This window comes from Bacteroides sp. K03 (assembly GCF_019734355.1).
In the GTDB taxonomy this organism is placed as follows: domain Bacteria; phylum Bacteroidota; class Bacteroidia; order Bacteroidales; family Bacteroidaceae; genus Bacteroides; species Bacteroides nordii.
Genome location: NZ_JAASHC010000042.1, coordinates 1 through 44302, shown reverse-complemented (window position 1 = coordinate 44302; position 44302 = coordinate 1). Strand labels below are relative to the sequence as shown.

Sequence of the window (44302 nt, the reverse complement as noted above, 5' to 3'; positions counted from 1 at the left end):
ATATTAAGAAATTTATTCTTATTAACGTTCATAAAGAACTATGTTTTCCATGGCAAAGATAATGGTAGAGGAACGGGTCGAAACTCTACGAGGAACGCCCCGATTCTCGTAGAGTTTCACTACGTTTCTCTACGACATATATATCGATCGGGTATAAGATGTGACAACACAGAGAATGAACAGCGTATTTTAGACAAACTCGATGTAATGATTTCTTGTAAATAAAATGAAGGAATGCAAAAGTGTACACTTTGGTATAGCAAGAATGTACATTTTAGTATGACAAGAGTGCACATTCTTGTATAACAAAAGTGTACACTCTTAAAAATACTGGTTTTTAGACGATTACGATTATGTTTTAGAAGCGGCAACGTACATCTACTCCCAATTGCATGGGACGTCCTTTTTGCATAAATCCATTGCCCATTGATTCAAAATAAAATGCCTGATATTCTTTGTCCAATGCATTACGTATCCAGAATGCAAGGACGCCGTTCCCTTTTTCCAGGCTGACACGTCCGTTCAGAGTTCCGTAAAATGCCTGGCTGACATTATTTTCTTCTGTCCAGTAGATACGTCCGGCAGCATTGTAATTTGCATTAACCTGTACGCGGTCCAGCCAGTGGCGTGGGGCGATACGGAAGATGTATTGTGCACCTACGCTGAGGGTATGTTTGGGAACAAAGGGGACATAATTACCATTATAAGAAACATCTACTTTTTCCTTCCCTTGCTTCTTTTCGGTCACATAATCTGTAAATGTAGCGTAGGTATATCCGTAACTCACATTCAATCCGAGCGCATTGGTAATAGCAGCGCGTATGGCAGCTTCGGCTCCATAGCTCCGGCTCTTGCCGGCATTAATCGTGATACGTCCGAATCCGTTTTCCGAGAATTTTGCTACTTGCTGATCACGGGTATCCATATAGAAAGCTGCAAGGTCGGCCCATAAACGACTTTCCAATAAAGTAAGGTGTGCACCGGCTTCATAGTTCCATGAGTATTCCGGTTTGTAACTGGTAGCTGCTTTTACATCGACTGCCTCAGGTATCATTCCATCAATCATTTTGTCTATCATTGCCCCATATTGTGGATCGTCTATTTTTTCACTCTCTTTGACTGCATACATCATGTTTCTTTGGAATTCGGTCTGAGCCAGGTCAGAGAACATCTGGATATTATATCCTCCTGAACGATATCCTCGTGAAACTGTAGCATATACACTGTTTCCTTTTTTCCATTCATATTGAAGAGCGAACTTAGGCAATAATTGCAAATAGTCATTGCTTAACTTTCCAATGAATGTGGAAGGGGCTTTCATGTGCTGGTCTGAAAGGTTTAGTAGAGGGCGTTGCATTGAAATACTGAAATCGAAATCGATTGGTTCGCTGATAGAACGGTATTTCATAGATGTTTTTTCATAGTCCAAACGTAACCCAACGGTAGCTGACAACCCTTTTACAAAAAGATCATTGAAAGTAGACTGATGATAGATAGCTCCACTCAAAGAGGGCGTATCAAAACTTCCTCCTATGTTTAGTGTCTCATTATTAATCGTCATTTTCATGCTTGGGGCCATAGGTGAATTAGGGAAGTTTTCGTTGGCTTTATCTTCGATCATTTCTTCCACGCCTTGCCGTTTAAACAGTACAGGACCACTGGTGTGTAACCATTGGTAAAAACCGAAAGCTCCGGTTGCCCATTGCCATCTTCTACCTGGTTTGGATTTGAATACAATCTCTTCGGAAATGGTATTTAATTTCTGTTTCTGTTCCAGATTAAAAATATCTTTTTCTGTAAAATCCTGGTCAAGAAACATCCGGTCCTTAAGATGTTGATAGCCTGTTACTGCACTTAAGATGAAGTTCTGTGCCTGATATTCGATGTTGACACTTGCATTCAGCAGGCTGCGATAGTAGCTACTTTCGTCATTATATGAAATCAGTCCGATTTTATCTTTACGGGTATCTTCTTTTCTTTCTTCTTCGTTAACTTTTCCTGTATAGAAATATGGATATCCGCCTTGATCGCTATATTCATAATTTACGTTAAAGTCGAGTTTCAGGTTTTCTGTCGGTAAATAGATACTACGGATACGTCCGCCTCCGGCGTTACTACGGTCTATTTTTTTATTGTTGAGAGCAGAGTTTTTGAAGAACCCATCTGCATGTTCGTAGAATCCTCCGACTGAGAAAGCAAATTGCTCAGACATACGGTGATAGTGAGTTACTGATGCGTTATAATTGCCATAAGTTCCGGCACTCAGTCTAAGGTCTGTACCCTGATAGCTGAATGGCGATTTAGTGTGTACACGGATAAGTCCTCCCATGGTGTTACGTCCGTATAGTGTTCCCTGAGGTCCACGAAGTACATCGATACGTTCAATATCCGCATAGTTGAAATCGAAGGCTGATTTGTCTATATAAGGAACGTTATCTACATAAAGTCCCACTGAAGGAGTGTTGATGCGTGAACCGATACCACGGATATAAATGGCTGATGTAAGCCTTGAACCATAGTCGGGAATAAACAGGTTGGGAACCAGTGCTGTCAGGCCTTTCAGATTAGTTACCTGGTTGGCTTGCATGTCGTGCTGTGACAGGAGAGTGCTTGCTGTGGGTAATTCGCGAAGTTTGCGGTTTTCTTTGGGTGATGCGATAACGAGCACCTCTTCTACGTCTACTACTTTAATCGTGTCTTTAGGTACTTCTTCGGCCCAAGCGGTACTTGCCGTCAAGAGAGTTAGAGCAATTAGAATACTGTTTCTTTTCATCATAATCTTATTTTGCTTGCAAAGGAACGGGAAACTTATCAGTTACACAATCCTCATTTATTAGGATTATGCAAATTATCTGCGTTTTAATAATTAACATTGCTTGCCGTATCTCCCCGTGCGGGAAGCGCTTTATTCCTTATATAAGTTATCTCAGCAGTATTGGGCGCATACCACACCGGACCTATTCCGTTGATAGATTTTTCTACTTTTTCATTCTCTAAAGCTAAGAGGGTATCTGGTATTTTACCTTCCATAAATCCGGGTAGCCCGATTGGCTCTTTATTTTCAAAATAATAAGTATTATCCAGGAAAGTAATACCCGGCATAACCTCTTCCGGTTGAAAGACTCTCACATTCGGAGTTGAGTTGTAGATGGTATTGTTGGCAAAACGTAGGTTACGGGGTGCTTTATCTCCTTTGCCCGAACCGAATTCCAATACCCGGCAGTTGATAAAATGGTTATAGGCGATATCTACATTTTCTACCCGGTGGTAGGAGGTCAGCGGTTCTTTTTTTATGTCTGTATCAGCAGTAGGTTTTTCAAAGACGCCAATACGTACCAACAGGCCGAAACCATTCAGTTTACTCATATAGTTATCATATACAGTATGTCCCTGGTTGATAATGCGGATTCCTACTGTACCTTTTATATTGTTACCGATAAAGGTGTTGGATTCGAGCACATTGTAATGACCATGCCGGCATACCAGACCTCCTCTTGACTCGTAAAACAGATTTCGGCGAAGTACATTATGACACGATTTTACCGAAATGATTTCACTTTCTCCGTCACAGTGCAGAAATACATTGTTTTCGACAACGGTGCGTGATTCCAGTTGAGAAGACCATGAATGCCCGATGCGAATGATCTCGGCGCCGTTTCCACCATAGGGTTTACGCGTGCCGAACAGATTGTGATCTATCTGGTGGTTATTCAGGTGATTGTCTTTGTCGAGCCATACTTGCAGTACCAATCCGCCAATTCGTTTGTTGGCAAAGTAACAATGGTCTACCCGGTTGTTTTCGCCTCGGAGTCCGAGCCAGTATTCGCTCACGGAGGCGGGTTGCTGTCCGTTCGTTGCAGGCTGTTCGCTCTTGTTGGGGTCGTTACAGTCATCAATCACGCAATTGGTGAAACGGCAGTGTGAAGCATACTTCCCTGTTTCTTTCTGAAAATCAATCATATTGAAAGACAATGCCCATGCTTTCAGAAAACACAAACCTTCTATTTGCAGATATTCGCCATAGACTTTAAAATCCAATGCACCCGATATGATTGTTTTTCCGGGGTGCTCGGCTTTCAGTTTTATTGAATCCTGTACAGTTCCTTTTGCCTGGAAGAGCACTTTCTGCAGATTTTTGAAAACTCCGTCTTTAAGAATGACTTCGTCACCAGGGAGTAGTTTCCCTTCACTTAATATTCTTTTTAAAGATTCACTCTCCCCGGGGGTGAAATAGTACTTTTTTGCCAGAAGAGGGTTACAACTCAGAATTACTAGCAGTAACAATAATTTTCTCATAATAATCAATCTATAATTTTAGGATGCTAAGGTACAAAACTCTCTGGCTGCAAGCTTGCAATATTATATCGCTTTCTGTAAGATATAACTCAATATTTGTTTGTTATACATATGAGGTAAGGAGTTATCGCGGAATTTAGAAAAAATATTCCGAATATACATTGAAATAACAGAATATGCATTGTGGGTATATGCAAATCTGAAATTAGGGGGACTTACTCCGGTATCCGATTTATAAGGATTATACAAATAAAGTTTGTCTATAAAGAAAGATATTCTTATTTTTGTCTTTCGATAAACATTGAATAAAGTAGAGTCTTTATTTAAAGATAAAAAAACAAGATACGGAGTGTTTGCATTGTCATTCTTTCTATAGTGAAACGACCAAATTTAACAGACCGAAAGAATATGCTTTGTGGATGCGCCCTGAAACAGGGTGTGTTCCATCGATATATTCAGTCGGTCATAGGTTACTTGGTCGTACCTAACTATAGTCTGGATAGTGTCGGGAACACACTTTTTTTATTAACCTCTCTTTAAAACACATAGCCTATGGTATAGATCAGATAGAGTGACATATAACAGTTAGAAATAACTCATTAGCATTTCTCTTATAGAAAAAACGACCAAGAATTTTTATATGACCGGGGGGAATGCAATGGGGCGGATCTTGTTTTGCTTTCCTCTTTTTGAAGTTGTAAAGGCCGAAGCGGATGTGACCTGTTGTGTTTCTGAGACAGAAATGCAAAGCGACAGTTAACATTCAGTATTCATTTTATTTACAACAATAAAAGATGAAAATCAAATTGTTTTTTCTTCTTATGATATTACTATACCCGTTTCAGTTGTGGGCACAAACGGCTTCGACAGACTCTCTGAAAATCACTGAACGGGGCTATTCTTTCCGTCCTTCACAATTAATACTACCTGCTTCACTCATCACTGTAGGAGCACTTGGGGTGGCCAATCCCTGGTTGAGATCTCTGAATAGGGAAGTGCGTGATGATATTGCCGGATGGCGCAATGGACGCTATTTTCATGCCGATGATTATATACAATATGTACCCGTTATTGCAAACTTCGGATTAAGTCTGCTGGGAGCAAAGGCTAAGCATAGTTATGTGGATCGTGTATTGATTACTGCCACTTCTTATGCAGCTATGGGGATTATGGTCAATGCGGTGAAATGGGCGGTAGATGAACAACGTCCGGACGGAACAGCTTTTAATTCCTTTCCTTCGGGGCATACAGCCACTGTTTTTATGGGAGCTGAGTTGGTACGGATGGAGTATAAAGATTCCTCTCCGCTTTATGGTATAGGTGCATATACTATTGCCTGTGGAGTAGCCTTCCTGCGACTTTATAATGAACGACATTGGTGCAATGATGTTCTGGCCGGTGCGGGAATTGGTATATTAAGTGCACGGATCGGATACTGGCTCCTGCCTTTTGAAAAGAAATTGTTTGGATTGGATAAGAAAAAGAGCAGAGTTAATCTGGCTGCTTCTCCTTATTACAATCATTTTTCAAAGGAATACGGTGGTATGATCGTTGTACGTTTTTAAATCCGGTCAGCCTCTACATAGCCGTTCATTACGGCATAAATTGTTAGCCCGGAGACGGATTTGATACCCAATTTCTCTGTAATGTTTTTCCGATGGGTGATAACAGTGGTCAGACTGATATTTAGTTTATCGGCTATCTCTTTATTGATGAACCCTTTGGTTATCAATACAAGTACCTCGATCTCCCGTGCAGACAATTCATGCTCAATAACCGGCATTGGTGGTATGGCTTCAGCCGGATGTCCGTCGTGGTGAGCATGTTGGTGAAGTTTCAGAATGTCTTTCACCAACTGCTCTTCCGATTGATAAATGTTCAGTACGCGTACGGCAGATAGTTGGAGAGAGTGGCTTTCTCCTGCCAGAACAATTGTTTTCTTTTTCCGGGGCAGAAAAAAGGCATTGTGCTCCACATATACTTGTGCGCCTATAAAATAGTGCGCATACATGTCGGGTGTGTCATCCGTTAGCTCACCAAAACTATGGAAAGTTCGTATAATTGCCATTGGAATAATCTCTTCCAATATCATTTTCAGACCGAGTGCTGTAAGTGTATTCGCTTCAACGATAGCGATTTCTGGTTTGTGGTTCATAGGTTTAATGAGATAAAATAAGGTTTGGAAAATCTATGGAATCAAAATCAAATTCACTATCTAAGTCTTGGCAGTCACAAACGATTAAATCGAAATGCTGTGCTGATTTCCTCGGTATTAGCAGTTCATAGGTTGACTCACCTTGATAACTTTTATATTCCCAAATAGAAATTTTTCTTTTCTTATCAATGATGTGGATTTGTAATTCATCCAAAGCCTGACTGTTATCCGGATGTTGAATGACATTCCATAATTTTATATCATATAGATTATCAGATTTCTTTTCCACTGATTTAATGATTACAGGAAAAGGACCGTCCAGGTATTTATAGTAAAGGCAAGAATCCGTCAACCAACGGTTTGTAGGAGTATCTATTTGGCATGGAGAATAAACATAGTATTTCCCTTTGTAAGAATGGAGAGCGATCCAATCTTCCGGTAGTTCATATAAATTATGTTTTGTAATAGTTTGTGGATGAGCCTGCTTTAATATCTTCTCGCTTTCTTTCAGTTCTTCCAGTCCGTATTGTCTTAGTTCCGGATAGGCTTTTTCTTGAATTGTAGGGTCGAGTAATTTTTGAAAAACTTCTGATTTTCTGTTGTTTTCGATATATACCTTTCTGTTTTCATTTTTAGATAGAAAGGTGGTATCGGATTGAGCATAACAATTAAATGACAATGATTTAAATAGGAGAATTGCTCCTATAGTAAGAGAATAAATAATGTTCTTCATAACTCTCAATTATTGAATTAATGATTTAAATAGTTTGCAACAGCTTCTGCGCACCGTTCTCCGTCAACTCCCGCAGATACAATTCCTCCCGCATATCCTGCTCCTTCACCACAAGGGAATAAGCCGCGGACTGTTACATGCTGCAGCGTATCTTTGTCACGTACAATACGCACAGGGGAAGAAGTACGTGTTTCTACTCCGATCATCACTGCCTCGTTGGTAAGAAAACCGTGACTCATCCGTCCGAATTGCTGAAAGCCTTGTGACAAACGTTTACTGATAAATTCCGGCATCCAGAAGTGTAAGGGTGAAGATATCAATCCCGGACTATAAGAGGAGTCCGGTAAATCATAGCTCAGTTTCTTCCGCGTAAAGTCCATCATGCGTTGTGCCGGAGCCGTTTGCTTCATTCCTCCCTGTAACCAGGCTTGCCGTTCCAGTTCTTCCTGAAAATGCAACACTTTTAGGAGTTGACAATTGACAGTTGACAATTGACAGTTGGATTGTGTAGCTGACTGTCCATTGTCCATTGTCCACTGTCCATTGTCTAAGTCTTCCGGTTGTACCTCTATCACCATTCCTGAATTGCTCCATCGTGAACCACGGTTGGAAGGAGACATTCCGTTGACTACCACCTGTTCGGGTCCGCTGGCAGCAGGAACGATAAAACCACCGGGACACATACAGAAACTGTATACACCTCGTCCTTCTACCTGTGTTACGAAGCTATATTCGGCAGCAGGCAAGTACTTTCCCCGACCGTTTTTATTGTGATACTGTATCTGGTCTATCAATTCTGCAGGATGCTCCAGACGGACACCAACGGCTATTCCTTTTGCCTCAAGCGTTACGTTGTTGGTTGCCAGCCAGCGATATACATCACGTGCCGAATGTCCTGTAGCCAGTATTACCGGACCGAGAAATGTTTTTCCTGTATTTGTTTCAATACCTTTTACCTCCTCGTTCTCGATGATCAGTGCATCCATTCGTGTCTCAAAATGCACTTCACCTCCACAATTGATAATGGTATTACGCATGTTTTCAATGACTCGTGGCAGTTTGTCTGTACCGATATGCGGATGTGCGTCGGCAAGAATTGCAGTAGAAGCTCCATGCTGGCAGAATACATTTAGTATTTTGTCTACATTTCCCCGTTTTTTACTTCGGGTATAAAGTTTTCCGTCAGAATAGGCTCCTGCACCTCCTTCTCCGAAACTATAATTTGATTCCGGATTTACAGCGTGTTCCCGGCTTATCAGTGCGAGATCTTTTTTACGTTCGCGTACATCTTTTCCACGCTCTACCACAATGGGGCGAAGCCCTGATTCAATAAGTCTCAGAGCTGCAAATAGTCCGCCAGGACCTGCACCCACTATAATAACCTGTGGCTTGCCTTCCACATTATTATATACGGTTCGTTCGTATTCATCATCCGCAGGCATTTCATTAATATAGGCCCGTACCTTCAGATTGATAAAAATAGTACGTTGCCGCGCATCAATACTTCGTTTCAGAATACGTGTAGCAGTAATATTCTTAAAACTTAATCCTTTTTCTTTTGATAAATATTCCTTTAATCGCTGCTCGTTGGCAGCTATTTCGGGGAGTAGACGTAACTGATATTCTTGTATCATAATAATTTAAACGCAAATTAACGCGGATTTTCGCAGATTATAAAACATATCTTTTAATTCCATTTTGAAGGTTTGCATTATAGAAGTTGAAAAGAAGTCCTAAATGCTTATTACTTAATTTTAAGTAGGTCATTATTTGTGCTGTGTGTATGGGCAAGAGCTTTTCGACCGTTTTTAATTCTATAACAATCTTATTCTCGACCAAGATATCGATTCGGTAACCACAGTCAAGTGCTACATCTTTATATATGATGGGCAATCCTTTTTGCTTTTCATAATTAATTTCTATTTTACTGAGTTCGTAACATAAACAAGTTTCATACGCACTTTCTAATAATCCTGGTCCTAATTCTTTATGTACATTGTATGCACATCCAATTATCTTATATGACAAGTCGTTTGTTTCTTTATCTATAAAAACCATCTTTTCTTTGCGTTAATCTGCGTTAATTTGCGTTTTATTATCATCCGAATAGTGTCCTGAATGCTTCTTCCACCTTCCTTACCGGTACCAACTCTATCTTTATTTTCTTTGTATCAATTCCTTGCAGATTATGCTTAGGTAACAGGATGCGTTTAAATCCTAACTTTTCTGCTTCACCGATGCGTTGTTCGATCCGGTTTACCGGGCGTATTTCACCGGATAGTCCGATCTCACCGGCCATGCAAACTTCCGGTTCGATAGATGCATCCATGTTGGAGGAGAGGATAGCGCTGATAACGGCAAGATCAATGGCGGGATCATTCACTTTCAGTCCTCCGGCAATGTTGAGAAATACGTCTTTTTGTGCCAGTTTAAAGCCTACCCGTTTTTCGAGTACAGCCAACAGCATATTCATACGGCGAAGATCGAAACCTGTGGCAGAGCGTTGCGGGTTACCATATACGGCAGAGCTGACCAATGCCTGTGTTTCAATCAAAAATGGGCGTACCCCTTCGATGGCAGAGGCAATAGCTACACCGCTCATACCTTCGTGGTCTTGCGAAAGGAGCAATTCCGACGGGTTACTGACTTGTCGGAGCCCGTCTTGCCGCATTTCATAAATACCCAGTTCTGCTGTACTTCCAAAGCGGTTTTTAATACTTCGCAGGATACGATACATATAATGCTGATCGCCTTCAAACTGAAGTACGGCATCTACGATATGTTCCAGTACCTTTGGTCCGGCAATACTGCCTTCCTTGTTGATATGTCCGATAAGCAGTACCGGCGTATGTGTTTCTTTGGCAAAACGGAGAATGGATGCCGAACATTCACGTACCTGTGCAATGCTACCGGGAGAAGATTCGATATTCTCTGTAGAAATGGTTTGTATAGAGTCTATGATGACTAAATCGGGATTGGTATTTTTGATATGTACATAGATCTGCTCCAGAGAGGTTTCACACACGATGAGGCAATCACTGGAAGCAGTTGTCAGGCGATCGGCACGTAATTTTAATTGCCGGGCGCTCTCTTCGCCGGAGATATAAAGGACACGTCTTTCGGGCATACGCAGTACTGTTTGAAGTACAAGAGTCGATTTCCCGATGCCCGGTTCACCACCTATCAGTACCAGTGAACCCGGGACAAGACCACCGCCTAACACACGGTTTAACTCTTCGTCGTGCATGTCGATACGTGGCTCGTCATCTGCTTCTATTTCATTTAAAGTAATAGGTTTGGCTTTGGCTGTATTTATGCCCGATACGGGGCGGCGGTTTGTAGGTTCTTTCCGGACTATCTCTTCTACATAGGTGTTCCATTCGCCACACGAAGGACATTTTCCTACCCATTTGGGAGAGTCCTGTCCACAATTGCTGCATACATATACGGTTTTCTCTTTGGCCATTCTTTTTGTCCTTTACTTTATAAGATGGACAAAAGTAATAAATTCACCACAGAAAAATGCAGAGTCTCACAGAGTTTTATTTAATATTAGTCATAAATTCACCATCGTTTTCACCACAGAGGGCGCAGAGGACACAGAGTTTTAAGTATTGGAATCATTAGTCCCTAACAACCGTTAAGATTTTAATAACTCTGTGTCCTCTGCGTCCTCTGTAGTGAAAACGGTAGTGGGCTATAATGTAATCTCTCCCGCTAGGGGGCGTGCCATTCGTTCTCTCACTTCCTCAGGGCTGTAGCCGTGTCCCAGCAGGAACATCAGTTTGGTGACAGCGGACTCGGTGGTGCTGTCGTATCCGCTGACAATGCCCGATTCCAACAAATGATAACCGGTTTCATATCGTTCCATTTCCACCGTTCCGGCACTACATTGAGTGACGTTGACTATCACAATTCCTCGTGTGCTTGCTTCACGTAGCAGGCGGAGGAACCATTGCTTACGGGGGGCATTGCCCGAGCCATAGGTTTCTAATACCACGGCTCTTAATCCGTCGATGGTAAGTGTGGCTGCTACTACATTCTCATGTATGCCGGGAAAGAGTTTTAATACGGCAATGTTGGTGTCGAGCAAATAATGTGGTTTCAGTTCCTGCTTTTCCTGAATGGTATGGATAACAGAATAATTGTATTTGATATGTATTCCCACCTCTGCCAGTATCGGATAGTTGAAAGAACGGAAAGCATTGAAGTTTTCAGCATTCATTTTGGTAGTACGATTGCCCCGCATCAGATGATTTTCAAAGAAGATACATACTTCAGGTACAAGTGGATTACCATGTTTGTCCTGAGCAGCAGCTATTTCTATGCTCGTCATCAGGTTTTCCTTACCGTCTGTACGCAATACTCCGATAGGCAGTTGTGAGCCTGTGAGAATGACCGGTTTACTTAATCCTTCGAGCATGAAGCTCAATGCTGAGGCTGTGAAAGCCATTGTGTCCGTACCATGCAGGATAACGAAACCATTATACCGCTCGTATGTATCGTAAATGATTCGTACCAGCTTCCGCCATGCTTCGGGTTCCATGTCCGATGAGTCCATTGGAGGATCAAACTGGTAAGAATCAATGCTACAGTTTGATTTCTGAAGTTCGGGGACGTGCTTCTGCAACTGTTCAAAGTTGAAGTTCTCCAGTGCTCCGGTTTCGGCATTTTCTATCATTCCAATCGTGCCACCGGTGTATATTAACAATACGGAAGTATTTGAAGGGTTCATAAGCGTATTTTATGCAATTGAATACTGCAAAGATAATTATATATCTTATATTTTATAACAAAATGTCAGAAAAGTACAACGCGCTAATTTGTCACTGCTCCACAGGGAAAATCTTTTTATTAGAAAATTATCGCAAAAAGTGATAGATTGAATGTTTTTATTGTTACTTTTGCGACATCTTATCAAATAGTAACGAGAAACAATGACTATGATGAAGTACTATCCGCATACAGTCACATCCATGTGCACCATGACCCTTAGGGGTTGAGGGATAGTATTTGTGTTTCTACGTGAATCACGCTTACAGGAAGTAAGCAAATTCAAATTTAGTATTTTAGTTGTAAATAAACCATTGTTTCCGGAAAAGGAAGCATTGAAAATATAAAGTATCTGCATGAAAGTAATGAAATTCGGCGGAACATCCGTAGGTTCCGTGAACAGCATTTTAAGCGTAAAGAGAATAGTAGAGTCGGCCGGAGAACCGGTTATTGTAGTTGTTTCCGCATTGGGCGGCATTACCGATAAGTTGATTAATACCTCTAAAATGGCCGCTGTAGGTGATTCGGCCTACGAAGGTGAGTTCCGCGAAATTGTTTATCGCCACGTGGAGATGATTAAAGAAGTGGTTCCCGCAGGTGAATATCAGGCTTCGTTGCAACGTCAGGTAGGTGAACTGCTCAATGAGCTGAAAGATATTTTTCAGGGTATTTATCTGATAAAAGACCTTTCTGCAAAAACATCGGATACCATTGTTAGTTATGGCGAACGCCTCTCTTCTATCATTGTAGCGCAGCTGATTGAAGGTGCCCAATGGTTTGACTCGCGCACTTTTATAAAGACAGAAAGAAAACATTCCAAACACACACTTGACACTGAACTGACGCATCAATTGGTGAAAGAGGCTTTCCGGGTGATTCCGCAAGTATCGCTGGTACCGGGATTCATTTCATCGGACAAGGTGACGGGGGATGTTACCAACCTTGGACGGGGTGGTTCGGATTATACAGCGGCCATCATTGCTGCTGCTCTGGATGCTGATAGCCTGGAGATATGGACCGATGTAGATGGATTCATGACAGCCGATCCACGTGTGATTTCTACTGCTTATACTATCAACGAACTGAGTTATGTGGAAGCTACCGAACTTTGTAACTTCGGTGCCAAAGTGGTATATCCGCCTACTATTTACCCGGTTTGTCATAAGAATATACCTATATTAATAAAGAATACATTCAATCCCGAAGGTACGGGCACGGTTATCAAACAAGAGGTTTCCGATCCGCAAACGAAAGCGATTAAAGGTATCTCTTCTATCAATGACACCAGCCTGATTACTGTGCAAGGTCTTGGTATGGTGGGTGTTATTGGTGTTAACTATCGTATCTTTAAGGCTCTGGCAAAGAATGGTATCAGCGTATTTCTTGTGTCTCAGGCTTCTTCTGAGAACAGTACTTCCATCGGTGTGCGTAATGCCGACGCCGATCTGGCTTGTGAAGTGTTGAATGAGGAGTTCGCCAAAGAGATAGAAATGGGTGAGATATCTCCTATTCAGGCAGAGAAAAATCTGGCTACCGTAGCAATTGTGGGTGAGAACATGAAGCACACACCGGGTATTGCCGGTAAATTGTTCGGTACATTGGGACGTAATGGTATTAATGTGATAGCTTGTGCACAGGGAGCTTCGGAAACAAATATTTCATTTGTAGTTGACTCTAAATCATTGCGCAAATCATTGAATGTGATTCATGATTCATTCTTCCTGTCCGAATATCAGGTGCTGAATCTCTTTATCTGTGGTATTGGTACGGTAGGAGGTAGCCTGATAGAACAGATCCGCTGTCAGCAGGAAAAGCTGAAAGTAGAAAACGGGTTGAAACTCCATGTGGTAGGTATTGCCGACGCTACGAAAGCCATGTTCAGCCGTCAGGGTTTTGACCTGGCTAATTACCGGGAAGAGTTGGAAGCGAAAGGTACCGAAAGTACGCTTGAGTCTCTTCGTGATGAGATTATCGGCATGAATATTTTCAATTCTGTATTTGTGGATTGTACTGCCAGTCCGGATGTAGCCTCGCTTTATAAAGATCTGTTGCTGCACAATGTGTCGGTAGTGGCTGCCAATAAGATTGCTGCTTCCTCCAAATACGAGAACTATCGCGAATTGAAGCAGATAGCCCGTCAGCGTGGTGTGAAATATCTGTTTGAGACGAACGTAGGGGCAGGGCTTCCTATCATTAATACAATCAATGACCTGATTCATAGTGGCGACAAGATATTAAAGATTGAAGCTGTGCTGAGCGGTACGTTGAACTATATATTCAATAAGATCAGTGCTGATATCCCATTTAGCCGTACGATAAAGATGGCACAGGAAGAGCGTTATTCCGAACCGGACCCACGTATCGACCTGAGTGGTAAAGATGTGATTCGTAAGCTGGTGATTCTGGCACGTGAAGCCGGATATAAACTGGAGCAGGAAGATGTAGAGAAGAATCTTTTTGTCCCGAATGATTTCTTTGAAGGATCGTTGGATGATTTCTGGAAGCGTGTTCCGAGTCTGGATGCAGACTTTGAAGCCCGTCGTCAGGTATTGGAGAAAGAAAATAAACACTGGCGTTTTGTTGCTACGCTCGAAAACGGGAAGGCTTCTGTGGGCTTACAGGAAGTAGGGGCCAATCATCCGTTCTACGGACTGGAAGGCAGTAACAATATTATCCTGCTCACAACAGAGCGTTATAAAGAGTATCCGATGATGATTCAGGGATATGGTGCCGGTGCAGGTGTGACGGCAGCGGGAGTCTTTGCGGATATTATGAGTATAGCGAACGTTTAATTTAGTGGACAGTTGACAATTGACAATTGACAGTTGCTGCGCTTTGTTGCAGTTGGTTTGTTAATTGTCAATTGTCCACTGCCAATTGTCAATTAAGAAAATGAAGCATATCATTATATTAGGTGACGGCATGGCCGACTGGCCTGTAAAGTCATTGGGAGACAAGACGCTCCTGCAATATGCGAAAACGCCTTATATGGATAAGCTCGCCCGCATGGGGCGTAATGGACGGCTGATGACCGTAGCGGATGGTTTTCATCCCGGTAGTGAAGTAGCCAATATGTCGGTATTGGGATATGATCTTCCGAAGGTATATGAAGGACGCGGTCCGCTCGAGGCAGCAAGTATCGGTGTGGAACTTCAACCGGGAGAGATGGCGATGCGTTGCAATATCATCTGTATTGAAGGAGATAATATAAAAAATCATTCTGCCGGACATATTTCTACTGAAGAAGCCGATGTGCTGATTCAATATCTGCAGGAACATTTAAGCAATGATCGCGTACGTTTCCATACCGGTGTTCAATATCGTCATCTGTTGGTCATCAAAGACGGAAATAAACAGCTGGATTGTACGCCGCCTCATGACGTACCTTTAAAGCCTTTTCGCCCTTTGATGGTGAAACCGTTAGTGCCGGAAGCCCGGGAGACAGCAGATCTTATTAATGAACTGATCTTAAAGTCGCAGGAACTGCTGAAGAATCATCCGCTGAATCTGAAACGTATGGCCGAAGGCAAAGATCCTGCCAATAGTATCTGGCCCTGGAGCCCGGGATACCGTCCGCAAATGGATGCCTTTTCCGATACTTTCCCTCAGGTGAAAAGAGGAGCTGTTATTTCGGCGGTCGATCTGATAAATGGGATCGGATACTATGCCGGACTTCGCCGTATTGCGGTGGAAGGAGCAACCGGACTTTATAATACGAATTATGAAAACAAAGTGGCAGCTGCACTGGAAGCATTGAAGACGGATGACTTCGTCTATCTCCATATCGAAGCCAGTGATGAGGCGGGGCATGAAGGAGATATTCCGTTGAAGCTTCTTACAATTGAAAACCTGGATAGCCGTGCTGTTGGCCCTATCTATGAAGCTGTGAAGGATTGGGACGAACCGGTAGCCATTGCTGTATTGCCCGATCATCCTACCCCTTGCGAACTTCGTACCCATACCAACGAACCTATTCCGTTTCTTATCTGGTATCCGGGTATTACACCGGACGAAGTGCAGACCTATGACGAAGTGGCCGCTTGTGACGGGGTGTATGGGCTGATGAAGGCAGATGAATTTATTAACGAATTTATGGCACTACCCGTGAAGAGTTGACAATTGACAGTTGACAATTGACAGTTGATAGTGGGCTTGCGCAATGGCACTGACGCTGCACAGCACTAATCACTTATCACTCATCACTAACTCAGTATAAACTAAATTTAAAATACCACTTATGAAATATTACAGCACTAACCGTCAGGCTCCTGTTGCTACTCTTGAAGAAGCTGTAGTGAAGGGCTTGGCTGCCGATAAAGGGCTCTTTATGCCCGAAATGATTAAACCACTGCCTCAGGAGTTTTATGACACCATTGATACGCTTACTTTTCAGGAGATAGCCTATCGCGTAGCCGATGCTTTCTTTGGAGAAGACGTTCCGGCAGATACGTTGAAACAGATTGTCTATGATACATTGAACTTTGATGTGCCGTTGGTACATGTGAAAGATAATATCTATTCACTCGAATTGTTCCACGGTCCTACGCTTGCCTTTAAAGATGTAGGTGGCCGCTTCATGGCACGTTTGCTGGGTTACTTTATCCGTAAAGAGGGCAAAAAGCAGGTGAATGTACTTGTAGCTACTTCCGGTGATACCGGTAGTGCGGTTGCCAATGGCTTCCTCGGAGTAGACGGTATTCATGTCTATGTGCTTTATCCCAAAGGGAAAGTCAGTGAAATACAGGAAAAGCAGTTCACTACCTTAGGACAGAATATTACCGCTCTCGAAGTGGATGGTACTTTTGATGATTGCCAGGCGCTTGTGAAGTCTGCCTTTATGGATAAGGAACTGAATGAACATATGCAACTGACTAGTGCCAACTCTATTAATGTGGCCCGCTTTCTGCCTCAGGCGTTCTATTATTTCTATGCCTATGCACAATTGAAGAAAGCTGGGAAAGCGGATAATGCCGTGATCTGTGTGCCCAGTGGTAACTTTGGTAATATCACAGCCGGACTCTTTGGCAAAAAGATGGGGTTACCCGTGAAACGCTTTATCGCTGCTAATAATAAGAATGATATTTTCTATCAGTATCTGCAAACGGGTAAGTATAATCCGCGTCCATCCGTTGCCACTATTGCAAATGCCATGGATGTGGGCGATCCGAGTAACTTTGCCCGTGTACTCGATCTTTATGGTGGTTCGCATGCTGCTATTTCGGCTGAGATAACCGGTACAACCTATACCGATGAACAAATCCGTGAAACGGTAAAGAAAACGTATGAAGATACTCATTACCTGCTTGATCCGCATGGAGCCTGTGGTTATCGTGCCCTTGAAGAGGGGTTGAAGCCCGGAGAAACCGGTGTGTTTCTTGAAACAGCACATCCGGCTAAGTTCCTGGATACAGTAGAAGGAATTGTTGGAGATAAAGTAGAGATTCCTGCTAAGCTGCAAGCCTTCATGAAAGGTGAGAAGAAGAGTTTGCCGATGACAAAGGAGTTTGTTGATTTCAAGAATTACCTGCTTGCTCTTTAAAAACAAAGATGCCGGATGCCTGAAAAGTACCTGAGTGAGACTCAAGGAAAGCCTTCAATAAAGTTATATTGTTTTACATTAGATACTCCCCCGGAGTCGCGTGCCTTGCTCGGCTCCGGGGAAGAGGGGGCTCGGCTCCGGGGAGGAATCCCTTCGGCACCGAGGAGAAAGCTGCTCGGCTCCGAGGAGAAAATTGCTCTATTTATATATTGATAGTCAGCATATTACAGGTTCTCTTTTTAGCACTTCGGATAGTACGCAGGAAGTAATATTACACAACAACCTGCAATCATCGCTCGTCTTACTTCCCCGTGCGGGAAGCACTCAGAAGTTTATAAATACAAGGTATTTTCCTGTTGCATGAATACAAAATTCATATTCTGTGGTTTCATTCAAGGTGCCTTGCCACCAATTACTGAAATCGCTTAGCGGATAGGCTAATCCTTCTCCCTGTAATCCCGTTGCTCCGAAGTTGAAAATAGAAACCTGTTGTCCCGGTTGTGAAGTGAATACCTGTGTGTTACAAGCGGGGATAAAGATACCATGATCTGTTATCATTTGCACCTGAAGCCCTTCCTGCATGTAGTCTATTAACAGGCTGATGTTACCCAATGTGTGATCTTCACGTTTGCCTGTAGCTCCTACAATGATGATCTGCCGTTTTCCTTGTGCCTGCAAAAAACGGATGGCTTTGGTCTGATCATTTGTTTCCTGATCGTTCACACGGTGGAAGATTCCGGCAAACCGTTCCCGATTTTCGGGAGAGAGCGAATCTCCGTCTCCGATAATAGCATCCGGACGAAAGCCCCGGCGAATATACTCGTTGGCAGCGCCGTCGCAGCAAACTACGTATGGAGCTTGTGATAATACATTCAGTGGATATGGATGTGAAGGATAATCACCATTACCGAGAATAACTGCTTCTGTTGTCATATTCATTTGTAAATAAGAGAGATGTAAAACGCATTCCGTACTTTTTTCTGCCGGAGTTATGGTTTAGGCATCATTTTTTTCCATTTAAGGAAGCCAAAGATAGCGATTATTGAATAAAGTCCGTAGAGTCCGGAAGTGAAATACAAATCTTTGTAGATATAGAGGCCGCAGCATACCACGTCTACCAGTATCCATGCCCACCACTGTTCTACATATTTACGGGCAAGCATCCACATACCGATGATACTCAGTGCAGTAGTAAATGAGTCGAGCCAGGGAACATTACTGTCGGTAAAGTTAATCAGTATCAGGGCGATACCTATGAAGGTGATAATGAATACAGCCATCAGAGCAGGAAGATACTTTAACGGAATGTGCGTGATGGGTAACTCTGCTTTTTCGTGCGCCTTATTGCCGTACTTCCATACCAGCCAGCCATAAACCGCTGCGAGAAGATAATAGATATTGATACCAAAATCGGCGTATAGTCCGGCTCTGTAATACACAAAAATATAGATGGCAGGCATTATGATACCTGCTATCCACAGATAAATACTTGCCCGGTATTCTAACCAAAGATAGAGCAACCCAATGAGGGTACCAATGATTTCAAGGTAGTTCATGGTTGTACTTGGTTTATTTAAAATCTAATTGCTATGTGCGCCAGTACATTGGTTCCTGCCATCGGATAAAAACGTGGGTCGTAGGAGAGAACAGCTTTTTGATTCTTATCTCCTCCTTCATAAACAGCGGCATTCTGCGAGTATCCGTTGGTTTCGTACTTCGTGTTAAAGAGGTTATAGATAGTGGCACCGACAGTGATTTGTTTCACAGAAGGCAGTTTGAAACTGTAAGCTAAACTAAGATGACTCACAAAAGATGGATCGAGTGAGTTCTCCTCTAAACCGAAATTGTCGAGATACTGACGGCTGACGTATTGTGATTGCAAGGATGCATCGAAACCTTTATAATTAAAATCGATCAGGCTGTTTCCCATAAACGAAGGAGAAAAAGAAATGGGAGTATTCCCCGCATAAATAGCTGTTTGGGTGTAAAGTTCATCCCAGTTGTCATCATAGTCACTCACATAACCGGTGTAATTCTTAATGCGGTTTTTACTCCATGTCCCGTTGATATCCCAGCGTAGCCAGTCGGTGATACGGGCGCCTAAAGAGAGCTCTACTCCCATGCGGTAACTGTCTTTGACATTTTCTGCCATTGCCTCGCCGATATCATTTACTTTTCCATTTAGTACCAGTTGGTCGGTATAGTCCATATAATACAGGTTCACTCCGGCAGTGAACCAACTGTTGCGGAAAGTATATCCTAATTCATAATCTAACATTTTTTCCGGATGGGGAAGTTTTTCGAATAGTCCGTCGGTATAGTTATTACGTGTAGGCTCTTTCTGGGCTACGGCAAAAGAAGCATAAGCGCTGTGGTATGGGTTGAATTGCCAGAATAAGCCGGCTTTAGGATTGAAGAAACTGAAGTGCTCGTTTACGTTCAGGCGTTGGAGATGTCCGGGTTCTGCAGTCCAATCCCATTTATCATTGTCTCCCGTTATCTTGTAATTGATGTAGCGATATTGCAGGTCAGCATAAGCATGCAATCCTCCGGCTATTTGATAATTGGCTTTGACATAGATGTTTCCGTCTGTCTTACTACCATTGTTGCGATAGTATTCATGATCCGGATTCAGCGCTTCAGTATAATTCTTTACCCAGATCACTTTGCCATAATGATCGTTGCTATAACGATTCAAGCCTCCACCCAGAGAGGCATTTAACTTCTCGTTTTTATAATCAACAGAAAATACGCCGCCGCCAAAGCCGCTGTCTACGAGCTTTTGGCGTACCAGATTGGTCTTCGTTTGCGCTTCTGTGTTTCCGGGGAGGTAGAATGGTTTTAGTCCGTACTCTTCCAGTGTCCGTCCGTTCTTATACTCCTGGTAATATCCGAAACCATCTGTGTAATGCAGGGCAATGTTCAGATTCCATTCGGAAGAAAACAGGTGATTGAATATTAACTGATAGTTCGTCTGATTATAATTATCCGTCTGGTCGTCATAAAATCCTATGGTGTTTCCTTTGTTCAGGTTGTCGTCTTTGATGGCTCCGTTGGGGTTATAGGTACGGTCAGTCTCCAATTGTTTCCGGCTGATACCGTCCCAGGCATGATAGGTTTTCTCTTTGCCGCCAAAAGTGATAAACTTCAGGGTCGTATTTTCACCGTAATATCCTCCTTGCAGGAAGTACGACTTCAAATCTGATGTGGCACGGTCGCGATATCCGTCACTCTGTATATTCGATACGCGTGCATCAAAGGCCCAATGATTGCCTATCAACCCGGAACCTACGCTAACCGTCTCCTTATGCGTATTGAATGATCCGTAAGAACCGGAAACCTCAGCGTATGCTTTGGAAGGAATGCCGGCAGTACGCAAATTGATACTTGCGCCAAATGCTCCGGCACCATTAGTCGATGTGCCTGCTCCGCGTTGGATTTGCATATCTTCGAGTGAAGAAGCCAGGTCGGGGGTATTCACCCAAAAGATGGAATGGCTCTCTGCATCGTTCATTGGAATGCCGTTGGCTGTAATATTGATACGCGTGGCGTCTGTACCGCGCACACGAATACTGGTATAGCCTACTCCGCTTCCGGCATCCGAGGTGGTAAGTACCGATGGGGTGGTCGTTAACAGAAAAGGCAGGTCAAGTCCGAAGTTCTGTTTTCGGATCTCCTTTTTAGAAATATTGCTGTATGCCACCGGAGTTTTAGAAGTGGCACGGGTGGATACTATCTGCACCTCTTGCAGGTTGACTACTCTCAAACTATCTTTGGCGCTTGTTTGTGCAAAGATGTTGATGCTGGCTGCCATTAGAAAGGCAACAGCTGATAGATTCTTTTTCATTGTGTAATTTATTCGTTCTCTACGCCGGCATTACCCGGTTCAGGTTCTATGGGTATGTTCTCAGCCCGTCATGTTAAGGCACCCCTGTATTGTGAAATCGTTGGCAAAATTAGCGCTTTCGGATGAGGAAAGCAAAAAAAACTTTTATATTTACTTAAAACAAAGTAACTTTGTAACTTGTTATGATTGAATTAACAGACTCAAATTATTTACTCAAAACAAAAAACTAATTATGCTATTATTACAAATTACTCAGGCTGTAACTGATTCTCTGCAGGTTGCCGCCGACAATCTGGACCAGGCTATTGCTAATGCTGAAGGTCTTGACAAAATATCTCTTATAACCCAACAACTTATAGACGCAGGTGTACGTGCCGGTGGAAGTATCCTGAAAGCGGTGCTTGTTTTTATCGTAGGACGCTTCCTTGTATCGATGCTGAACAAATTGGCTGCCCGGATGATGGACAAGCGGCATGTAGATGTGAGCATCAAGACATTTGTCAAGAGTCTTGTAAATATTTTGTTGACGATACTTTTGATTATTTCAGTCGTTGGTGCATTGGGTGTGGAGACTACCTCATTTGCAGCGTTACTGGCCTCTGCCGGTGTGGCTATTGGTATGGCATTATCCGGTAATCTTCAGAACTTTGCAGGGGGACTGGTGATTTTATTGTTTAAACCCTATAAGGTAGGTGACTGGATTGAGAGTCAGAACTTCTCGGGTACAGTAAGAGAAATACAGATATTCCATACCATTCTGACTACGGGAGATAATAAATTGGTTTACGTACCGAATGGTGCGTTGAGTAGTGGCGTAGTGACGAATTATAATACGCAGGAAACCCGTCGTGTGGAGTGGGTCGTTGGTGTGGATTATGGTGAAGATTATGATAAAGTAGACCGTGTGGTACGTGAAGTACTGGCTGCCGATAATCGTATACTGGATACTCCGGAGCCTTTTATAGCTCTTCATGCACTGGATGCAAGCAGTGTCAATATTGTGATCCGTGTATGGGTGAAAACCTCTGATTATTGGGGCGTTTACTTTGATATCAATAAGGCTATTTACAATACCTTCAATGAAAAGGGTATCAATTTTCCATTCCCGCAACTTACTGTACATCAGGGGAACTAAATAGATAGTGAACGATAAATCATGGACGGTGAACAACTGTGGATAACACAGTTTGTTCACCGTTTATTGTTTTATAACATGTGTGGGCGCACACAAAATGTAATATCTTGATTATAGGTGAATTGGAATTAATTATTATATTTGCAGCCTATCCGTCTTGCAGGCGGTCAAACTCTTATATAATAAATATGAAAAAATTACTTCTTTTAGTATGCATTGCTTGGACTGGGCAGTGCGTTTCAGTTGTTTCTGCACAGTCGTCCTCCAAATCAATCTATAAAAAAGGATGGATTGATTTTAATAAAAATGGTGTGAAAGATATCTTTGAAGACCCTTCGCAACCTGTTGAGAAGCGAGTAAAGGATTTACTTTCACAGATGACGATAGAAGAGAAAAGTTGTCAGCTTGCTACACTCTATGGCTTTGGGCGTGTTCTGAAAGACTCTTTGCCTACTCCTGCCTGGAAAGAAGCTATCTGGAAAGATGGTATTGCGAATATCGATGAACAACTCAACGGGGTAGGTAGAGGTGCCAAACGGGTACCCCATCTTATTGTTCCTTTTTCCAATCATGTAAAGGCTATCAATGAAACTCAGCGTTGGTTTATTGAAGAGACCCGTTTGGGCATTCCTGTTGATTTCTCTAATGAGGGTATTCATGGACTTAATCATACAAAAGCAACACCGCTTCCGGCTCCGATAGCGATTGGAAGTACCTGGAATACAGAACTGGTACGTGAAGCGGGAGAAATTGTGGGTAAAGAAGCTCGCGTATTAGGATATACCAATGTATATGCGCCTATTCTTGATGTGGTGCGTGATCCGAGATGGGGGCGTACACTGGAATGTTATGGAGAAGATCCTTATCTTATTGGCGAACTGGGTGTGCAAATGGTAGATGGCATTCAGTCACAGGGAGTGGCAGCTACTCTGAAGCACTTTGCTGTATACAGTAGTCCTAAAGGTGGCCGGGATGGAAACTGCCGGACCGATCCTCATGTTACTCCCCGTGAGTTGCACGAAATTTATCTGTATCCTTTTAAACATGTGATACAACAATCGCATCCGATGGGGGTGATGAGTAGTTATAATGATTGGAATGGAGAGCCGGTGACTTCAAGTTACTATTTCCTGACAAAGTTATTGCGTGAAGAATATGGCTTTGACGGATACGTGGTGAGCGATAGCCAGGCAGTGGAATTTGTGCATACCAAGCATCAGGTAGCCGAAGATTATGACGAAGCTGTACGACAGGTGTTGGAAGCGGGATTGAATGTGCGTACTCATTTTACACCTCCGGCTGATTTCATCTTGCCTATTCGTCGTTTGCTGGCAGAAAACAAGATATCAATGGCAACGATTGACAAGCGTGTAAGTGAAGTGTTGGCAGTGAAGTTTCGTCTGGGGTTGTTTGATGCTCCTTACCGGGATAATCCGAAAGAGGCGGATGAAGTGGCAGGTGCAGACAAGCATTCGGAATTTGTAAAGGAGATGCAACGTCAGTCTTTGGTCTTACTTAAAAACGATGGACAACTGTTACCATTAAATAAGAAAGAGATAAAGAAAGTATTGGTTACCGGGCCATTAGCAGATGAAGATAACTTTATGATTAGCCGCTATGGTCCGAATGGTTTGCCAACGATTACTGTACTTCAGGGTATCAAAGACTATTTAAAAGGAGATGTGGAAGTTGTTTACTCAAAGGGGTGTAATATCATAGATAAAGAATGGCCTGCCAGTGAAGTATTGCCGGCAGTACTTACAGCAGAGGAAGTGGCGGATATGGATAAGGCTGTTTCAGAGGCACAGTCTGCCGACGTGATCATTGCCGTGATGGGTGAAGACGAATACCGGGTAGGAGAGAGCCGCTCTCGTACCTCTCTTGAGTTACCTGGGCGCCAACGTGAACTTTTGCAAGCACTGCATGCCACAGGGAAACCGGTAGTACTGGTACTTATCAATGGTCAGCCACTTACTATCAATTGGGAAGATCAGAATTTGCCGGCTATTCTTGAGGCCTGGTTCCCGAGTTTCCAGGGTGGGAAGATTATTGCAGAAACGCTGTTTGGTGATTATAATCCGGGAGGTAAACTGACCGTTACTTTTCCAAAATCAGTAGGGCAGATTGAATTAAACTTCCCGTTTAAGAAAGGATCACATGGTACTCAACCTTCATCCGGCCCCAATGGTAGCGGAAGTACACGGGTACTGGGGGCTTTGTATCCTTTCGGTTATGGACTTAGCTATACAACTTTTGCTTATAGTAATCTTGAAGTGACAGCTCCTGCCAAAGGGACACAAGGTGAAGTACAGATCTCTTTTGACATTACCAACACAGGAAAATATGCAGGAGAGGAAGTGGCGCAGCTTTATGTACGTGATTTGGTTAGTAGTGTAGTGACTTATGATTCGCGTTTGCGTGGTTTCCAACGCGTTTTATTGCAACCCAATGAAACGAAACGTATGCATTTCACCCTGAAACCCGCAGATTTGGAACTACTTGATCGGAATATGGAATGGACAGTTGAATCGGGTACATTTGAAGTACGCGTGGGAGCCAGTTCGGAGGATATTCGTCTTAAAAAGAAGTTTACGCTCATCGAGTAATAAAAACGGATGGTATAGGATATGAAAAAACAGCGTCATGAAGATTATGGCAATCTTCATGACGCTGTTTTTTTATTGAGTGTATAAAGTTTTTTAAAGACTCTTTTTCTTTATATGTACTGATATTTTTTATTAAGTTAGCATACTCCAAATTCTTCTTCTATCTCTTCGGCTGTATCTGTGATACCCAGGAGATGGTTCATCTTTTTCCGTTTATCCAGGTCTGTAAAATAGGTTTCCACTACTTTGTACAAGTCGAAACAAGAAGTTGACCCTGCTGCCATGTCGAGAGATTCTACCATCTTTTCTACAGCCTGATGGATTTTTGCCTTATCAATCAGGTGCAGCTCGTTACTGTGAATTAGATATTTTTCCATAACCGCAATGTTTTTAATGTTTATATTGTTATAACATACCAGCAATGAAGAAAGTTCAGTTCATCGGGGGTAATGTATCACTGGGCAATTGGGTTGATTCATCGGTTTTATATGCGCGACTCTCACCGTTTATTGCGAGGAAAATCAGTGTTTAAACAAAGTTATTAACAGGGTAATCTCTTGATTATCCGAATCTTCTATCGGTTATTCATACTTTATGAACAATAGTAATGAGTAATGTTGTGAATAACCAGGATAAGCTGTTAATAAAGTTGTTTAAATGGCTGTTATTATACCTTCTTTCAAACGTTTGTTTTTTGTATATCTCAAATACCAGATGCATATCAGTAAGGATACAACTGTTGATATAGGTGGTGCAAATCCCATAATATATAATGAGGAACTGTCTATTTGACTGAACCAGTATGAGAGTGGGATGCGAAACAGGAAAGTGGCTATTAAACTATGAATCATAGGGAATATTGAGTTTCCTTGTCCGCTGAAATAAGAATTGATGCAGAACACGAAACTAACGATGACACAGTCGATACTATATCCCTTCAGATACTCAGCGGCCATTGCTACTACCATAGGGTCTTTGGTGAAAAATACCGTAAGTGTTTCTGGCAGGAATTGCGAATATAGGCAAACTGTTACTCCGAAGATAAGGGCGAACCCTATTCCGGAGAGAAGACATTGATTCATTCTCTGTACAAGTCCGGCTCCATAATTTTGTGCTGTCATCGTTGCTACTGCAGATGATATGGCCATTGGAGGTAACATCGCGAATACGATGATTTTTTCGACAACACCCAGAGATGCTGATGCGATAACCCCCATTTGGTTTACGATAACGGTAATTAATAGAAATGAGGTATTGATGAGGGCATCCTGCAATGCAATGGGAGCCCCCAATGTCAGAACTCTCTTCGATAAACTTCTGTTTAGCCGGATATCACGTCGTGTAAACTCAAAATGAAACCCTTTTCGGTAAAGGAACCAAAGTGCGGTGGCAAAACTGACTCCTTGTGCCGTTACGGTGGCAATGGCTGCTCCAGTAGCTCCAAGATGGAAATATCCGACTAATATAAAGTCGAGAACAATATTGATAACACACGCCAATGCTACGAAATAAAGTGGAGTTTTTGAATCGCCTAAACCACGTAGGATACCACATACAACGTTGTATCCCACAATAAACAGAATACCGGTTGAGCAGACCAGAATATAACTTTTTGTATCAGACATTGCTTCGGATGGAGTATGCATCCATTCGGCTATCTGACTGTGGTAAAGTGTCATTGTCAGGGTTAGTACAACCCCGATAATTGAGAACAACCACACGGATGATCCGATTGTGGAAGCTACCTGCCGGTTGTCTTTTGAGCCGGTCGCTATAGCGATCAGTACGGTAGTGCCTGTTGTAATGCCGAGGATAATTCCCGTAATGGTTTGCATTACCTGACTGCCGATAGCTACGGCTGCCACACTTGCCGAGTCGTCATATTGACCCACAACAAAAAGATCGGCCCCTCCATAGAGTGCCTGTAGTATATTCGCTATTAGAAAAGGTACTGCAAATTGTAATAGTACTTTAGGTACGCTGCCTTGTGTCAGATTTAACTCTTTCATCAAACGTTTTCTTTTTTATGTATAATTCTTTTGTACCAGACCATAATTTCTTCCCGGGTACGTATCCATCTGTTATGTGTCCACAACCAGTATGATGGAGCTTTATGTATGGATTGTTCTAGTTTGCTCATAAATAAGTCGGTTACTTCGTAGTCAGCATATTGCTGTATATCGTCTATCATACGACTAATTTTGCATCGGTAATATCCCCTTTTGATGCGCTCCATCTCTGCATAAAAGATGAGTGCGTCCACATGTTTTCCTATTTGTTCGGCACCGGTAACCACCGGGGTTTCCCACTGGAAGAAGTTACTCCAATGGTATTTCCCACTCCATAGTGGTGCCTGATCGGATACAAAAGCGATTATTGCTTTCCGGGAATTTTCTTTTAATTCAATGATTCGTTGGATAGTCTCTTTTATCGTGATACTTTTTCCACCGAATCGATTCCGCAGTTTAAAGAGTATTTTATCAAACACCTTGTTCTTCAAAGGATAATAGATATATCCGTTGACTATCTGTGAGTTTTGCTTATGTACTTTGGTTGCGAGCAGTGATAACCATTCCCAGTTACCATAATGGCTCATATAGAGAAAAGCAAAATTCTTGTTTTCATTTTTTAGTCCATTTAGCATTTCAGGGAGTCCTTCAAAAAGCATGCGTTTACTTATTTCTTTCTCTGAGATGGAGCATAGCTTGATAGTCTCAACAAACTGATCGCATAGAAAGGAATAGAATTCTTTTTCTATGGTAAGAATTTCATGCTTTTCCTTATGAGGAAAAGATATATGAAGGTTATTGCGAACGATTTTTCTCTTGTATTTAATAAGATGATAGAGTAGAACGTAAAGAATGTCGGATATCCGATATAAAACCCAGTAAGGAAGTATGGATATCGTATAGCAGATCAGATAGGTCGTTGAGTACAAGATATTCATAATTCTATATATTTAGATGGTTATACATAAAGTTGTGTGGAACAGAATACAGTGTTTTCATTACCACTGTTTGGATAAATACAAAACCTGGTTTCGCTAACTTTGTCTTTTTACTACTTACTATTTCCATATCTTTCAATATTTAATTTTCACTCTGGTTCGTTCTTTGATAAAGAAAGTGCCGGATAAAATGAATGATTTTTCTACCATTCATCTTATCCGGCACTATCGTTGTACATAATGCCCTCCGATGAGGAATTATATGTTTATTCTTGTTTTGCGGTGCAAAGTTGGGCATTGTTTCTGTGACAACCAAATTCCGAAGCACCTTTTTTAGTCTTTTTTAGTGATTACACTTCTACTACTATACTCTGTATCTTGTTTAATGTAGGATACGGAGTATAATAGCACTTGTAAACGACAGAGAAAATTCTCACTTAAACGTACTGCATTTCACCGGGTTTTAAAAGGTCTCTGTGACTGCCAATGAAAAGAAATCCAGAGAGCCACTTACAGAACCGTCTCTTAACCAGGCAATATTACTTCCACGGAATTCAGTGTCAGGTAATTCGGGAATCTCAGAAAGCATATCCTATTGAGTCATACATACTTTACGTAATATTCTGTCCGAGGTTACCGACAAACCGTGTGTAATACGTAGTCTTAAATCTTTAGGTGTTTAGCATTTGATAAAAATTCAACTTCAATTTCTTCTTCTTTTGAAAGAAGGATTGTGTCAATTTCTAACGGTGTAAACTCAGACAGCCTTTCAATCAATTTGTGCCGATAGTGAATAGCGTCTTGTAAGCTGATAAATTTTTTGTCATAGATTATTGCAATATCAATATCAGAAGGATTCTCTGAGTATAAAATCGATCCAAAAAGGTAATGGTCAAAGTGTTTTTGAGGGGGAATACTTAATTTAATCATCTTTCCTTTTGTGTATAATCAATAAAAGCATTGCCACTATAATGGATAGCTCCAAAGAACTCTCTATAGTTAAATAAACCTACATTCATTGATTTGGCCAATTTTTTGGCTTCATTTGAGTACCGATTATAAAATCCAATTAGGACAATACAATCTATATCATGCAAATTAGAGCTGATTTCAAGTATATCAGCTTCGCCTGCAATGTAGATATCAGCTACTAAAACCTTAATATCTGGTTTATTGTCGGTTCTGTTTATTAGATACATGTTGTTTCCTAAATCAGTAATACATCTTACTGCTGAATGCCCATTCATACCATTCTTAAAAAAGGTTTTACTTGATGGAGCGACTTTTTCTATGTTTTTTTCTCTCATTGAAATATATTTTCAAAGTCAATTGGAAAGGTCGGAACTGTAGAATTTACATCTCCGGAAATTTTATTGTACTCAAAACCTGCTCTATGCAATTTAAATTCTATAAATAAACCGAATTCATTATCCCTTAAAAGTTCTTGATTCTGTTCAACTGTTGACTCTATTTTTCTATTATTGGGTAATAACTTTTGTATCGATAGCTTTTCCCACATAAATTCGGTTTCCATCGGCTTCGTTTTCGCATTTTCAGAGTAAGGACCATATTTATCAAATATTGCCTTATTCTCTGCAAATAATAGTCTTAGGTATTTCGCTGCTTCTTTTCGTGAATCAAATTTGGGTGCATGAAAAAGATTTTTGATACTTTCCACATGGTTCTTTTTCCATTGTTTTATAGTATCATTAGGGAATAGCTGTGGGTTTTTGTCAATAGTTGTATGGCAAGTTGGACATAGCAGTATTATATTTTCAAATTCATCTCGCTGACTTATGGGTAAATTATTTTTGCCCCTTGGTCCATTTTCCCTTTGTCCTATAATGTGTGCAAGCTCTTCTATATTTGTTATTTCTCCACTTTCAAAAAATGGGAATAAGTCTGCATGACAATCTGGCTTGCCACAGTAGCCTCCTGAAGAGGCCCATAACTTTCTTTTAACTTCTGTACTTATACTCATATTAAGAAATATGCATAATTTCGAGATTGATGCAATAAGTTATCCAAAGTATATAATATACAGTAAGAATAACATAACACTAATATTCGCAAAAGTAGCAATTATTTGTAAAACAGTCTAATTTAGTTCTATATATCTGTCTTTCTTCTTTTATCGGAGATTTATTGTTCTTGTATGTTGAGTTGGCCGGGGATTCTTCTGTTCTTCATAGCATTGTAGTATTTAAAAGATATGGTACAGTTCCCGTTGGTAGCCGAATGGCTTTTTAAATCGTTGTTCTGTCTGTTGGAACAGAATCTTATGGTGACATATTTGTTCTTTAGAACAATGTAGCTTGTTGGTTTCAGATACTATAAATACTTTACGCATGAATTATGTTCGCAGTTACATACGGTTTGGAGATTTTTCGATTAAATTTTAGTCCCACGATTTATCCACCGATAATATACTTGAAACGGCTATTTTTGCTATCTGCCAAAAAAAAGAAATCCCTGATAATATCTGATTATCAGGGATTTGCTTGATTTTTCTTGTTGTTTCAGTGATCCGCCTGGGGCTCGAACCCAGGACCCCAACATTAAAAGTGTTGTGCTCTACCTGCTGAGCTAGCGAATCAATCCTTGTTGCAAATCAGTTATTTCCTGATTGCGGGTGCAAAGGTAGTGACTTTTTTTATATTTGCAAGCAAAAGCTATAAAAAAGTTTGTACTATTTTTCAATTTCTTCTTCACGTTGCTGATCCTCAGTATATTCCAGATTTGATTCACTTATTCTTTCTCTGTTAATAATGAAACGTTGATAATAAGAGAGCATCAATGTTGTTAGTGGGAGTGCTATAATCATACCTAACATTCCCATCAATGATCCCCAAATAGAAAGTGAGAGTAGAATAATGGCAGGATTTAATCCGGTTATCTTTCCCATAATTTTGGGAACAATAAATGTATCCTGGATAATTTGAACAACTATAAATACAGCTGAGGCCGAAGCAATGATTATCCAGAAATTCTGTCCGGTATCGGCCGCTTTAAGAATGGCTAACATGATCGTAGGCAGGAAACCAATAATCTGAAGATAGGGGACCATGTTTAAAGCACCGATAAATAACCCTAATCCGATAGCCATTGGAAAATCTATAATGAGAAAACCGATACTGAATAATATACCTACACAGAGAGCCACGAGGGCTTGCCCACGGAAATAAGTATTCATACCATTCTGGACATCTTTAATGAGGTTGGTAGTGAAAGTACGATATTTAGCAGGTAGTAAGTGTATCCAGCCTTCGGCAATAGACTCGTAATCCAATAAGATGAACACTACATATAATAGGATGATAAAAGACGCCAGAATACTAAATAAGAAGTTTATAGATTCAGATAACAGCATCCAAAGCTTAGGCACTGTACTCTTTACAGCGTTGACTATATTTTCTTCGCTGAGAATACGGCTCAAGGCATTCATGTCTATATTTTCCTGAATAAAATCGGCAAGGCTTTTCGGCACATTTGAATTGTCGGCTATACCATGGGTGAAGTACATGACCAAAAGATCTTTCACTTTTCCAAATTCTTCTAACAGTGGAGGTACCAGAAAGTAAAAAGCGGTAACTCCAACTATTGTAATGGAGAATAATGCACAAAAGATAGAAAGTACCCGGCTTTTTAAACGTAACCTGTATTGGAAAAGTTTGACTAACGGATAAATTAAATAAGCAATGAGCCATGCCAGAAAGAAAGGTAACAATACTCCGCTCAGCCTTTCAACCAGCATTAATACTCCAACAATAAGAATACAACAGATTGAACCACGTATAAAGCTGTCGAATGTTATTTTCTTCCTTTCCATATTTATTGATTTTTTATCCTTTTTCTTTATCTTCTTCTAAAGCACGCAAATAGCATTCGCGGCACAAGGGTTCATACTCGGCTGTTTCTCCCAACATTACTTGCTTGTCGTTTTTTACAGTTCGATGTGAAAAGGAAGCCAATTGGCCGCACTTAACACAAATGGCGTGTACTTTTGAAACTTCATCGGCTATGGCACACAGTCCGGGCATTGGGCCAAAAGGATTACCCTTAAAATCCATATCCAGTCCGGCAATGATTACTCTTATCCCATTATTTGCCAGTTGATTACATACATCGATCAGACTGCTGTCGAAAAACTGTGCTTCATCTATACCTACTACATCAATCTCAGATGTGAATAATAATATACTGGCTGACGAATCAATAGGAGTAGAGGAGATTGCGTTACTGTCATGTGAAACGACATCGGCTTCAGAATAGCGCACATCAATAGAAGGTTTGAAAATTTCTACACGTTGGCGAGCAAACTTAGCACGTTTGAGACGACGTATCAATTCCTCTGTTTTTCCCGAAAACATGGAGCCGCAGATAACTTCTATTCTTCCTCTTCTTCTAGTTTCCTGTATGTGATCTTCTGAAAATAATACCATGATTTAGTGTGTTATATTTGGTTGCAAAAATAACACTTTTGTTCGCTTTCTGATGTTTTTTCATTATTTATTTCTACATTTGCGGCATCTACAAAAAGGTAAACAAGAAGGCTATGCAAGCACTATTGACCAACATAGAACTGGATATTCAGGAGTTAAAGTACCTGATGAAGGCTTTCGAACGTGAGCCTAATGGGACCTTACGCGAAGTGTTGAAGCGGAATATTCTGCAAATGCGTGACCGGTTGGACCAGATGTTGACAGAGCTGGATACTGTACAGAAACCTGTTGAAGGAGAGAATATTCAACCCATTCTAACAGAAAAAGAGATAGAGGAAACTATTCTCGAAGAGGTGGAAGAAGAAAAAGAGACTTTACAAGTAGTAGAATCTCAATCACAAATAGAGGTGCAGGAGACAATAAAAAATGTTTCTGCAGGATCTATATTGGGAGAGCGTATCAGACCAGTGACGGACTTACGGCGATCTATTAGTTTGAATGATTCTTTCCGTTTTTCACGTGAATTATTTAATGGTGATAGTGAGCAGATGAATCGGGTTATAGAGCAGATCTCTGAGATGAGTTCTTTGGATACTGCCATTGCTTTTCTGTATTCAAAGGTAAATGTTGATGAAGAGAATGAGGCTATGATTGATTTCCAGGAACTTCTCAAAAAGTATTTTAATTAATCGGATAATGAATATGGGAAAATTATACGTAGTACCCACGCCGGTAGGAAATCTGGAGGATATGACTTTTCGGGCTATCCGGATACTGAAGGAGGTTGATCTCATTCTGGCTGAGGATACACGTACTTCCGGAATATTGCTGAAACATTTTGAAATAAAGAATGCAATGCAATCTCACCACAAGTTTAATGAACATAAAACGGTGGAGAGCGTTGTTAATAGAATAAAGGCTGGTGAAACGGTGGCTTTGATTTCGGATGCTGGTACGCCTGGTATCTCTGATCCGGGATTTCTTGTAGTACGCGAATGTGTGCGTAATGGCATTGAAGTACAATGTTTACCTGGTGCAACAGCTTTTGTTCCGGCATTGGTGGCTTCAGGATTGCCCAACGAGAAGTTTTGTTTTGAAGGCTTTCTTCCCCAGAAAAAGGGGCGTATGACGAAGCTGAAGTCTCTGGTAGAGGAACGCCGTACGATGGTATTTTATGAATCTCCCCATCGTTTGTTGAAAACATTGACGCAGTTTGCGGAATATTTTGGTCCGGAACGTCAGGCCAGTGTGTCCCGGGAGATTTCTAAAGTCCATGAAGAGACTGTTCGGGGTAATTTGACTGAACTAATCGAGCATTTTACCGAGACTGATCCTCGTGGCGAGATAGTAATTGTAATTGCAGGAATAGACGATTAAATAACTTCATTTAAAAAACGTAAAAACGTAAACGTATGAAAAAGTTAGCAGTTTTAATTGTATGCGCAGCCATGTTGGCTTCGTGTGATGGTTTTAAAGGTGGTAGTAAAGACCTTAAAGCTGAAAATGATTCTTTATTGATAGAACTGACACAGCGTAATGCCGAGTTGGACGAAATGATGGGAACATTCAATGAAATTCAGGAAGGTTTCCGCCAGATAAACGATGCTGAGAGCCGTGTAGACTTGCAACGTGGCACAATAACAGAAAATTCATCATCTGCAAAACAGCAGATTGCTTCTGATATTGAATTCATCACTAAACAAATGGAAGAGAACAAAGCTCAGATTGCTAAATTGCAGGCTATGTTGAAGAGTAGTAAGAACAATTCTGCTCAGCTGAAGAAAGCGGTTGAGTCTTTAACTCAGGAGTTGGTTGCTAAACAACAACGTATCGAAGAATTGCAGGCTGAACTTGCTTCTAAAAATATCCGTATTCAGGAATTGGATGCTGCTGTTAGTGGCCTTGCTGCTGATAAAGAGTCTCTTGCTGCTGAAAATGAAGCGAAAGCTAAGACTGTGGCAGAACAGGATAAAGCAATCAACGCTGCATGGTTTGTATTTGGAACGAAATCAGAATTGAAGTCTCAAAAGATTCTTCAAAGTGGTGATGTATTGAAAAATGCAGATTTCAATAAAGATTATTTTACTCAGATTGATATCCGTACTACTAAAGAAATTAAATTGTATTCAAAACGTGCAGAGTTATTAACTACTCATCCTGCCGGTTCTTATGAATTGGTAAAAGACGATAAGGGACAACTGACTTTGAAGATTACAAATCCAAAAGAATTTTGGAGTGTATCCAGATATTTAGTTATCCAGGTTAAATAATGAAGTATAAAAATCTCTTTTTTGATTTAGACGATACACTTTGGGCATTTTCGGCAAATGCACGTGATACATTCGAAGAGATGTATTATAAGTATAAGCTGGATGCTTTCTTTGATTCCTTTGAGCATTTCTATTCGCTTTATCAACGGCGTAATATAGAATTGTGGATGGAATATGGTAACGGTCAGATCACCAAAGAGGAACTCAATCGTCAGCGCTTTCTGTATCCTCTTGCGGCAGTGGGCGCTGGCGATTTTGCTTTAGCGAAAGCATATTCGGATGACTTTTTTGCTGTTATCCCAACTAAAAGACGGTTGATGCCTCATGCGAAGGAGGTACTTGATAATTTGGCTTCGCGTTATAATCTTTATATTTTGTCCAATGGCTTTCGGGAGCTTCAATACCGTAAAATGTGTTCCGGGGGAATTGAATCTTATTTTAAAAAAGTAATTCTTTCAGATGACATTGGGCTTTTGAAACCAGCTTCGCAGATCTTTCATTTTGCACTTTCGGCTACTCAATCAGAGTTGCGTGAATCATTGATGATCGGGGATAGTTGGGAGGCCGATATCGTAGGAGCCAATGGGGTAGGGATGCACCAGGCCTTTTACAATGTTTCCGGTCGCACCGAATTTCCTTTCCAGCCCACTTATCAACTGAAAGACCTGAAAGATTTGTTGGAAATATTGTAGTATTTATAGATAAGTCGTACTTTTGCGTTGAAAAATAACGTATAAAGATACAACTGTTATGGAAACTCTTTTGCCTTTTGCTTTACTGTGTTTTACCTCCTTTTTTACGTTGACAAATCCTTTGGGTACGATGCCTGTATTTCTGACGATGACACATGGAATGACGGATAAAGAGCGGCGTGCAATTGTGCGGCGTGCCACGATTGTATCTTTTCTTACCCTTATGGTCTTTGTGTTTGCAGGGCAACTCCTTTTTAAATTTTTCGGTATCTCTACCAATGGATTCCGTATTGCTGGTGGGGTCATTATTTTTAAGATTGGTTTTGATATGTTGCAGGCGCGTTATACGCCTATGAAATTGAAAGACGAAGAGATTAAAACTTATGCCGATGATATTTCGATTACCCCTTTAGCTATTCCGATGTTGTGTGGACCGGGTGCCATTGCCAATGCCATTGTGCTGATGGAGGATTCTCACACTATCGAAATGAAAAGTGTCCTGATAGGGATGATTGCATTGATTTACTTTATTACTTTTCTCATTCTTCGTGCTTCAACCCGGTTGGTTAAAGTTTTAGGTGAAACGGGCAATAATGTAATGATGCGTTTAATGGGACTTATCCTGATGGTGATTGCTGTGGAGTGTTTTGTCAGTGGATTAAGACCTATTTTAGTCGGGATATTGAAAGAAGGAATGATGTAGGGAATTGCATTGTTGTTAAGATCATCCGATGGATGCATGATTGTCAAAAAAGTAATTACAAGATTTTTTTAAGAAGAGATGTGAGGCAGGATTAGAATGTTTTTCCTTATGTAATCTCTTGATTTATAGCGCATACAGACCTCTTGCTTAAAGGCAGGTAAGAGTGTACATTTATGCGAGTGTTAATTGTACACTTTTGCCACACTATATTGTACACTCTTGGTATGTTAAAGTGTACATTCTTGTAAAGTAAATCCTTACTGTTAAAAAAGTACATTAACGATATTAACAAACGTATTTGACGAACGAGACTATTTCTATTGTTCCGGATAATGTTTTTGGGATGAGTGGCAATGTTTAATATAGCTCGAAAGTCTGTACCTGTGGTAAGTACAGACTTTCGAGCATTTTACTAGTTAGTTGGAAATCAATATTAATGTTGTACGAAAGTGGGACGTATCATCTTTAGGAATATTTACTGAATATTCCATTATCAAATGCGTCCCACTCATTTTTTCAAATTATAAGTCGGATATATATTGAACTACTTCAACTATATCCTGAGTACTGTTTTTTATTCGGTTCTCTTTTATGAATGATGTTATTTCCTTTTTTAAATCAGGGAATAACTTTATTAATTCTTTGGCTTTAGAGAACTTATTCAATTCATTAGCTATTTCAATATAATACCAAACATAAGGCTCTGCTTTATAGTTTTCGGGTAATTTCAATTGATATATTTCACCGGATGTATTTAGTGACGAGATATTATCAATAGCTGTGGTTGAAGAAGTACCATAACCGATATTTTGTGCCCGGACACTCATACGGCAACGATAGGAAGCATATAAAGTATATCTATCTTGTGTGAGAACCTCATAAAACCGATTATCCACCGGGATAAACTTTCGTTTATCAAAATATATGGTATCAATCTGATCTATCGGATACAGCGCCATATTTTTCCCTTCTTGCGAGGTGTAAATCATCTCTTCTGTAGCCTTGTTGTAGTTAAGAGTGGCATGTGTCCTTTTTTGATTCTTGTATAAGACGGTAGCCTCTCTGAACTGATCAAATATAAAATGATGATTTGTATTTTGCCCTTTAGTATTGATAGAAATACCTGACAATAAGATAATCAAGCCAATATAGGTTATTTTCATTCTATAAATATTTTTCGTTTGTATATGTCATTTCCGGATAAAACAGACACAATATAAGTACCTTTCGAGAGATGTTTTAATGAGAGCTGGGTAACGTTTTTAACATCTTCCAGAATTTTTCCAGAGATGTCTACTACTATGATATGGTCAACATTCGTATCCGCTGTTACATACAGTATTCCCTCATTAAACAATAACTGTATTTTTCTATTGTCTGAAAGATTTTCAAGACCTGTTGGAATGGAATTTATATCAAATGTTAATTTGTCATCTTCCATAATTACATTAGTTATTCTTAAACCACCATCAGAATCATCTGACAAGAAAGGTTTTGGAAAAGTTTTATCTGTCATAACGGCTCCTGAGTTAGTTTGATAGGCAGCTTCATCCAGGAAACCATTTTCTGTTAATGAACCAAATGGACGATAGATATATACTTCATCCGGTGGTCCGTTACGATTTCCATCTTTAACTGTTGTATTGATTCTATAGATAAGTAATCCGGAACGGATCAGATTTTTTTCATAACGTCCCTCTTTCTTCCTGTACTCCAATACATAATATTCATTGGGATTGGTGGAGTTCACTCTATAGCAACTGTTTTCTGCACTTTGTGACAACGGAAGTAAAGTGTAGGTACCAGGTTGTGTGATGGTTGGCATCTCTTTTATCCAACTTTGTCCTGCATATCTCCATTTCATATAGGCACCCATATGGCACCAACCACTGTTCATCAGGTCCCAACTGCCTACAGGATCCAGATTTTTGCTCTCTTCGCTATAATGATACAAATCCGGTGCTCCCAATGCATGAAACATTTCATGGCAAAGTGTATTTATAGTTACTTGATTTTCGGGTTGGAATACATAATCCATCACGCGTTTGCCATGAATATAACATTCTTTGGTGTATAATGACCAGCGATGTGCCCATAATAAGTCACTCCAGCCATCACTGTTTCCTTGAACAACAAAACATACATTATCTATATAACCGTCATTGTCATTATCCAATTCTTCCGGAGTGAAATCTTCTTCAATAGAAGCTTTTACAGCATCAATGGCATTTACAATTAAATTATGTTCTCTATTTGTCGATTCATCACTTGTTCTATACCCATCCGGATTGGTTGTTGCGTTATAAGGACGATAGAACCCTCTTTTATGAAAGTCAATATATCCGTCAGTTTTAGTTTCTAGATCAGCGGCTTTAGGATAGAAATGAGAAGTTATATCAAGGCTACTATATGAAACTTCTTGATAATAATCTTTTAAGGAACCACTGGAAGAGGTTGTACTGTTGAACCTGCTATCGTATACTGTTCTTTTTTTTGAAAATGTAGTGACATCCTGAAAAGAGACGAAAATAACAATATTATTTAATGGATTTTTATGAGATGCATATTGAGGCCTTGAAGCTCTTGTTATAGCTTGATTTCGCATTTGCTCCCGCCGTTCTTCATATCGTTTTTTCGGAATCTTCAGCCAGGGATTGATACTTACCTCTTTGGGTAATGCCTTGTCTGCCCGGCAAGAGGAGGGGACCATTTCACCTTTATCGTTTTTCACTGCATAGTAGCAGTAACCATCATCCGCTTGCACAATAGTATATCCGTCTTTATCATGCACCCAATGATAAAATTCATCTCCTGATGCATATAGAGTTAATTGACTTCCATCCGCCTGAGTCACAATCGTCTCCAAAAAACGGAAAGGGGCTGCATACGTTAACAGGCAACAATAGCATAATAGCAGGATTATAGATATATATTTTTTCATAATATAGTTGTTTTTAGGCAAATAAGGCCACCCTAAAGGTGACCTTATTGCAAATAAATTTATTTATAAGACAAAATCCGCTATTTTGCTTTAGTAAATACAATTCCGTCTTCAAATAATGTGAAATATCCGCCGGATGCTCCTGTTGTAGGATGGATAGCCTGGAAGCCCAATCCGTACTCACAAGTTATGACTCCGTCTTCAAAGATGCCCGTTAAGGCATTTAACGTATATAAATCTTCACCGTCAACATGAGTTGCTCTGAAATAACGGTTCCAATTATCTGTTGGTTTAGGTGTTGGGCCGATGTACTGATTGTCTTTGATAGAAATCATAATCTCACCTTCTACCTCTTCAACACTCATAGTAGCCAAAGTACCATAACCGAAATTAAGATTCAAGACATTTACGTCATCATCAGAAGCAGTAACCACTGCCGGTATACTTACATCAGTTCCATCAAATCCGGAAGTACCTGTTATGCTGTATGTACCAATGATAGCAGCCCACGGATGCTCATCATCAATAATACTTACTCTGACAGAATTTTGCACAGTTTCTTTTAAAACTGGTACGGTACTCGCAATTACCAAATTAAATGTTTTTTTCCCTGTAAACAGATCATTGTCTATTGCCTCAATTTCTATATACTGAGTTCCAAAACCTTCTTCAAAAACGATTGTTTTGTTTTTGATATTGAAATCAGTACCTTCAATAGCCGGAACAGCTTCGCCTTCTGTTACTGCTGCTACATTTACAGTTACTTTCTCTCCATTAGGTAATCCTGCCAGAGCAATTGGAATTTTAATTGTTTCTGTTGCATTTTCATCAATGGAAGCTGTTGCCTCAGGAAAACTTACAAAAGTATCTTCTGCAAGAAATGATTGAGGCTCATTGTCGTCGCATGATGTTATTGCAAGTAACAAGCCGCCAATCAAACTTAAATATTTTAGTTTTTTCATTTATGTATTCTTTGAAAGTTAATACTTGTTTTGAACCATATTCTTATTCGCGTCGATTTCAGACTGCGGAATCGGCATTACGTAATACGGGCTATCTGCCGATACATGCTGAGTAGAAGAGGGTACTCCTGAACCATCAGCCATAAAACCCTTTCCATCTCTCTGTACGTCTTCGTGTCTACGTTTCAAATCAAAGAAGCGATGTCCTTCGAAAGCCAACTCTAAACGACGTTGTAGTTGAATTTCTTTTTCCAGAGCGGCTCCGGATTCGGTTCCTTCTTCATAATCAGAATAACGTCTTTCTTTCACCAGATTCAAGTCTGACAGGGCATCATCATAATTTTTCAAATTATAGTTAGCTTCCGCACGTGTCAGATATACCTCTGAAGCACGGATGATAGGAATATCAATCAAACCTGTAGATTTACCTCCGTTATTATATTTCCATACTACATTGTATGCTCCTCCATTTACAAGTTTAATTTGTGACCGGCGGATGTCTGTAGATTTATACAGTTCATTCAAACTATAAGTTACCGAGTAATTAGCGATATAAGAAGACTCGCTACCCTGTCCCCAATCATTACCGGGTAGGTATCCATTATCGGCAGTAATTGCAATACGGAATAATACCTCAGGAACTTCCATGCTTGTAGTGAATATTTTGGAGAAATCACTAATGCTTGCAATATCAGAGCCGTCTCCGGCAATAGCATCTGTAGCAGCCGACACAGCTTTTGCATCTTCGCCCATTGTCAGATACACACGAGAAAGAATAGCGCTGATAGATTTCTTGTTCAATCGGCTGTTTACACTTTTATTATAGTTGTCACTCATTAACTTTTTAGCGTTTTCCAGATCTTCTACCAATCTTGAATAAACGTATTTTACTGTATGTCTGGAAGGAAGGTCTACTTCTGTATAATCTTTGTAAGTTACACCAAGATCACCATCGCTTGCAGTTTTATAATCTTTTCCATAAGCACGTACAAGGTCAAAATGTATCAACCCTCTCAGTGCCAAACATTCTGCTAATAGATTGTCGCTTATTGTTTTCTCATTGCCCTGGAAAGTGTTTTCTTTCTCTAAGCGGGTAATTACCTCATTAGCACCTAAGATGGCATTATATGCTGAACTCCATAGTCCACTGATTCCATATGTGTCTGCATAATATCTGAAATCTGAGAATTCATTATATATCTGGCGGCCATTACGGTTCAGTACCAGGTTGTCGGACATTACATCCGGAACCATTAGCATAAAATTAGCAGTATAATATTGACTACGCATTGATTCATACACACTTTTAGTGGTATTATCAAAGTCTTCGATACTTTCCAATGCATTATCACTATTTAATGAATCATGTGGAGTAGTATCTAAGAAATCAGCACATCCTGTCATTGCAAAAACGAATACAGTTGCAACGGGTATTATTGTTTTTTTTAATAATTTCATATTTTATCTTTTTTACAAATTAAAAGGTGTTATTAGAAACCTATCTCAATACCAAACATAATGGTGCGTGCTGCCGGGAAACTGAAATCAAGTACAGATGCAGCGGGACCGGCTGTAGCAGCTAATCCTGTTGTAGGTGAATCACCTACTTCCGGGTCTAATCCAGAGAAATTAGTGATTGTGAATAGATTCAATCCTTGTGCATAAATCCTGAGATTTTCCATACGCAATGGTTTTAACCATCTTTTAGGTAAGGTATAAGCTAAGGTTATGTTCCTCAAACGCAAGTAAGAAGCATCTTCCAGATATCTGGTTGATTGATAACTTTGGTTATTCAGACTTTGTTTAGGGATATTGGTAATATCACCGGGTTTAGTCCACTGATTGTAGAGGAGTTTCTTATCAAGGTTCTGGTCTATCATTGAACCATCGCTTTGAGTAAAGAAATTAATATGATTATAGATATAATTACCACCCGAGAAGTAGAAATCACCACTAAGTTCAATTCCTTTATAAGCCAATTTGGCTCCAAAAGAACCAAAGTATTTAGGATCCGGAGTTTTATCGTCAAGGATTACTGCGTCGTCAGAGTTATATACATTGGTTATTTTACCGTCTTTGGTATAATAGAGAGCATCACCATTAGCCGGATTTACTCCTGCCCAACGTACCATTTTGTATACATTGATAGGATGTCCTTCACTTACAAGGCTGTTCCAGCCGATTGTAATATCGTTTCCTTCATATAATTTCAGAACCTTGTTCTTGTTCTGTGAAATCATACCGTTGAGGCTGAAGGTCCAGTCATTTGTTCTGATAACGTCTCCACTGATAGCTAACTCATATCCCTTATTTTCCATTTCTCCTACATTATCGATACGGCTGGAGAAACCTGAAGTCATAGAAAGACGGGTTGCCAAAAGCAAATCTGTTGTTTTACGTTTGTAAAGGTCAAAAGTCACACTCAGGCGTGAGTCAAAGAAAGAAGCATCCAAGCCGACTGAGGTCTGCATACTCTTCTCCCATGACAAATTGGGATTCGGCAATCGGCTTGGATAAGCTGTCGATTCGCTGTTATAACTACCATAACCGTATACACCTTGAGCTGCGTAATCACCGATATTGTTATTACCCGATGTACCTACACTACCACGGATTTTTAAGCGTGTTAACCACTCAATATTTTCCAGGAATCTTTCTCTTTCCATATTCCATCCCAGACCGACTGCCCAGAAAGTACCGAACTGGTTGTCTGCACCAAAACGAGAAGAACCGTCACGGCGTAAAGCTACATCTAAAATATACTTATCGTCATAGGTATATCCGGCAGAACCCAGATAAGACAACATTTTCCATTCAGTAGTTGTACCTAACACGTCTTTATTAGTTGAACCAATGCTGATAGCATCCAGCTTTCCGGTAGCAAATCCTTCTACCATGGCATTAATTCTTCTGTATTTACTTGCCTGTGCTTCCATACCGACTACAGCTTTCACTGCATGTACAGAGTTGAATGTTTTTTCGTAAGTCAACATGTTAGTCCATAACCAAGTTGCTCTTTGAGTAAAGTTGTCATTTCTATAACCTTTAGGACCATCAGGGCTCAATATGTTACTTAATTGAGATTCCGGTTTATTATATTGGTACTGGATTGCTTGATTGAAGTCAACACCGGCTACAGTTACATACTTAATTTCATCCCAGATTTTCCACTCCAGATTGAACGCTCCTACAATTTTCAAACGATTGATGTATGAAGGATTGTTATCGATATTTTCGAAGATATTTAATGGTACTCCTCCTACTGTAATATCTGTATTATAAGAACCATCTTCATTGAAAGGTGCATCATAAGGGTTAGCACTATATACATAGTTGAAAGGATTTAAAGCATTACGGTCAGTTCTTAACAATCCTTCTTTAGAAATGCCGGCAGAAGTTGCTACTCCCACTTTTAGGCGATCACTTACAGTATGTTCTACATTGATACGGGCTGTTTCTCTTGTAAGGTATGATCCCGGAACAATGGCATCTTGATCATAATACTGTCCGGAAATATAAAATTTAGTCTTTTCACTACCTCCTGACATGTTCAATTCATACAATTGAGTTGCGCCGGTACGGAATATTTCATCTGCCCAGTTTGTACTTGGGTGAGCAGCAATTTCCTCGTCTGTCATTGCACCACCATTGGCACCGCCTGTAGCGCCATATCCGCTTCCTAACTGTCTTTCATAAGTTAGTTTCTCCTGTGCATTCATCATTTCAAACTTGTCAGTGGTCTTAGTTGAAATTCCGTATTGTGCCCGAATACTAAAGGTCGTTTTTCCGCTTTTTCCTTTCTTGGTGGTAACAAGAATAACACCATTAGAGCCTCTTGATCCATATATAGCTGTTGCAGAGGCGTCTTTTAGGATAGACATGTACTCGATATCATTTGCATTTATAGATGCAAAATCCGTAGAAGACATAGGTACACCATCTATTACATATAATGGATCTGATCCGGCAGAAATGGAACTTGTTCCACGTATTTTGATATTTGCTCCTGCTCCCGGACGTCCTGTAGCGGCGGTAACTTGAACACCTGCAGATTTACCTTGCAATGCTTGGTCAAAACTGGTTACTGGCACTTTGGTTAGCTGTTCTGCTTTTACGATATCAACAGATCCTGTCAGCGAACTTTTTTTAGCCGAACCATAAGCAACTACTACCACTTCGTCAACCATCTGCGAATCAGACTTAAGTACAACTCTCAGATTCGGTTTAATAGCCACCTCTTGCGTCTGCATTCCGATATAAG

Annotated in this window: 36 protein-coding genes, 1 tRNA gene and 1 riboswitch; of the genes, 11 read left to right on the top strand and 26 right to left on the bottom strand. The window is 40.6% G+C overall.

Annotated elements, in window-relative coordinates:
• Positions 1–358: 358 nt before the first annotated feature.
• Both HCG69_RS19510 and HCG69_RS19505 read right to left on the bottom strand, forming a co-directional pair.
• A complete protein-coding gene (locus HCG69_RS19510; RefSeq protein WP_221651398.1) occupies positions 359–2773 on the bottom strand; it encodes a TonB-dependent receptor in 2415 nt (804 codons plus the stop codon).
• Positions 2774–2859: 86 nt separating this feature from the next.
• The gene (locus HCG69_RS19505; protein WP_002559166.1) at positions 2860–4296 is read right to left on the bottom strand and encodes a polysaccharide lyase 6 family protein; all 1437 of its coding nucleotides are present in this window, start codon (positions 4294–4296) and stop codon (positions 2860–2862) included.
• Between the two features lie 821 nt (positions 4297–5117).
• Between HCG69_RS19505 and HCG69_RS19500 the strand changes: the two genes are divergently transcribed.
• Complete coding sequence (locus HCG69_RS19500) at positions 5118–5861, top strand: phosphatase PAP2 family protein (protein ID WP_223381818.1); 744 nt, start codon at positions 5118–5120, stop codon at positions 5859–5861.
• Here HCG69_RS19500 and HCG69_RS19495 read toward each other — a convergent pair.
• From HCG69_RS19495 to HCG69_RS19470, 6 genes are all read right to left on the bottom strand, one after another.
• On the bottom strand, positions 5858–6451 hold the full coding sequence (locus tag HCG69_RS19495; RefSeq protein WP_007483870.1) for a response regulator transcription factor: 594 nt from the start codon (positions 6449–6451) through the stop codon (positions 5858–5860). The genes HCG69_RS19500 and HCG69_RS19495 overlap by 4 nt on opposite strands.
• A gap of 4 nt (positions 6452–6455) precedes the next feature.
• Positions 6456–7184, bottom strand: coding sequence for a hypothetical protein (locus HCG69_RS19490; protein WP_221651397.1), 729 nt, complete (start codon positions 7182–7184; stop codon positions 6456–6458).
• A 17-nt stretch (positions 7185–7201) separates the two neighbouring features.
• A complete protein-coding gene (locus HCG69_RS19485) occupies positions 7202–8818 on the bottom strand; it encodes an NAD(P)/FAD-dependent oxidoreductase (RefSeq protein ID WP_221651396.1) in 1617 nt (538 codons plus the stop codon).
• A 37-nt stretch (positions 8819–8855) separates the two neighbouring features.
• A complete protein-coding gene (locus tag HCG69_RS19480; protein WP_221651395.1) occupies positions 8856–9242 on the bottom strand; it encodes a GxxExxY protein in 387 nt (128 codons plus the stop codon).
• Between the two features lie 40 nt (positions 9243–9282).
• Entirely contained in the window at positions 9283–10650 is a 1368-nt protein-coding gene (gene radA / locus HCG69_RS19475; RefSeq protein WP_002559172.1) for a DNA repair protein RadA, read from the bottom strand.
• 231 nt (positions 10651–10881) lie between these two features.
• Positions 10882–11919, bottom strand: a complete 1038-nt coding sequence (locus HCG69_RS19470) for an asparaginase (RefSeq protein ID WP_007483874.1) — start codon at positions 11917–11919, stop codon at positions 10882–10884.
• A 394-nt stretch (positions 11920–12313) separates the two neighbouring features.
• On the opposite strand from HCG69_RS19470, the gene thrA reads away from it, so the two are divergent.
• From thrA to thrC, 3 genes are all read left to right on the top strand, one after another.
• The gene (gene thrA, locus HCG69_RS19465; protein WP_002559174.1) at positions 12314–14749 is read left to right on the top strand and encodes a bifunctional aspartate kinase/homoserine dehydrogenase I; all 2436 of its coding nucleotides are present in this window, start codon (positions 12314–12316) and stop codon (positions 14747–14749) included.
• Between the two features lie 100 nt (positions 14750–14849).
• Positions 14850–16073 (top strand): cofactor-independent phosphoglycerate mutase, encoded by a 1224-nt coding sequence (locus HCG69_RS19460; protein ID WP_221651394.1) that lies wholly within the window; start codon positions 14850–14852, stop codon positions 16071–16073.
• A gap of 121 nt (positions 16074–16194) precedes the next feature.
• Positions 16195–17496 carry a threonine synthase gene (gene thrC / locus HCG69_RS19455; protein ID WP_025867970.1) on the top strand — a complete coding sequence of 434 codons (1302 nt, stop codon included), beginning with the start codon at positions 16195–16197 and terminating at the stop codon, positions 17494–17496.
• A 324-nt stretch (positions 17497–17820) separates the two neighbouring features.
• Here thrC and HCG69_RS19450 read toward each other — a convergent pair whose 3' ends face one another.
• The 3 genes from HCG69_RS19450 to HCG69_RS19440 all read right to left on the bottom strand — a co-directional run bounded on the left by HCG69_RS19450 (position 17821) and on the right by HCG69_RS19440 (position 21343).
• Positions 17821–18429, bottom strand: coding sequence for a thiamine diphosphokinase (locus HCG69_RS19450; RefSeq protein ID WP_007483877.1), 609 nt, complete (start codon positions 18427–18429; stop codon positions 17821–17823).
• 56 nt (positions 18430–18485) lie between these two features.
• Complete coding sequence (gene pnuC / locus HCG69_RS19445; protein ID WP_195350822.1) at positions 18486–19052, bottom strand: nicotinamide riboside transporter PnuC; 567 nt, start codon at positions 19050–19052, stop codon at positions 18486–18488.
• A 17-nt stretch (positions 19053–19069) separates the two neighbouring features.
• Positions 19070–21343 carry a TonB-dependent receptor gene (locus HCG69_RS19440; RefSeq protein WP_221651393.1) on the bottom strand — a complete coding sequence of 758 codons (2274 nt, stop codon included), beginning with the start codon at positions 21341–21343 and terminating at the stop codon, positions 19070–19072.
• A riboswitch (TPP riboswitch) is annotated at positions 21341–21439 on the bottom strand. (Overlaps the previous gene by 3 nt.)
• 136 nt (positions 21440–21575) lie before the next feature.
• On the opposite strand from HCG69_RS19440, the gene HCG69_RS19435 reads away from it, so the two are divergent.
• Both HCG69_RS19435 and HCG69_RS19430 read left to right on the top strand, forming a co-directional pair.
• Positions 21576–22478: a mechanosensitive ion channel family protein gene (locus tag HCG69_RS19435; RefSeq protein WP_007483879.1), complete on the top strand. Its 903-nt coding sequence runs from the start codon at positions 21576–21578 to the stop codon at positions 22476–22478.
• A gap of 188 nt (positions 22479–22666) precedes the next feature.
• Positions 22667–25084: a glycoside hydrolase family 3 N-terminal domain-containing protein gene (locus HCG69_RS19430; RefSeq protein WP_229105882.1), complete on the top strand. Its 2418-nt coding sequence runs from the start codon at positions 22667–22669 to the stop codon at positions 25082–25084.
• Positions 25085–25221: 137 nt separating this feature from the next.
• Here HCG69_RS19430 and HCG69_RS19425 read toward each other — a convergent pair whose 3' ends face one another.
• The 10 genes from HCG69_RS19425 to HCG69_RS19385 all read right to left on the bottom strand — a co-directional run bounded on the left by HCG69_RS19425 (position 25222) and on the right by HCG69_RS19385 (position 32473).
• A complete protein-coding gene (locus HCG69_RS19425; RefSeq protein WP_002559183.1) occupies positions 25222–25461 on the bottom strand; it encodes a hypothetical protein in 240 nt (79 codons plus the stop codon).
• Between the two features lie 276 nt (positions 25462–25737).
• Positions 25738–27093 carry an MATE family efflux transporter gene (locus HCG69_RS19420; RefSeq protein ID WP_007483881.1) on the bottom strand — a complete coding sequence of 452 codons (1356 nt, stop codon included), beginning with the start codon at positions 27091–27093 and terminating at the stop codon, positions 25738–25740.
• The gene (locus tag HCG69_RS19415) at positions 27093–28031 is read right to left on the bottom strand and encodes a lysophospholipid acyltransferase family protein (RefSeq protein ID WP_007483882.1); all 939 of its coding nucleotides are present in this window, start codon (positions 28029–28031) and stop codon (positions 27093–27095) included. The genes HCG69_RS19420 and HCG69_RS19415 overlap by 1 nt, the downstream gene beginning before the upstream one ends.
• A 463-nt stretch (positions 28032–28494) precedes the next feature.
• Positions 28495–28620: a hypothetical protein gene (locus tag HCG69_RS20790; RefSeq protein WP_255346502.1), complete on the bottom strand. Its 126-nt coding sequence runs from the start codon at positions 28618–28620 to the stop codon at positions 28495–28497.
• 74 nt (positions 28621–28694) lie between these two features.
• A complete protein-coding gene (locus HCG69_RS19410) occupies positions 28695–28961 on the bottom strand; it encodes a nucleotidyltransferase domain-containing protein (RefSeq protein ID WP_007483883.1) in 267 nt (88 codons plus the stop codon).
• Entirely contained in the window at positions 28958–29338 is a 381-nt protein-coding gene (locus HCG69_RS19405; protein WP_007483884.1) for a hypothetical protein, read from the bottom strand. Before HCG69_RS19405 ends, HCG69_RS19410 begins: the two co-directional genes overlap by 4 nt.
• Positions 29335–30012, bottom strand: coding sequence for an HNH endonuclease (locus tag HCG69_RS19400; RefSeq protein ID WP_007483885.1), 678 nt, complete (start codon positions 30010–30012; stop codon positions 29335–29337). Before HCG69_RS19400 ends, HCG69_RS19405 begins: the two co-directional genes overlap by 4 nt.
• 542 nt (positions 30013–30554) lie before the next feature.
• A tRNA-Lys gene (locus tag HCG69_RS19395) sits at positions 30555–30627 on the bottom strand.
• A 93-nt stretch (positions 30628–30720) separates the two neighbouring features.
• Complete coding sequence (locus tag HCG69_RS19390; protein ID WP_002559190.1) at positions 30721–31860, bottom strand: AI-2E family transporter; 1140 nt, start codon at positions 31858–31860, stop codon at positions 30721–30723.
• Positions 31861–31873: 13 nt separating this feature from the next.
• Positions 31874–32473 (bottom strand): thymidine kinase, encoded by a 600-nt coding sequence (locus HCG69_RS19385; protein WP_002559191.1) that lies wholly within the window; start codon positions 32471–32473, stop codon positions 31874–31876.
• Positions 32474–32586: 113 nt separating this feature from the next.
• Here HCG69_RS19385 and HCG69_RS19380 point away from each other — a divergent pair, with 113 nt between their 5' ends.
• From HCG69_RS19380 to HCG69_RS19360, 5 genes are read left to right on the top strand one after another with little or no spacing between them, the layout of a single operon-like run.
• Entirely contained in the window at positions 32587–33162 is a 576-nt protein-coding gene (locus HCG69_RS19380; protein ID WP_007483949.1) for a hypothetical protein, read from the top strand.
• Between the two features lie 13 nt (positions 33163–33175).
• On the top strand, positions 33176–33850 hold the full coding sequence (gene rsmI, locus HCG69_RS19375) for a 16S rRNA (cytidine(1402)-2'-O)-methyltransferase (protein WP_044095025.1): 675 nt from the start codon (positions 33176–33178) through the stop codon (positions 33848–33850).
• A gap of 35 nt (positions 33851–33885) precedes the next feature.
• On the top strand, positions 33886–34743 hold the full coding sequence (locus HCG69_RS19370) for a hypothetical protein (RefSeq protein ID WP_007483952.1): 858 nt from the start codon (positions 33886–33888) through the stop codon (positions 34741–34743).
• Positions 34743–35435 (top strand): YjjG family noncanonical pyrimidine nucleotidase, encoded by a 693-nt coding sequence (locus HCG69_RS19365; RefSeq protein ID WP_007483954.1) that lies wholly within the window; start codon positions 34743–34745, stop codon positions 35433–35435. The genes HCG69_RS19370 and HCG69_RS19365 overlap by 1 nt, the downstream gene beginning before the upstream one ends.
• A 58-nt stretch (positions 35436–35493) precedes the next feature.
• Positions 35494–36138, top strand: coding sequence for a MarC family protein (locus HCG69_RS19360; protein ID WP_002559196.1), 645 nt, complete (start codon positions 35494–35496; stop codon positions 36136–36138).
• A 521-nt stretch (positions 36139–36659) separates the two neighbouring features.
• Here HCG69_RS19360 and HCG69_RS19355 read toward each other — a convergent pair.
• The 5 genes from HCG69_RS19355 to HCG69_RS19335 all read right to left on the bottom strand — a co-directional run.
• On the bottom strand, positions 36660–37301 hold the full coding sequence (locus HCG69_RS19355) for a hypothetical protein (RefSeq protein WP_007483957.1): 642 nt from the start codon (positions 37299–37301) through the stop codon (positions 36660–36662).
• Positions 37298–39079 carry a M6 family metalloprotease domain-containing protein gene (locus HCG69_RS19350; protein WP_007483959.1) on the bottom strand — a complete coding sequence of 594 codons (1782 nt, stop codon included), beginning with the start codon at positions 39077–39079 and terminating at the stop codon, positions 37298–37300. The genes HCG69_RS19355 and HCG69_RS19350 overlap by 4 nt, the downstream gene beginning before the upstream one ends.
• 80 nt (positions 39080–39159) lie before the next feature.
• On the bottom strand, positions 39160–40041 hold the full coding sequence (locus HCG69_RS19345) for a Calx-beta domain-containing protein (protein ID WP_007483961.1): 882 nt from the start codon (positions 40039–40041) through the stop codon (positions 39160–39162).
• An 18-nt stretch (positions 40042–40059) separates the two neighbouring features.
• A complete protein-coding gene (locus tag HCG69_RS19340; RefSeq protein WP_007483963.1) occupies positions 40060–41499 on the bottom strand; it encodes a RagB/SusD family nutrient uptake outer membrane protein in 1440 nt (479 codons plus the stop codon).
• A gap of 32 nt (positions 41500–41531) precedes the next feature.
• Positions 41532–44302, bottom strand: a 2771-nt coding sequence (locus HCG69_RS19335) for a TonB-dependent receptor (protein ID WP_255586319.1), incomplete at its 5' end; no start/stop codon positions are given.

Bases quoted from the DNA above. Each gene is read 5' to 3' on its own strand.
- HCG69_RS19380 (WP_007483949.1), top strand. From the start codon at position 32,587: ATGCAAGCACTATTGACCAACATAGAACTGGATATTCAGGAGTTAAAG.
- thrA (WP_002559174.1), top strand. From the start codon at position 12,314: ATGAAAGTAATGAAATTCGGCGGAACATCCGTAGGTTCCGTGAACAGC.
- HCG69_RS19425 (WP_002559183.1), bottom strand. From the start codon at position 25,461: ATGGAAAAATATCTAATTCACAGTAACGAGCTGCACCTGATTGATAAG.
- HCG69_RS19360 (WP_002559196.1), top strand. From the start codon at position 35,494: ATGGAAACTCTTTTGCCTTTTGCTTTACTGTGTTTTACCTCCTTTTTT.
- HCG69_RS19460 (WP_221651394.1), top strand. From the start codon at position 14,850: ATGAAGCATATCATTATATTAGGTGACGGCATGGCCGACTGGCCTGTA.
- HCG69_RS19485 (WP_221651396.1), bottom strand. From the start codon at position 8,818: ATGATACAAGAATATCAGTTACGTCTACTCCCCGAAATAGCTGCCAAC.
- HCG69_RS19410 (WP_007483883.1), bottom strand. From the start codon at position 28,961: ATGATTAAATTAAGTATTCCCCCTCAAAAACACTTTGACCATTACCTT.
- HCG69_RS19350 (WP_007483959.1), bottom strand. From the start codon at position 39,079: ATGAAAAAATATATATCTATAATCCTGCTATTATGCTATTGTTGCCTG.
- HCG69_RS19400 (WP_007483885.1), bottom strand. From the start codon at position 30,012: ATGAGTATAAGTACAGAAGTTAAAAGAAAGTTATGGGCCTCTTCAGGA.
- HCG69_RS19435 (WP_007483879.1), top strand. From the start codon at position 21,576: ATGCTATTATTACAAATTACTCAGGCTGTAACTGATTCTCTGCAGGTT.
- HCG69_RS19390 (WP_002559190.1), bottom strand. From the start codon at position 31,860: ATGGAAAGGAAGAAAATAACATTCGACAGCTTTATACGTGGTTCAATC.
- HCG69_RS19450 (WP_007483877.1), bottom strand. From the start codon at position 18,429: ATGACAACAGAAGCAGTTATTCTCGGTAATGGTGATTATCCTTCACAT.
- thrC (WP_025867970.1), top strand. From the start codon at position 16,195: ATGAAATATTACAGCACTAACCGTCAGGCTCCTGTTGCTACTCTTGAA.
- HCG69_RS19340 (WP_007483963.1), bottom strand. From the start codon at position 41,499: ATGAAATTATTAAAAAAAACAATAATACCCGTTGCAACTGTATTCGTT.
- HCG69_RS20790 (WP_255346502.1), bottom strand. From the start codon at position 28,620: ATGCTTTCTGAGATTCCCGAATTACCTGACACTGAATTCCGTGGAAGT.
- HCG69_RS19345 (WP_007483961.1), bottom strand. From the start codon at position 40,041: ATGAAAAAACTAAAATATTTAAGTTTGATTGGCGGCTTGTTACTTGCA.
- HCG69_RS19495 (WP_007483870.1), bottom strand. From the start codon at position 6,451: ATGAACCACAAACCAGAAATCGCTATCGTTGAAGCGAATACACTTACA.
- HCG69_RS19405 (WP_007483884.1), bottom strand. From the start codon at position 29,338: ATGAGAGAAAAAAACATAGAAAAAGTCGCTCCATCAAGTAAAACCTTT.
- HCG69_RS19430 (WP_229105882.1), top strand. From the start codon at position 22,667: ATGAAAAAATTACTTCTTTTAGTATGCATTGCTTGGACTGGGCAGTGC.
- HCG69_RS19440 (WP_221651393.1), bottom strand. From the start codon at position 21,343: ATGAAAAAGAATCTATCAGCTGTTGCCTTTCTAATGGCAGCCAGCATC.
- radA (WP_002559172.1), bottom strand. From the start codon at position 10,650: ATGGCCAAAGAGAAAACCGTATATGTATGCAGCAATTGTGGACAGGAC.
- HCG69_RS19480 (WP_221651395.1), bottom strand. From the start codon at position 9,242: ATGGTTTTTATAGATAAAGAAACAAACGACTTGTCATATAAGATAATT.
- HCG69_RS19490 (WP_221651397.1), bottom strand. From the start codon at position 7,184: ATGAAGAACATTATTTATTCTCTTACTATAGGAGCAATTCTCCTATTT.
- HCG69_RS19415 (WP_007483882.1), bottom strand. From the start codon at position 28,031: ATGAATATCTTGTACTCAACGACCTATCTGATCTGCTATACGATATCC.
- HCG69_RS19505 (WP_002559166.1), bottom strand. From the start codon at position 4,296: ATGAGAAAATTATTGTTACTGCTAGTAATTCTGAGTTGTAACCCTCTT.
- HCG69_RS19385 (WP_002559191.1), bottom strand. From the start codon at position 32,473: ATGGTATTATTTTCAGAAGATCACATACAGGAAACTAGAAGAAGAGGA.
- HCG69_RS19370 (WP_007483952.1), top strand. From the start codon at position 33,886: ATGAAAAAGTTAGCAGTTTTAATTGTATGCGCAGCCATGTTGGCTTCG.
- HCG69_RS19510 (WP_221651398.1), bottom strand. From the start codon at position 2,773: ATGAAAAGAAACAGTATTCTAATTGCTCTAACTCTCTTGACGGCAAGT.
- pnuC (WP_195350822.1), bottom strand. From the start codon at position 19,052: ATGAACTACCTTGAAATCATTGGTACCCTCATTGGGTTGCTCTATCTT.
- HCG69_RS19365 (WP_007483954.1), top strand. From the start codon at position 34,743: ATGAAGTATAAAAATCTCTTTTTTGATTTAGACGATACACTTTGGGCA.
- HCG69_RS19500 (WP_223381818.1), top strand. From the start codon at position 5,118: ATGATATTACTATACCCGTTTCAGTTGTGGGCACAAACGGCTTCGACA.
- HCG69_RS19420 (WP_007483881.1), bottom strand. From the start codon at position 27,093: ATGAAAGAGTTAAATCTGACACAAGGCAGCGTACCTAAAGTACTATTA.
- HCG69_RS19470 (WP_007483874.1), bottom strand. From the start codon at position 11,919: ATGAACCCTTCAAATACTTCCGTATTGTTAATATACACCGGTGGCACG.
- HCG69_RS19355 (WP_007483957.1), bottom strand. From the start codon at position 37,301: ATGAAAATAACCTATATTGGCTTGATTATCTTATTGTCAGGTATTTCT.
- rsmI (WP_044095025.1), top strand. From the start codon at position 33,176: ATGGGAAAATTATACGTAGTACCCACGCCGGTAGGAAATCTGGAGGAT.